Here is a 47,359-nt window from a genome sequence, read left to right as displayed (position 1 = left end):
TCGGCCGCATCTTTTTTTCTTGCAGGCGGCAGAAAAATATTGTCGTTTAAGATCCCAATGATAGCGTCCGTCATATGCATACTTTTATTTTTCGCAGACCTGTCCTTCCCGGTCTTAAACGAAGTCCCCATAGCCGAGGATCCCAATAAGGACTTGTACGGGATGTTAAGCGATCCGGATTCTAATATGGAGCTTGTGGAAAGCAAATGGAGCGCGTTCGGCCGCACTGATTTAGTGGCGTACAAAGATGACAATGCCGCGATGCATCTTTTTATAGACGGAGCGGCAGGCACGGCGATGTATAGGTTTGACGGTGATTTAAAGAAAGCCGGCAGATTGGCATCGGCGTTAACCCTGGGTTTTTCGGGCGGGCTGCCTTTTCTCCCTTTGAAAAATTACGAAAAAGACAGCTTGCTTGTTATCGGCCCTGGCGGCGGCCGGGAGATTTTGCTTGGACTGCTTGCCGGCGTAAAAGATATTACAGGCGTGGAAATCAATCCCGATTTCGTTGACATTGTTAAGGAATACAGAGACTATAACGGAGGAATATACACGGATTTTGAAAATGTAGATATAGTCGTTAACGAAGGGAGGAGTTTCGTAAGGGGTTCCGACAAAAAATATGACATCATAATGATTACGATTCCGCTCACAAAGACATCAAGGAGTTTCGAAGGATTTGCTCTGACGGAGAATTATCTATTCACTGTCGAGTCGGTCGGGGAGTATCTTGATCACTTGACGGACGAAGGCAGGATGATAGGCGTCTTTCATCATGCGCCCGAAACGCTGCGTTTTATCACGACTTTATTGACAGCGCTTAGAGAAAGAGGTATAAAGCATCAAGATGCGATGAACTGCTTTTATGTAATCGGGAAAGGCATGAATCCGGTAGTGGTGTTGAAGAAAAAACCTTTTACCTATGAGGAGATGGAAGATAACTATAAAATAAAGCAGATATTGAAAGGCGACGATGTTTACTACTCTTACATGCCGTATGAACGGCAATTGAAAGAATATGCCGATAAACAAACCGCTGCCGTGATGCCTTCAGTAGAAACCTCTCAGTCGCCGCCAATGGATCATATGGATCATGCTAAGATGGGGCATGCGCAGGCGCCTGCTACGCCGCCGATGGATCATACTAAGATGGATCACACTAAGATGGATCACACTAAGATGGGGCATGGTATGGATATGAGTTCCGACACAGCATTTTTTAATATGACCATGGCGGATTTGTTAAAAGAAAAGCCTAACTTGAATAAAATAATAGAGCGCGTGCGCACGGACATAAGTCCGGCTAAAGATGATAAACCGTTCTTCTTTAAACATCAAAAAGGGCTCACTGCCGAAGTCCTATTTCTTCTGCAGGTAGTATTGTCGGTCTGTGTATTGATAATAGTGCTGCCGGCCATATTTATGAGGATCAATATAAAGATCGTCAATTCAATTGTCTTATTTGTGCTGCTCGGCGCAGGATTTATGCTGATAGAGATCGCATTTTTTCAAAAACTTACGCTATTTCTCGGCTCACCGACAATATCGCTTGCCGTACTTTTAGGATCGCTTTTATCCGGCATGGGCGCAGGGAGCTTTTACGGCAAAAGGCTTTTTAAAGATAACATGAAGAGGATAAAAATGGCGGCTCTACTTATATTTATATCGGTAATAGCCATATCTTTTGTACACAAGTTTATACTAAACGCTTTTTTAGCGAATACCGTTATAGTCAAAAGCCTCATAGCTTCGTCTTTTTTGATTCCTTTAGGATTTCTGCTCGGAATCCCATTTCCAGCAGCCATGAATTTAATGTATGAAAATGGTTTAGGGCACTTTATCCCATGGATGTACGGCATTAACGGTGTCGCGTCGGTGCTTGGATCGGTCGGCGCGATTGCGATTTCTCTTACACACGGCTTCTCTGCCGGATTGATTATCGGGGCGCTGTGCTATTTAGCGGTCGATCTTATTTTATGAAACGAGGAGAGCAAAAACCATGAAGAAGATACTAATTTTAATTCTGATAGCATGCTCTTTTATTTCGTATTCTTTGGCTGCAGAGGAAGACATTGATGAAAAAACTCCAAAGGATGCGGTATTTTATCACAATAGAGGACTTGATTATTTAAAAAAGGGCCTCTATGACCAGGCTATAACCGATCTTAATAAAGCGATCGAACTAGACCCGGCTTTAGCTAAATCATATGCTACTCGGGGGCTAATTTATCAGCAAAAGGGTAAATATGACGAATCCATTACTGACTTTACAAAGGCAATAGAACTAAATCCGAGATACATTAATGCATACATGGGGCGAGCCAATGCCTACAGCGTAAAGCGCCTCTATGATCAGGCCATTTCCGATTACAATAAGGCAATAGAAATAGATCCACGATACGCCCGTGCTTACGATGGCAGGGGGGCAGCGTATGAAAATAAGGGTTTAGGCGATAAAGCTATAAGCGATTATACAAAGGCGCTGGAAATAGATCCGGACCATATCAGAGCATTACTGGACAGGGGGGATCTATATGCCAAGAAAAAATTATACGATCAGGCCATCGCTGATTTTAGAAAGGCCATAGAAATTAATCCAAAAAATGCAGAAGCATATGGCCGCTTGGGAATTATGCTTTGCAATACGGGTCAATACGATAGCGCCGTATCCGAATGCAGCAAAGCAATTGAGCTGGACCCGAATAGTAGTTATTATTTCTTTGAGCGGGCAGTCGCGTATTACGAAAAGAAAGAATATGGTAAAAGTTGGGATGACTACAGAAAAGCGGAAGAATTACGGCAATTGAATAATGACCCGCTTTTCAAAGAATATCAAGATTTTTTTAAAAAACTCATAAGGCATCCGCAAGAAAAGAAGACCCAAACGCCCCAACGCAAAGGGGCGGTGTGGGTTCCTCGAAAGCGCAATTGATCGAGCTCGGCAGGTTATCCACAAAAAGCTATTTAAGAACTTGAAAAAATAATCCAAACGAAATATTTTTATTGACAAAAGGTTATTTTTTGTGATATTATTGAAAGTGGTTTTCAATAATTGCGCAAAAGAGGATGGATAACAGCGTGAGAAAAGAGTTTGAGATATTAGAAAAGTTTATCAGGGAAAAGAGGCTTAGGTATACACCGCAGAGAGAGGAAGTGCTAAGGGCGTTCCTCTCGACAGAAAAACATCTCTCCGCAGATGAACTGCATAAGATACTGAGGAAGAAAAACCCTGCCATAGGTTATACTACCGTATACCGAACGATGAAGCTTCTGGAAGAGGCAGGTCTTTGTAACGAAATCGATTTCGGTGATGGTATAGCAAGGTTTGAGCATAAATATGAACATGGGCACCACGACCACCTTATCTGTACGAAATGCGGGAGTTATGTAGAAGTGATGAAACCGGAGATAGAGAAACTTCAAGACAAACTGGCCAAAGAAAATCGCTTCATACCATTGAAACACAGATTACAAATATTCGGCATATGCAGGAAGTGCAAAGGGTAATATTTTTTTAAAAAGTTATTGAAAATGATTTTCAATAACAAAGAGAGAAAAGGAGAGTAGTAATATGTGGAAGAGTAAGATTGCAGTTTCGGCGGCAGCGTTGTTATTAGTGTTAGGTATGGCGAAGGAAGCAGGTGCGGATAGAAGGGGCTATGTCTGGACGTACGAATACCAAACCATGCCTAATGGCCATGCGGAGATTGAATACTATTTGACGGAGGAGCAGAAGAATATAGAGAGGGCAAAGCCCAACACCTGGAAGCACTGGGTTGAATTGGAATACGGAATAACGGACCACTGGGATATAAGCATGTACCAGCAATTTAAGCAGTCCAATACCGCTTCATCTAATACATTTGAATATGATGGGTTTAAGATCAGGACCCGATATAGGCTCTTTGAGAAGAATAAGCTGCCGCTTGATACGCTGCTCTACCTTGAATATATAAGGAACGATAATCTGGAAAAGCATAATGTACTGGAAGGTAAAGTCATACTTGCTAAAGATATGGGGGATTTTAACTTTGCCTATAACTTTATACTAAAGCAGGAGCTAGCGTCCGGCGGCAAGACAGAGCATGAATACGCCGCAGGTATTAGTTACAGCATAATCCCGCAGTTTAAGGTCGGAGTTGAATCAAAGGGCAATTATGCCGGCAGAAAATATTACGCAGGCCCTACAGTATCATGGTCAACGAATAAATTCTGGGTATCGCTTGGAGCGGTAGCGGGGCTCAATAAAAGAAGCGATGACCTGCAGGCTAGATTAATTATAGGAATACCATTATTATAAGGGGGAGACAGAATGTAGCGGGGCATATTCGGGAAAATAAGTGCAGTTATAATCAATTTGTGGTAAAATAACTAAAATAGGCAAATCGGAGACGCAGAAGTGAATATCGTATTAGTCGGAAATCCCAATGTCGGTAAAAGTGTAATCTTCAATACGCTGACCAAAAGCTACGTCACAGTGTCGAATTATCCCGGCACGACCGTAGATATATCGAAAGGTATAGGTAAGTTCGGAGGCCAAAAATTCTCGATCGTAGATACGCCGGGCGTGAATAGCCTGACGCCGTACTCCGAGGACGAGAGAGTGACCCGCGATATACTGTCTAAAGGCGATATCGCCTGCATAATTCAAGTGGCCGACAGTAAGAATTTGCGAAGATCACTACTTCTTACTCTGGAGCTTATAAAACTCAATCTGCCCCTTGTCTTAAATCTGAATATGACTGATGAAGCGAGAGAGCGGGGCATGAAGATAGACACGAAGAAACTGTCCGAAAGATTGGGAATAGATGTGGTCGAGACCGTAGCGGTAACCGGCGAAGGCCTTCCGAAACTCAGAGCGGCTATACCGAAAGCCAGAATTCCGCACCCCCGCATAGAGGATATTTTAGAGAAAAGGCACGCCAGGAATAGAATAGCCGCCTATCTGGCGGAAGAGGTTTTGCAGGTATCAAAACCTTTGAAGAAGGATGTGGCGGAAATCATAAGCCGCCTGACTATGAGGCCCGTAACAGGCGTACCCATACTTATCCTCGTATTGGTTTTTATGTATTACTTCGTCGGAAAATTTGCCGCAGGCGCAGGCGTGGATTTTTTTGAAAATACGGTCTTCGGAAAAATAATAAACCCGTTTTTCACAAATATCATAGACAAATATGTAACTATGGGCATTGTAAAGGAGCTTCTCGTGGGCGATTACGGGATTCTTACGATGGCCCTTACTTATGCTTTCGCTATTATATTTCCCATAGTTACGGCTTTCTTCATTTTTTTCGGCGTGCTGGAGGATTCAGGATATCTGCCGCGATTATCGATACTATCCGATAGGATCTTCCGGACGATGGGTTTAAACGGCAGGGCCGTTTTGCCTATAATACTCGGACTTGGCTGCGGGACTATGGCGACATTGACAACAAGGATCCTGGATACCAAGAAAGAGCGCATATTGGTGACTTTACTGCTCGCGCTCGCTATACCCTGTTCCGCGCAGCTGGGCGTAATCATGGGCATTCTCAGCAGTTTGTCCGGCAGGGCGCTTATGATTTGGATGTCGGCGATACTTTTCGTCATAATCGCGGTCGGTTTTGTAGCTTCCAAAATAATACCCGGCGCGCGCTCGCCTTTTATCCAGGAGATCCCCCCTATCAGGCTGCCGCAGATAAGCAATATTTTATCAAAGACGCTCGCGCGGCTTAAATGGTATCTTAAGGAAGCCGTGCCTTTATTTGTGGCGGGGACACTGGTTCTTTTTGTAACGAATAAAATAGGCATCCTTAAATGGTTAGAGCACTTACTTAGCCCGCTGGTGGTAAATATGCTGAGCTTGCCCGAAAAAGCCGCAGATGCCTTCATCATCGGTTTTTTAAGGAGAGATTACGGCGCGGCAGGTTTATACATGCTTTCTAAGTCCGGCGCGCTTGATAAGATACAGGTTTTGGTCAGCCTGGTAGTTATTACTTTATTCGTACCGTGCATAGCGCAGTTTTTTGTTATGATAAAAGAGAGAGGGCTGAAGGCAGCCCTTATTATCGCGGCGTTTGTATTTGTATTTGCGTTTGCGTTCGGAGGCGTATTAAATTTTGTATTGCGCTACATGATTTTTAAATTGGGTATTTCTGTTATCTAAAATATAAAGGCGAAAGGCAGGGGCCATATGGAAAGAGAACAAAAGATAGAGGAAGCCTTAAGCATAGTGTGGGAAGAGCGGGAAAAGAAGGTAGGCGGTGATGCCGCTGTAAGGGCCCGTATTTATGAAAAGCTTAAAGAGGACATTCTTGATGACCTTGTAAAGGAAGGGTATGTTACGGTAAGCGGCACACTGGTTAAATTGACGGGCCCAGGAGAAGAGAAAGCAAAAGATATAATCAGGCGCCAACGCCTGGCCGAACGCCTGCTCACCGACGTTTTGGAGCTTGATAGACGCGAGATGGATTATTCGGCGTGCGAATTTGAGCATATACTGTCGAAAGAGGTAGAGGAAAGCATATGTACATTGCTGGGTCACCCCGTGGAATGCCCGCACGGCCTCGCCATACCGGCCGGCGATTGCTGTCAAAAGGCAAAAGATTTCCTTGAAAGCATAGCCGTTCCCCTATCGAAACTCAAGCCGGGCGAATCCGGCAAGGTCCTTTATATCCTGACCCGTAAACACCCCCAGCTTCATAAGCTGATGTCTCTGGGGATCCTTCCGGGCGTCAGGGTATTTGTGCATCAGGTCTTTCCCTCGGTTGTTATACGCGCCGAAGAGACTCAGTTGGCCCTGGAAGAGGACGTTGCTAAAGAGATCTATGTGAAGAAAAGCTAAGACTAATATAGGAGTTTTTCATTGCAAACAGCGTCTCCGCCTTATATAATGCAAAATAGGGCAGTTAAATAAAGATAGGAGAACAATATGGCGCTGGATATCAAGGTGGTTAAGAAGAAGAACTATGTGTATAACATTGAACTTGCGGGGTCACTTGACTCGGAGACGTACCAAGAGCTGGAAGACGAGATAACCGAAATAAATGATGATAATATAAGGGCCCTCGCTTTAGACATGGGAGGCGTCGACTACCTAAGCTCGGCCGGCATAAGGGTCATTATCTCTACCGAAAAAGCGCTAAAGAGAAAGCAGGCGGCCTTCGCGATAATAAACCTGCAGCCTCAGATCAAGAGAGTGCTTGACGTGATGAAAATACTGCCTATCTTCAACATATTTGACGATATGGGCGAGGCTGACAAATACATAGACGAAATAATAAAAGAAGAGATAAAAAAGACTAATACATGAAACCTGTAATGTCATTTGTAGATATTGAAGATTCGTGGGAGGGGGAGTATCTTGGCAACTCATTGCGCGAGACGGGCTCTGTCAAGACCTTCGATGAGACGGCAGATGTAGTGTTGGACAAAATCAAAGACGCCTCTATCCTTTCCCCGTTTATACATTCAATGGTAAATAAAGAGATGATAGACGCCATGCCTAATCTCAAGTTTATAACCACGCGCTCAACGGGTTTTGACCACGTAGATACTGCCTACGCGAAATCAAAGGGTATCGTGGTCTCCAATGTTCCCACATACGGGGAGAATACCGTCGCAGAACACACATTTGCTCTTATCTTATCGGTTGCGCGGAACCTCAAAAAATCCCAATTTAAAATCAGCGAGGGAGATTTTTCCATAAAGGAACTTATGGGCTTTGACCTTAAGGGTAAGACCATCGGGGTCGTCGGCACAGGCCACATCGGACTGCGAGTTATAAAAATGGCTGTAGGCTTCAGCATGAAGGTTCTCGCTTTCGACCCGACAGAGAACCAGTTTTTATCGGAAATACTCGGGTTTCGATATGTGGATTTTGAGACTCTTCTCAGGGAATCGGATATAATAACGCTCCACGCACCTTACGGCAAAAAGACGCACCATATGATAAATGAGGGGAATATGGGGTTGATAAAAAAAGGAGCCGTCCTTATTAATACAGCCCGCGGGGGGTTGGTGGACACCATTGCCCTCACTAAAGCGCTTGATGAAGGCATATTATCCGGAGCCGGCCTTGACGTCCTGGAGGGCGAGGATCTCATCCTGGAAGAGAAGCAGCTATTGAGAAAGAAAAAGGAACTATATAATCCCGAGAAGCTTCAATTGACTTTAAGAAACGCTTTTATACTACAAAGGGAAAACGTTGTCTTCACTCCTCACATCGCTTTTTATTCCAAAGAAGCGCTAAAGAGGATTTTAGATACTACCGTAGAGAATATTAAGAGTTTCTTAAAAGGATCGCCGATAAATGTCGTAAACCCGGCAAATTGAATACTTCTCGCAGGAGATACTATGTGGGATTATTCTGACAAAGTAAAAGAGTTTTTCAAAAACCCGCACAACACAGGCGTGATTGAAAATCCTGACGCCGTAGGCGAAGTAGGCAGCATAATATGCGGCGACGCGCTGCGGCTTACCCTACGCATAGAGAAATCCACCGGTATTATAAAAGACGCCAAATTCCAGACTTTCGGCTGCGCCAGCGCCATTGCTTCATCCTCGGCGCTTACAGAAATCATCAAGGGTATGACCATAGAACAGGCCTCCCGCGTTACAAATAAAGATATCGCTGACTATCTTGGGGGCCTGCCCGAAGAGAAGATGCATTGCTCTGTAATGGGTATGGAGGCGCTTGAGGCGGCGATATCCAATTACAGAGGTACGCCGGCTAAAAAAGAAATGGTGGGCGAAGAAAAAATCATCTGCAAATGTTTCAGCGTTACCGACAAGAAGATAATCCGCGCCATAAAGGAGAATAATCTCCATACGGTAGAAGAAGTAACCAATTATACTAAAGCCGGCGGCGGCTGCGGCAAATGCAAGCCGGAGATAGAAAAATTACTTAACGAATTCTGGAAGAAAGAAGGAAGTAAGGCCGTATATAAAAAAGAGCTGCCGAAGTTTAAACTTACCAATCTCCAGCGAATTGCCGCCATACAGGAAACGATAGACAGAGAGATCCGCCCCAGCCTTAAGGCCGACGGCGGAAACATAGAAGTCGTCGATATAGACCGCAACAAAGTTTATGTGAAATTATTGGGCACATGCCTGGGCTGCCCCGCGACGGGCGTTACGCTGAAAGTCCTTGTAGAATCGAAATTAAGAGAATTCGTCGATGAAAGTATAGTAGTGGAAGAGGTAAAGGAATGAAAGTAGTATACGTCGATAATAATGCGACTACCATGGTTGCGCCCGAAGTCTTCGAGGCGATGAAGCCGTTTCTTACCGAAAGATACGGAAATCCTTCAAGCATGCACACCTTCGGCGGGGCAGTACATCGCAATGTAGAAAGCGCGCGGCAGAGCGTAGCGGACCTTTTGGGGGCGAGCAGCCTTTCCGAAATAATATTTACAAGCTGCGGCACCGAAAGCGATAATGCCGCGATAATAGGCACGCTTCGGTCTTATCCGGAGAAGCGGCATATCGTCACTACAAAAGTAGAACACGCGGCCGTGTTGAATCTGTGCCAGTACCTTGAAACGGCCGGTTATCGAGTGACGTATCTCAATGTTAACACCGAAGGCATGATAGACCTGAACGAGCTCAAAGCCTCTATAGACCACGATACGGCGCTTATTTCCGTGATGTACGCCAATAATGAGACGGGCGTGATCTTTCCCATTGAAGAGATCGCCGAAATCGCGAGGCAAAGAGGAGCCGTATTTCATACAGACGCGGTTCAGGCGGCAGGAAAGATTCCTTTTCAATTGACAAAGCTTCCGGTCGATCTTTTATCCATCTCAGGGCATAAGATACATGCGCCGAAAGGCGTGGGCGCGCTTTGTGTGCGCAAAGGCACAAAATTTACTCCGTTTTTGGTAGGGGGCCATCAGGAACACGGCCGGCGCGGCGGGACAGAGAACGTAGCGTCTATTGTCGGGCTGGGTGTTGCTTGCGAATTGGCCAAAAAGAATATCGGGGAAGAGAATGCGCGCGTTAAAAAACTCCGCGATAAGTTAGAAGGCGCTATACTTAAAACAGTATCCAATTCAAAAATAAACGGCCATAGGGAGTATAGGCTTCCCAATACTTGCAATATCTCATTTGAGTTTATTGAGGGAGAAGCGATACTCCTCAAGCTTGACGAAAAAGGAATTGCGGCTTCAAGCGGTTCTGCGTGCACTTCTGGTTCATTAACGCCATCGCATGTCCTGCGGGCTATGGGTATCCCTTTTACTTTTATCCAGGGTTCCATACGTTTCAGTTTAAGCAGATATAACACCGAGAAGGAAATAGATTATATAATAGACGAGCTCCCGTCTGTGATAAAAGGCCTGAGGGAAATATCCCCTTATGGTAAGTGAAATTATGCTTGACATGGGGTAGGGGGGTATGGTATACTTGGGTCAAGAGGTGGCGAAGTGAAACAGGTTACTACCCATGAGGAGCAATTAGAATTTTTAAAAAAGATTGAAGGCCAAGTCCGTGGCCTTCAAAAGATGATCGAAGAAAAGAGGTACTGCATCGATATTGTTACCCAGATTCATTCGGTTATCGGCGCATTATACCGCATAGAAGATAGTATATTCAAGAAGCACTTGGATAGCTGCGTTGTAAACGCCTTAAAGGGGAAATCCGCGGGAGAGAAGCAGAAAAAAATAAATGAGATTATGGAGTTAATATCAAGGTTCAGAAAAACAAGAGGTTAAAATAGAAATATAGGAAAACTATATGGAGGGTGTATAATGTTATGTAATAGTAGAGGAGGACGAGATGAAGAAAAAGCTGTTGATAGCATTGTTGGTTGGGGTAGCAATATTCGGATTTAAAAATGCATCTTATGCTGCGATGTGCGGCACGGAAGAGAGCGGCAATGTTCATGCCGGCCATATGGATCCCGGCCATAGCAAGACTCAGGAAACAAAACTGGTCGATGTCGGCAATACAATATGTCCGGTTACAGGCGAGAAGATAGACGAAAAAACAAAAGCCACCTATGCCTATGAGGGTAAAATATATAATTTCTGCTGCCCTATGTGCATAGATGACTTCAAAAAAGACCCGCAGAAATATATAGATATAATAAACAAAGAGAAAGAATAAACATATCGCGATGAAGAAAAAACACGGCGTGCAATTATCCTTATGTGTTCTTCTTTTTTCAATGCTTGCTTGCGTCAATGTCTTAATTTCCTATGCCGAAGAACCACCCCTCTCATTAAGAGCGGCCATAGATGAAGCGCTTAGAGCCAATCCCGAGATTTTAGCCGCTAAGAAAAACTACGAAGCAGCGAAAACAAAAGTATCCCAGGAACTTATGCCCGATGATCCTACCGCAGAATTTATCTATGACAAAATGCGCGCAGGTGTTCCGGGAGTAGCCGGAAAAGGGATGAAGAGCTGGGCGATTTCCCAAAAAATGCCGTTTCCTACAAAGCTTTTACTCCGTTCGCAGATCGCATCCAAAGACGCTAAGATCTCGTATGAAAATTACCGCGAGAAAGAGCGCGGCATAATAGCGCGGGTAAAATCGGCATATTTTGAAATCTGGTATCTGGAAAAAGCCGAGGGTGTGACCGATGAGAACAAAGCCATCCTGGAACAGTTTGCGCGAAGCGCGGCGGCGCGCTATTCGGTTAATAAGGGAAGCCAGCAGGATGTTTTAAAAGCGGATGTGGAAATAGCTAAGGTAGACAATTCACTGATTTTGTTGGATCAGAAACTTCAGATTGCCAAAGCAAAATTGAACATACTTTTAAATAAAGATCCGGATGAGGGATTACGCATTGAGGACGTTTTGGAAAGAAAAGATGTAGCGGAATCCATTAGCGAACTATTTGCGGCGGCCAAGGAATACCGGCCGAAACTTCGCGCGTTTCAATATGCCGTGGAAAGGGGCAAAACTGCCTATATGCTTGCGTGGAATGAATTTTTACCCGATCTCTCCGGCAAATTTGAGCAAATGATAGCCAGTGACGCAAGCGGCAGATGGAAAGGCATGCTGGGCGTCAGCATCCCCATATGGTTCATGGAGAAACAGGTGCCGGGAGTCAGAGAAAAACAATCAGAACTCGATATGATACGCGCGGATTACAATACGATGGAAAATATGGCGCTTTTTGAAGTAAAATACGCTTATGCCGAGGCGGAATCATACAAAAAGCTGGTAGAAACATTTGAGACGTCCTTTATCCCGCAGGCAGAGCAGGCGCTTAAAGCCTCTCTTACGGGCTATGAAGCGGGGCAGGTGGACTTTTTGAATCTTCTGGACAGCCAGAGAATGTTTTTGGATATAAAACTGGATTACTATAAGACAATTTTTGAACTGGAAACAGCAAAGGCGGACCTGGAAGAGGCAGTAGGTACGGATTTGTGGAGCCCTGCAGATATTTTTTAGGGCGACATCCGCCGAAGCCAAACACAATACTTGTCCGACGAAGCCACGCGCGAAAGCAATGTGGCGTAGGCGGAAGTATTCGGCGAAGGCGGATAGGGGAGGGTATTTTATGCGGAAAATCATCGTTTTAATTATGGTGCTTCTATTTGCTGCGTCAGGTTGCGCGAAAAAAACTGGGCAGGAACAGGTTGCCAAAGAAGTACCGCTAAGGACCGAAACACCGCAAACGACAGAAGCGTATTATGGCTGTGGAGTAAGGGAAGAAGGCCATTGCCCGCATTGCGACGAGGGGAAACCGGATACGCAATGTATTTGCGGCGGCCACTCTTTTATTATGAAGACGGATAAGCCAATGAATTGCCCGGTCTGCAAAAAGCCACTTAAGAAGATAGAACCGCAAGACACGGCAAAGACAACGCCCCTGGCCAAAAAGACACAAAAAACAGTCCAGCGGAAAATCTTATATTACCGCAACCCGATGAATCCCGCTATTACATCGGAAGTTCCCATGAAAGATTCTATGGGCATGGATTTTATCCCTGTATATGAAGAGGCGGATGATCAGCCGGTGGGCGGAGAAGTCCTTTCAAGAGTTAAGCTTAGCCCCGAACAGATAGAATTAGCCGGCGTTAAGACTGAGGAAATAATAAAACGCCACCTTTCCAAGCTTATACGCACTGTGGGCAAAGTGGCATTTGATCCGGAGTTAGCCGTATCACAAGAAGAATTCCTTACCGCCCTTGAGACGCGCGAGAAGGTGAAAAATAGTTCTGACCAGGGCGTCATAAAAAGGGCCGACGACCTTGTTGAAAAATCGAAATTCAGATTGAGGCTTCTCGGAATGGGCGATGACGAGATAAGAGCGTTGGAGGAAGAGGGAATAGCCCAGATGAATTTAGTATTGCCGGAGGAAAAGGCGTGGGTATACGCGGATATCTATGAATATGAACTGGGATGGATAAAAGTAGGGCAGGGCGTTTTAATAACTACTACGGCTTATCCGGGCGAAAGATTTGACGGCGTGATAAAGTCAATAAGTCCCGTAATCAATCCGATGACCCGCTCCGCGAAGATAAGGATAGAAGCCGATAATAAAGATAGGAAGCTGCAGCCGGAGATGTATGCCGATGTAATTATAGAAAGCATGTATGTGAATACTGATGGTTCGCACATGACTTTAGCCATTCCTAAAGACGCGGTTTTGGATACGGGCGCGCGGAAGATAGTTTACGTGGATATCGGGGGAGGCGCTTTTATAGGCAAAAAAGTAAAACTCGGCCCTGAGGCAAGCGCTGAAGTCGACGACCAGGAACAGAAGTTTTATCCCGTCTTAAGCGGTCTAAAAGAAGGCGACAAAGTCGTAACCAAATCAAATTTCTTGATAGATTCGCAAAGCCAGTTAAGCGGAGGAATAAGCGGCGCTTACGGTGGCGCGCTGACTACAGAAGAAGAAAAAACACCCCCCGCACCGACATTGAGAAAGTAATATGATAGACAAAATAATAGAGACATGTCTAAAGAACCGTTTTTTAGTAATTTCGGCATTCGCTCTCATAATCATATGGGGCATCTTTTCGATACAAAATACGCCAATTGACGCGATCCCTGACATCGGTGAACTGCAGGTCATCGTTTTCGCCGATTGGCCGGGGAGAAGCCCTAAAGATGTCGAAGACCAGGTGGTCTACCCTCTTACCACCCGCCTTTTGGGCACACCGGGCGTAAAAGTTATACGCTCCTCATCGGGTTTCGGCATCGGCATGGTCTATCTCATTTTCAAAGAGGATGTCGATTACTATTGGGCGAGAACCCGCGTTCTGGAAAGGCTTAATTTTGCTACCGCCGGTTTGCCCGAAGGGGCAATGGTCTCTTTAGGCCCAGATGCCACGGCCATAGGGCAGATCTTTTGGTATACCGTAGAAAACGGTTACTATTGTCCCGACCATCCCCAGGAATCTTACGATAAGCCGGGTTTATGTCCTATAGATAAAAATCCGCTTATTGCCTCCCAATACGATTTATCCCAGCTGCGTTCCCTGCAGGACTGGTATGTGCGGTATCAATTAAATGCTGTTCCGGGTGTTTCGGAAGTAGGCTCCGTTGGCGGTTATGTCAAGCAGTACCAGGTAGACGTCGATCCCAATAAATTGCTTTCGTATAACATAAGATTAATGGATGTGCTGACAGCGGTCAAGCGCTCCAATATAGACGTAGGGGCCAAGGTCTTTGAGGAGGGGCAGGTAGAATATATAGTTCGCGGCGTCGGTTTCATTAAAAACGTTACGGACATTGAAAATATAGTCATATCAAGCCACGCGGGTACGCCCGTTTATATAAAAAATATCGGCGCTGTTACTTTGGGGCCGGAATTCAGAAGAGGGGCATTGGATAAAGAAGGCGTAGAGGTTACCGGCGGCGTTGTCCTGATGCGCTACGGAGAGAATCCGTTAAAAGTGATTAATGATATAAAAAAGAAGATCGTAGAATTAAAAGTGGGATTGCCGCCCGGAGTCAGAATCGTGCCTTTCTATGACCGCACCGGCCTTATTAAAAGGTGCATCAGCACATTAACCAGCGCGTTAATTCAGGAAATAATTATTACCATATTTGTCATTGCGGTATTCCTGCTCCATTTCTGGGGCAGTATCATCATATCCATTGTGCTTCCGATAGGGGTCTTAATAGCTTTTATATTAATGCGGCAGATAGGGGTCGATGCCAATATCATGTCTTTGGGCGGCATAGCAATCGCCATCGGCGTTATGGTTGATTCCGGCTGCGTCTTGGTAGAGAATATGTACCGCAAAATCGCCGAACGCCGCAACGAAAGAGGCCTGCCTCAACTGCCCGCTGAGGAACGCCTTGAAGTGTGCATTAAATCTGCCCAGGAAGTAGGCAGGCCCGTCTTGTTTGCCCTACTTACGACAATAGTCGGCTTTATCCCGGTTTTTGTATTGACAGGCCAGGCGGGAAAATTATTCAGGCCGCTTGCGTTCACAAAGACGTTTGCCATGTTCGGCGCCGCGCTTATCGCATTAACTTTGCTGCCGACGTTGTCATATTATTTATTAAGGGGAAAACTGAGATTAGCCGAAGATAACGCTACTTCCAGATTTCTTTTTAAGATATACAAACCTGCTATAAAGTGGGCATTAGACCGCAAAAAGACCGTTGTGTTAATTGCTCTTGCGGTATTACTTATAGGCGGCATATTGGCCGTCTCGATGAAACAGGAATTTATGCCTCCGCTCAATGAAGGGGACCTGCTCTTCATGCCCATTCTATTACCCGGAGCATCTTTGACGCAGGTACAGGAAGTCTTAAAAACGCAGGATATGATAATAAAGGAGAAATTTCCCAATGAGGTTGAATGGGTTGTAGGAAAATTAGGCCGCGCAGAAACTGCAACCGATCCGGCGCCCATAATAATGCTCGAGACGATTATTCATTTGAAACCGCAAAAGATGTGGCGGAGGGGAATGACAAGAGAGAAGTTGATACGGGAAATTCAGGAAAAGACAGAGATACCCGGCGTAAGCCCCATAATGACACAGCCCATCAGAAACCGCATCGATATGCTGGCGACGGGAATTCAGACGCCGGTAGGCATCAAAGTTTTTGGATCGGATTTGAAAAAGATAGAAGAGATAGCCATAGAATTGGAAAAAATAGTAAGCAAAGTTAAAGGCGCGGTTTCGCCTTTTGCCGAACGTTTCGGCAGTCTGCCTTATTTTGAAATTGAGATAGACAGAGCAAAGGCCGCCCGCTACGGATTAAGGATAGATGACATTCAGGATATTATTATGACCGCTATCGGCGGAGAAAACCTTACTACGACGGTAGAAGGAAGAGAGCGCTATCCCGTCAGAGTAAGATATATGCGTGAGTTAAGGGATCGGCCCGAGGCTCTGGAAAGAATATTTGTTTCGAGTATGATGGGCGAGCAGGTGCCTTTGAGCCAGGTAGCAAAATTGGTGAAGGTTACGGGGCCGTCTATGATTCAATCGGAAAATACTCTGCCGTATGCGCGCATATTCATAAATGTTAACCAGGACGTCGTAGGGCTGGTGGATTTTGTAAAATCCGCGCAGAAAGTCGTGAACGAGGCGATAAAAAGCGGGAAGATCGATCTTCCGCCGGGATATTATATCGGCTGGTCAGGCCAGTTTGAGTCGGAAATGGAATCGCGTAAAAAACTGATCCCATCCTTAGCTATATGTTTAGCCATTATATTGTTGCTTCTCTATGTAGCGTTCAACAATTCCTTTACTTCCCTAGCTGTAGTCAGCACCGGCATTCCAGTATCGCTCATGGGTGGTATTATACTTTTATTCATTTTAGGCTTCAAATTCTCAACCGCCGTATGGGTGGGCTTTATTGCTTTATTTGGCGTAGCGACGGATAATGCGGTGGTATTGGTTTCATGCTTGGATGATTTATTCAAGAACAAGATGCCAAAAACAGTGGCTGAAATACGAGCTACCGTGATAGAGGGCGGGTTATTGAGAGTGCGGCCTGCAATGATGACTACCACGACGACTATCATTGCTCTTCTCCCGGTCATGCTGTCTACCGGCACCGGCTCCGAAATCATGAAACCGATGGCCGCTCCTACCGTGGGAGGCCTTGTTACGGCGACATTATCCAATCTTATTTTGGTCCCTGTTTTATATTGCTGGATTAAGGAAAGAAAGTTTGCTAATGGCTGAAGACAACTACAAAATGCCAAATAGAGACGTCCCCGTTTGCCCTTGTATTTTACCCGCCCAAGTGATATAGTATTATATTACCAAAATTATAGAAAAGGGGAGACCATGGACCAAATCTCAGGATTTTCATTACAAGAGCACCTTAATATGCTTATGCCGTTAGGCATATTTTTACTCACCTTATTCTTAGGGCTTATCGTAAGGAAGATCATTTTTGTGCGGCTTGCCCACTGGGCTAAAAAGACCATAACGCCTATTGATGATATCATTGTTGAGGCGCTAAGGGGGCCGTCTATAATATGGTCCCTCATGCTTGGTTTGTATTTTGCGCTGCAAACTACAGCTATTCCCGCAGGCGTGGTACGCATTATAGATAGATCATTACTGATTCTTGCTATATTTTCCGTCACCTTTGTTTTGGCCAGCATGGCCAGCAATTTAATAAACGCGTATTCCCGTAAACTCGAATCAACCCTGCCGGTTACCTCGCTTACGCAGCATATAAGCAGCATAATCATATTTGCCATCGGTATTTTAATAATTTTAAACGCGCTTGGCATATCCATAACCCCGATTCTCGCCACCCTTGGCATAGGCGGCCTGGCGGTTGCGCTGGCTTTACAGGACACGCTTTCCAATCTTTTCGCCGGCTTCCATATAATATTGACACGCCAGATCAGGGTCGGCGATTACCTGAAGCTTGACTCCGGAGAAGAGGGATACGTTACAGATATCAACTGGCGCACAACCAAGATCAGGATGCTGCCTAACAATATAGTCCTTGTGCCGAACGAGAAACTGAGCAAATCCATAGTTACCAATTTTTGTCTGCCCGAAAAAGATATGGCGGTGCTGGTCAATCTGGGTGTCCATTACGACAGCGACCTCAAAAAAGTGGAGAAGGTCACCTGTAAAGTGGCCAAAGAGGTTATGAAAGAAGTTAAGGGCGGCGTTCCGGAATTTGACCCGTTTATCCGCTATCACACCTTTGACGATTTCAGTATAAATTTCACCGTTATCTTAAGGGCCAAGGAATTCGTGGACCAGTATCTGGTCAAGCACGAATTTGTAAAAAGGCTTCATGAGGAGTATGCTAAAGAATCCATAAATATCCCTTACCCGATCAGAGCCATAAACTACGGACAGGAGAAAGAGGGAAGTAAGCCATGAAAAGAATACTTCTATTTCTTCTGCCTATTCTAATCATTGTGACCGTAGGATTTACGATATTCGGTATTATGCAGGTCAAATTTGAGGACGAAAAGCAGATGGACGACCTGAGGAGGAAGGCCAAGGCCGTCGGCGAGAGTATAGAAGTATCCGCAAAATACACTCTTATGAATAACGATTTAAGGTCCGCTAACCGGCTGGTAGAGAGTTTTCAAAAAAGGGAACGGCTCCAGGGCTGTGCTATTTACGATCAAGACGGCCAGACCCTCGCAATTACCGAGCGCATTGCCGACTGGCGGGAAAAAGATAAGGCGTACATAAAAGAGGCGTTGGCCGATAAAAAGAGCCGCGGCACATTGATGAGGTATAAGGAGTATTCCGTTTACAGTTACATAATTCCTGTTACAGGCGACGACGGCAATCCGCTGGGTTTGGTAGAGGTGATTTATGATACCTCTTATTTGTTCACTGTACTGACCCAGTTGTGGAGGAGTATAAGCATCACGCTGATAGTTTTATTATCTCTTGTGACCGCGATCGTTTTGTTAATACAATGGCAGATGTTCGTACTGCCCATGCGCCGCCTTACGCAGTGGTTTAAGCATTTTCAAAAGGGCGAGATAGATAAATTGAAACCCTTCGAAGAGAAGGGCGAGTTCGGCAAATTAATAAGCGAGGTGGAACAGGTCGCATTGAGCCTGCGGGTGGCAAGAAAAGTAGTGACCGATGAGGCGCATGAACGCGTGCAGAAAGATGAAAGCTGGACGGAAAACAAACTGCGCGACCTTATCCACGCAAAACTGGGCGATAACGCGCTTTTTGTGGTGTCAAACCGCGAGCCGTATATGAATGTTATAGACAGTATAACAGGCGCTGCCAAGTGCATACGCCCCGCAAGCGGCGTAGTCACCGCGATAGACCCCATATTGTGCGCCTGCGGCGGTACGTGGATAGCCCACGGCAGCGGCACAGAAGACAAAAAATTTGTTAATTCAAAAAATAAACTGGGCGTTCCCCCTAAAGACAACCGCTATATATTGAAGAGAGTATTTCTTACAAAGAAAGAGGAAGAAGGTTATTACTACGGTTTTTCCAATGAAGGTTTGTGGCCGCTCTGCCATGTTACGCACACAAGGCCTATTTTCCGCGAAACCGATTGGCAGATGTATAAGAAAGTAAATCTTAAGTTTGCCGAAAGCGTGCTTGAGGAGCTGCCGGCCAATAATCCCTTTGTGTTTATACAGGATTACCACTTTACTCTGCTTCCCGCGATGATAAAGGAGAAGCGCCCCGACGCTACTGTAGCGCTTTTCTGGCATATTCCCTGGCCGAATCCCGAGGTCTTCGCCATCTGTCCTTATCAGCAGGAAATATTGGACGGTATGCTGGCCTGCGACTTAATAGGCTTTCACGTTCAGTTTCAATGCAACAATTTTATAGATACCGCAAACAGGCTTATCGAGTGCCGCGTAGATACGGAAAAATTCAGTATCGTAAGGGGCAATAAAGAGACATTTGTAAGGGCTTTTCCCATAAGCGTGGACGGGTATATGTCGGGCAACATTCCAAAGGTAAGCGAGGAAGAAGTAAAAAAAATAAAGCAAGAACTCGAGCTCAAAGATAAATTTATAGCCGTGGCTGTAGACAGGATAGATTATACCAAGGGCATAATAGAGCGCATACTCGCTATTGACAGATTCCTGGAAAAGTACCCCGAATATATAAATAAATTTGTATTCATCCAGTTGGCCGCGCCGAGCCGCACGCATATAAAGCGCTATCATGAATTGATGGGAGAGATAGATGATCTGATAGAAAAAAAGAATTGGAAATATTCCGACGGAAATTGGAAGCCGATAATATATCTGAAAAGGCATTTTTCGCCCGAAGAGATCAGGCCCTACTACGTACTTGGCGACATGTGCATAGTAAGCTCTCTGCACGACGGGATGAATCTGGTATCTAAGGAGTATGTTACGTCCAGGTCCGATTCGAGCGGGGTCTTGCTTTTAAGCCGGTTTACGGGAGCCGCCAGGGAATTGACCGACGCAGTCCCGATCAACCCCTATTCTATAGAGGAATTCGCAGACGCCATAAAATTCGGGATTGAGCTGCCCGACGAAGAGAAGAAAAAGCGCATGGAGAATATGCGCAGTTTAATAGCCGAAAACAATGTCTACCGCTGGGCGGGCAGTATCATCACAGAACTCACTTCGCTGAAGAAGAGCTAAAGTACGAATAAATTTATGCATTATCTTTTTGATAGATGGAACGAGCTAAAGAAAGATTTAAAAACAAAATCGCTCTTTATTTTTTTGGACTATGACGGTACACTTACGCCGATTAAAAAGACACCCCGGGAAGCAAAAATATCGGCCGAAGCGAAGAAGGTATTGAAGCGGCTTGCCAAAAAAGGCCGCAGCAAAATCGCGATAATAAGCGGCCGCTCGCTTGGGGACATAAAAAAGATCATTGGCATCCGCGATATTTTATATGTGGGGAACCATGGCCTGGAGATAGAAGGCCCGAAAATAAGATTCAGATGCCCGGTTCCAGACGCGTATATGGGCACTCTCAGGAAGATAAAGAGGGAATTGGCAGCCGGTCTTTCAAAAATAGAAGGCGTTATAATAGAAGACAAAGGCCTTACTTTATCCGTACATTTTAGGCAGGTTAAGAAGAAAGACGAACTTCCGGTAAATACGATATTTCACAATAGCGTTCGGCCATATATTGAAAAAAGAGCTGTACGCGTGACTTCCGGCAAGAAAGTCTTTGAGGTAAGGCCGCCGCTTCGGTGGGATAAAGGCAAGGCGGTTATGTGGCTTTTGGCCCGGAGCCATTACAATGTAGAAGGCGCCGTAATGCCTGTCTATGTAGGTGACGATGTTACCGACGAAGACGCCTTTAAGGCGCTTAGAAAACGGGGCATCACTGTCTTTGTAGGTAATAACTTGCTCTCAAAGGCAAAATATTATCTTGATGATAGCCGAGAAGTCATAAAATTCCTTAAAATGATAGCCTCGCTAGAGGATAAGAAAATATGAAAAAGCCCGTAAAGGCGAAGGAACCTTTTAAATTCTATACGCGGCTTCATCTGTCGGAGTTGACAGGCTTGAAGGCCGAGACACTGGAGGAGCTTCTGGACTTGATCAAGACTGTTCCCGGTTCTTCAATTTATCACCATACCCATAGGTTCTTACAACAGCACCAGTACCTTTCGCCCGAGCCGCCGAATGACTTTGCGTATTGGGTGACCAGCGTTCTCGTGGAAGATGAATTGGGCGAGAAGCTAGCAAGCATAGATACTATTCAATACTCGACCATACACGCCCTCAGGGAGAAGATAGCCAGAACAATAGAGAGTTATCTGAAAGATAACCCCCGGGCTAAGGCAAGATTTGCCGACAGTGACAACGAATTTCATTTTATTAAATCCATAAGTTTTATAATTTCGACCAAGTATGTTGCAACTAACCTAAGAGAATTTGTGGCGATATTGAAAAAAGTCACTATTGATTCCATATATTTCCATATCTTTGAGGCGCGCTTGCGGCTTGAAAAGAAGACAAACGACTTTTCATACTGGATCGATACCTCTCTCGGCGACAAAGAGCTTGCCGACAAGATAGCCAAAATGGACCCCTATACGTATACTTTGGAAGACCTGAGAAAAAATGTAATAAAAATGGTAAAAAAGAGAATAGCGGATTAATATGGCAAAGATAGAAGAGTATATTCCTATAGTAGGTCAATCAGTCATAGATGATCTAGAGCTTTTAAGCGAAAGGCTGAAAGGAAAGGTCATCCAGCACGTAAACTCCACCTCCGTGGGAGGGGGAGTGGCGGAGATACTTAACCGCATGGTGCCGCTTTTAAGGGATCTGGGTGTGGATGCAAGGTGGGACCTTATAAAGGGCGGCGAACAATTTTTCGAAGTGACTAAAAAATTCCACAATGCCCTGCACGGGAGAAATGAAGGGCTCACTCAGCACGATTTCGACATCTTTATGGAGACGAGCCGAATGAATATAGAAGAAGTCAATATATACGGCGATATTGTCTTTATTCACGACCCTCAGCCGATAGCGCTTGTCGAAAAGAAAGCCGATAATAAATGGATATGGCGCTGTCATATCGACGTATCCGACCCCGATCAAAAGGTGTGGGGATTTCTTTTGGATTTCATACTCAAATACGACTCCGCTGTCTTTTCCGCGCCGAGCTTTTCGCGTGAGCTGGCTATCCGCCAGTTTCTGATAGCGCCTTCTATAGATCCTTTGAGCGACAAAAATAAAGAATTGCCTCAGGATGTAATAGACGGCGTATTGGCGAAATATAATATCACGACCGATAAACCAATTGTGACGCAGATATCCCGTTTTGACAGGTTGAAAGACCCTGTAGGTGTTATTGAGGCCTACCAGAACGTAAAGCGGCACATAGATTGCCAGCTAATTTTGGCGGGCGGAACCGCGGCAGATGATCCGGAGGCCATACAAGTCCTTGAGGAAGTAAGAGAAAAGGCCGGAGGGGACAAAGATATACACATCCTGCTTTTGCCGCAAAATGATGTAGAGATAAATGCTCTCCAGAGAGCGTCAACTGTCATTGTCCAGAAGTCGCTAAAAGAGGGCTTTGGCTTGACTGTTTCCGAGGCACTATGGAAGGGGAAGCCGGTAGTTGCCTCGAACGTAGGAGGTATTCCCCTGCAGATAAAACACAAATATTCGGGACTCTTGTGTCATTCCGTAGAGGGCGCGGCTTTTGGAATAAAACAGCTTTTACACAGCCCGGGATATGCCAAAAAATTAGGCGAGAACGGCCGCGAACATATAAGGAACAATTTTCTTCTTACGCGCCATCTCAGGGACTATATGCTGGTATTTTTGTCTTTGTATCATCCGGAAGACGTCGTATATTTATAAACGAGAAAGGCTCCTATGAGGCCGAGCGGCTGGATTTTTATTATATTTTCCTGGGCAGCGATAATCTCATTGGCTATATTCTGCTTCACAAGGATACTCAAAAAAGGCCTTGGCGGAAAGGCGAGGAAAAAGCGTGATATTTAAAAAGATAATTGATTCCGGACTTATATTCGGGATCATAATAGTTACTTTCGTAATTTCATTGGCAATAGTTACAGTGGTGAGAGACGGCAAGGATTTAAGGGTCGGCTTGTTCGGGATAGAGCAGATAAAGAACCAAAGGACTCCCTACGAAAACCCCACCGACGTCGACAGGTCGCTTTTCCGTTATGCGCCCGGTTTTGCCATACTGCAGTGGCCTTTTATGCTCGAAAGTAAAATGTACCAGCCTTTTAAATTCGTCAATATTACCCCTTCCATACTTGCGTGGTATTGGACTCAAGTTTTATTGCTCGCGTTAAGCGCAAAGATGCTTCTCAGGCTTATTCCGGCGCCTTCTAAAGAGATCGGTAATCACAACCTGAAATTAAGTTTCCTTCTTACTTTGCCGCTCATAGGTTATGAGCTGGCAAATTGCCAGAATAAGATAATGGCGCTTTTCTTTATACTGGCAGCGCTTCTACTTTTCAAGGAGAACAGGCTCTTTATATCGGCGCTTTTGTTCAGCCTGGCAATAACAGTATATATTCCGCTTGTATTTTTCCTGCTGTATTTTATTATAAGGAAGAAAGAATATATTATCAGTTTTATTCCGGCGTTCCTTATTGTATTTGTCGCAGTTCCGTCTCTCTTTTTCGGGTTCGAATTCAATAATTTCCTTCTCAGGGAGTGGTTTGTCCGGACGCTGAAACCATTTTCCCTGACCACTTCATACGCGAGTTATATTGACCTCAGGGCAAGCAGTCAGTCGCTGCCGAGCGCAGTAGGAAAGCTCTTCGCGTTCGGTAAAACATGGCAGTTTACGTATCTTTTGCCTCCCGTGGTGCTCCATTTTATAATCAGGATTTCCGCAGGGCTTATTGTATTTTTCTCACTTCTAGCCGCGTGGAAGGGGAGAAAAGACGTTTTTCAGGGGCTGCAGTATGCGATCTTCCTTATTTTGGCGTTATTATTGCCGCAGTACTGCATTTATTACACATGGGCTTGGCTTTTTGTAATATATTTCGCCGTATTCAACTATATCGGCCGGCCGGAAACACCCGCCGACCAAAAAGCAGTTTTGCGGATATTGGCTATTATCTTAATAATAGGGAGTTATTCTATCGCGGTGCGCTTCTTAAATAATATCTCCGTACTTTTTTGGACTACTCTTCTTTTCTGGCTGGGCGCCGTGGCTACTCTGATGTTGCCTGCGACAAGAAAGGCATAGTGAAAGAGAACCTCTCCATAGTCTTAATCGCACATAACGAAGAAGCGGTGATAGGTGAGATGATAGATGCCCTTCTTGCCAATTATGATAAAGAGCTTCTGGAGATCGTTGCCGTTGACGACTCAAGCACCGACAACACTTCCGCTGTCGTAGGATCGCGGGCGAAAAATAGCGGCAAAGTCAAACTCGTAAGAAAAGGGGCTCCTTCGGGTGTTGGGTACGCAATTAGGACGGGTTTTCGTAATGTAAGTCCCAGGGCCGAATACGTCCTTTCCATGGACAGCGATTTTCTGGAAAATGTCAAAGATGTACGCGCGATGATAAATGAGCTGGAGAAGAAATCACTCGACGGAGTCATAGGGTCGCGCTTTACAGAAGGCGGCCGGCTCGTGGGCTACCCCGGGGATAAGAAACTTATGAACCGCGGATGGCACGCTATTGTGCGGATCATTTTCGGTATAAAGCAGAAAGACCTCACCAACAATTTTAAACTTTATAAGGCGGACATCGTGCGGAAGATGCCGTGGAAAAGCGGCGGTTTTTCGATGAACGCCGAGACGGGAATCTTGCCTATAATATTCGGCTACGAGGTAGGCGAGGTGCCGGTCGCCTGGATCAACCGCAGCCCCCAGATGGGAAAATCTAAATTTAAGCTCTTTCAGGTCGGATGGGGCTACGTGCAGGTGATGTTTTATGCATTGTGGCTTGCGTTGTTTAAAAAAAATGATTATTGTAAAAAATAAGCCTGCTCTAACCTGACAGATCTAACCAGGTTAGAAATCGGAAGGATAAATATGAGTGTCGCGATAATAACAGGTTCGGCCGGATTGATAGGCTCGGAGGCATCGGCGTTTTTTGTCCGCTTAGGTTTTGATGTGGTCGGGATAGATAACGACATGCGTCGCACATTTTTCGGCGACAACGCCTCCACCAAATGGCAGCGCGAACATCTGGAAAAGGAGCTCGGCAAGAAATACTGCCATGTAGACGCCGACATAAGAGATTACGCCGCAATAGAAAAGATATTCAAAAAGTACGCCTCCGACATAAAACTTATAATACATACTGCCGCGCAGCCGTCGCACGACTGGGCCGCGCGCGAGCCGATAACGGATTTTACGGTAAATGCCAATGGCACGCTCAATATACTGGAAGCGGCACGCCTCCATGCCCCGAAGGCGGTATTTATTTTTACCTCTACCAATAAAGTTTACGGCGATACCCCGAACCGCCTGCCATTGATTGAGAAGGAATATCGTTTTGAAATAGACCCGAGCCACACCTATCATGAAGGCATACGAGAAGATATGTCCATAGACCAGAATCTGCACAGTCTCTTCGGTGCGTCAAAAGTTGCCGCTGATATATTGGTGCAGGAATACGGCCGCTATTTCGGGATGTATACGGCCTCTTTTCGCGGCGGCTGTCTTACGGGGCCGCGCCATTCGCCCACCCAGCTGCACGGCTTTCTCGCCTATCTTATGAAGTGCGCCGCAAAAGACGAACCCTACACCGTCTTCGGCTACAAAGGCAAACAGGTGCGGGACAATATTCATAGCAACGACCTGATACGCGCCTTTCATGAATTCTTTAAGGCGCCGCGCGCGGGAGAAGTCTACAATATGGGAGGGGCAAGATACTCAAACTGCTCCATGTTGGAAGCTGTCAAGATATGCGAAGAAATTACCGCGAAGAAAATGAAGTGGACTTATTCCGATACGAACCGCGTCGGCGACCATATGTGGTGGATATCGAGCGTCGCGAAGTTTATGAGCCACTATCCCGCCTGGCACATAGAATATGATGTGCCGAAAATCCTTGGCGAGATTTATGATTTGAATGTGGAGCGCTGGCAGGGGGAGAAGTAAGTACTTACTTATTGGTTAGCAAATAGAGTTTATGCCGCAGCACATCACGAAGCAGATCCTTTTTTCCGTTCAATATATCCCGAAGAGTATCTTTCTTAAATCCGTTTTTAAGCCTTGACTTCCAAGTATCCCGCTCGTCGAGTACCAAAAGTTTTGGTTTAAGCTCATCGGGTACGGCTTTTTTGTAATCATCCTCCGAAATCACAAGGTAAACCTTTGCGCCGGAATTAATAAATTGCTCCAATTTTTGCCTGTGCGCGGGCAGGGCCTTCTCCGTATCTTTCCATTTTACATTCACTTCTTCAATTCGCATGTTCAGATATAAGCCGAGCCGCTGCTGGCTGATGTCCATAGACCCTACGCCTACCCTGTCGCCCTCTTTCAGTGTCACTTTTATTTCATCGGCGAACACGGAAAGGCTATTGTCGTTTAATAGAGGCAGCGCCTTCCCGGCAAAAAATATCATGACTATGGCCGTTGCAAGCGGTATCGCGAAGAGCGCCACGGAACCTTTTTTCTTCCAATACGGTACGGCCAAAAGCAAAGGCACAAAAATAAGTCCGTAATTGTAGAGCGGCACTTGGGCAGGATAAAGATGCCTCATCGTGTAGAGAAGGACCGTTATGCCTAACGAATAAGTTATTATCACAAGCGTGTACATTACCCTGAAATTCGGCGATTTGAATAAAGACCCGCTCTCTTCTAACCTGGTTAGATATGCGGCGACAAGAATGGCAAAAAACGGTGATATCGGCAGCATATAGTGGTATATCTTTGATGAGATAAGAGTGAAAAGTACAAATATGGTGAGAAAAAAGCTTAAGACCAACTTGTAAGAATCTTTTTCGGCCGCGGGCCTTTTCTTATTTTTAAAAGCATCAATAAGCGATGCCGGCAAAAAGAGCGAATGCGGAATAAAAAACGCCAAAAGGGCCGGTACGTAATCGAAGAAGTGTTTAGCGTAGTTCAAAAGGGCCGCAGATCCCGTTTTGTCTCCGGGAGAATAGAACATCCGCTCCAGTGCCTCTTTAGCGATTATATGGTTGAGATATACGTCTCCGTGCAGTTTGTACATCAATATATACCACGGAAGGCCTATTGCCGCGATGATTGCAATACCGAGCGGCATATTCATTGACTTAAGGGTCGCCCGGTCTTTTGTGCTGATCATATAGGCCGAGACAGCGACGAGAGGGATGATAAATCCCAACGGCCCTTTTGTCGCCATGGCGAGCCCCAGTACGACGAAAAAGGGGATAAAAGATTTTCTTATAAAAAGATACATGGCAAAGGTTATTAAAAATGTCATCGCTATGTCGGGCGAAGAATACCGCGCGTACATGAAAAATATAGGGAACGTAGCGGCCATGAGCGCGGCCAATAACCCTGTCTTTTGATTGAAGAGCCTCCTGCCTATACTATAAGTAAGGATTATCGTAAAGATGGCGAAGACTGCCGAAGGAAAACGCGCGGCAAAATTATTAATACCGAACACAATATAGGAGAGACTGACGCACCAGTAGAAGAGGATGGGCTTGGCGAACCTGAATTGACCGTGGTAATATGGGGTTATCCAGTCGTGCCCTGAGAACATCTCCTTTACGCTCTGGAAATAGAATTTCTCCATCTCTATTATGGGAAGAGCACTGCCGAGGTGGTACAAAAACATAATCGCGCAAACGGCAAATAACAGGATCTTTATCGAGTTATCAGTTAGCTTCATAGCAGTATTATTATACAATATTTTTATACTATAGCAAGCGATTTATAATCGGGTCAGATTTTTATTGACTTGTAGCGGGAATATGGTATCTTGTATCTATAAAGTAATTAATGATAATTCCTCAAGGGGGTATTATGGATAATAAAAAAAGGACTCGTCTGGGCGAGAAGGAAATCGAGGTTATTTCCCGCCTTTCCTACGAGAAAAAGCGCATTGTTACTAAAGAAGATTTGAACACCCTCTTTAAGTTCGACGATATCGAGCGCAATAAAACTGTATATCGCCTGAAAAAGAAAGGTATCTTTTCCACCATTAAAAGAGGGGTATATGTTTTCTCGCCCCTTGAGTATGGCGAAAAGGGAGCGGCCGTCAACGAAATGCTTATCCCGCCGCAATTCTTCCCGAAAGGCAATTATTATATCGGTTATTCCACGATGTACAACTACTACAGCTTGACGGAGCAGCTCTTTCAGGTGGTGTATGTTTTGAATACCTCATTGCAGCGAAAAAAGAAAATATGCCAGGTAGCGTTTAACTTTCTAAGGATCCCGGAAAGCCGGATGTATGGTTTAGAAAAGATCGATATTGAAGGCAGAGAAGTCATTATTAGCTCACTGGAGCGCACGCTGGTGGATTTAGTGTATTTTAATAAGCCGGTCGGCGGAATAATGAGCGCTCTTGAAATCCTTAAACGCGAGCTCAAGAAAGAGCGCTGCAATCTCAAGAAGTTCATCCGTTTTGCGGCAAAATTCCCCAACATAAAAACCCGCAAGAGGATCGGTGTCCTATTAGAAGAAATGGGGTATTCTAGTGACGCCATGGCGCCTCTAGTGAAGAGCATTGAAGATACGGCAATAGGTTCATTCACCGGTTTGTTCAAAGGCAAGCTCAATAAAAAATGGAGAGTCATTATTAATGATCCACGAGGATAAAGATCAATTTATCGATGTTATAAATATTACGGTTCAGCGCACCGGATTCAGAGCGCCGCTTCTTGAAAAGGATTATTATATGACGCTGATCCTTTCCAGGGTGCACGAGCTTTCGGACGGCCTTATTTTAAAGGGCGGTACGTGCCTCAATAAGATCTATTATTCGTATTATCGTTTGAGCGAGGATTTGGATTTTAGCATGCTTCTGCCGGAGTATACGACGACTCGGGGCAATCGGCGTAAATCCATACAGCCGGTAAAGGATAAGATCGCAGGATTTGCCAAGCAACTTGATATGCGCATAGATGACGCGGAAAAAGCCGGACGCAATGAGTCCAAGCAGTATATTTATTACTTTGCGTATAAATCAGCCATTCAGCCGGCAGAGCATATAATCAAGTTTGAAATCGGGCTTAGGTTTAACCCGATTTGCCCTGTCGAGAAGAAAACGGTGCAGCATAAGTTTTTACACCCCTTTACCAAGGAACCGCTGTTTGACGCAGGCAGAGTGACTTGTCTTTCTTTAAAAGAGGTCGTAAGCGAGAAATTGCGCGCCGCGGCCTTAAGAAAGATCATCGCTCCACGCGATTTTTATGACCTTGATTTTATTTTGCGGCACAACTTCAACCTGGCAGATAAAGAAGTCATGAAGCTTTTTAGGAAAAAAATCGAGGAAGACAGGGGTAATACAGACCTATCGAAATATCGTGTCAATCTCGGACGTACGGAGGATGAAATCAAAGACATGCGTTTGCGCATCGAAAAAGAATTATTTGACGTCTTAACGCCTGATGAGCAGGAAAATTTTAATCTTGACACCGCACTGAAACGGATTAACAAAGCGATGGAAAACGTGAAATAATGATCAAGTTTGGAATCAGGCAATCATTTGATAGGATTGAACAAATTGAAGAAAGATATGCGAACATAAGAGTACCCGTTGAGGTAGCTCTGCCTTATTACTGGGATATACATGAACCGGTGAGACGGCACCTGTCGGAGATTGCCGAGAAGATAAAATCTTATAACACAACGGTAATTGGCATACATGCTGTTCAGGCTCCCATTACTGATGAAAGATTTAAGATATGGGGAAAGGAAATAGCTGATTTTGCAAAGGCGCTTGGGGCTAGGTCTATTACACTCCATCCCAACAATGTCAATAAAGATAAGAGGATTCAGGAAGAAGCGCTTAAAAATTTAGAATATTTTACTGGTTTGTATAACGGCGAAGTTGTTTTTTGTATTGAAACCTTTGAAGGCAAAAGACGAGTGTTTACTCCCGATGAAACGGTCAGTTTCAATTTGCCGATGACCCTTGATACCTCACATATATTGGATGAAAAAACAATATGGCGCTTGTTTAAGGACTACCAACAAAATATTAAGAATGTCCATCTTTCGGCCAAAGAAGGGAATAAACAACATCTGCCAATTGATACGTTTTGTAAAGATGTGGTAAGCTATCTTATCGAAAGCAAATGGGACGGGAACGTGGTCTTGGAGTATCTATTCGAATTTCACGATCGAATGTTAAACGATTTGAAATTGTTAAAGACAATGCGATGAAGGCAAGTGCATGAAGAAAAGTAATACCATTCCCATTATCCACATCATCGGCTTGCCGGGTGCCGGGAAGACGGCGTTAGCTCGAAGATTGAGTAAGGTATTAAAAGTGCCGGTGATTCGTATCGGTTACCACAGGGCGCGATTTTCGCAAACGTCCATCGGTGAAGCCGATGCATGGGTTGCGTTATTTCGGGAGCTATCACGGTACAGGTGGAAGAATTGCATACTTGAAACTACTGGATTAAATTGCAGGGAAGCATTCTTGAGGGCGGCATTACCTTTCGAGCAGATGTTTACGATTAAACTGGAAGCATCGCGGAAAACCCTTGCTTTGCGGATCCGGAAAAAGAAAAAGGAAGATCGTAGAAATAGATGGCTTTACAGCGCTAAATATAAAAGTAAGTATGAATTTGTCCGAAAACTTTTTAAGCGCTTTCAAAAAATTCCGGCAAATTATTATATTGATACAAGCCAATTGACCGAAACGGCGGTATATCAACGAGCGCTCAAAGAAATTATTTGTAGATGAGGAAACAATATGACCAGAAAACATAATAGCGGCCGCGGCCGGCTGCGTATAGGCAGCAACTGGAATGCTATAACAATTATAGCGCTTTCGCAGACTAATCCCTTGAAGGCAATTGCCGAATTCGTTGAGAATAGTATTGATGCCCAGGCACGCCATATTACGATTATCCGCGGCAAAGAACGCGGCGAGCATTATCTTAAGGTTATCGATGATGGACAGGGCATTCCATGTGCTGAGGAGGGGATGCCCGATTTTAAATACGTAGCGACCCATATATGCGACTCGCTGAAAACGCGCTTAAAACATGAAGGAATACAGAACATTCAAGGAGAATTCGGCATAGGGCTTCTTAGCTTCTGGACAGTCGGCCATAGATTATTAATGGTCTCTTCCGGCAAGGATGGCAAAATCTATCAGATGAGCATGGAGAAGGGCAAGCCGGGTTACAGCATTGCTCCCCGGTTCCATCTATTGCCGATAAAGGGAACACAGTTAACAATCTCTCCTTTACTTGCGGGAATACGCATCTTGAACGGTGAGAAGATTCAGCGATATTTGGCTTCCGAGTTAAGAGATCGTATCCGGCATACAGGCGTGAAGATTAAGATTATCGATCGAACCAGTCGTTCTGAACTTGAAGTCGAGCCGCGTAAGTATGAAGGACAGCTTATTCATAATCTACCTGCTATGACAACGCCTTTTGGAGATGTGTATATGGAGATATATCTTTCAGAAAAAAACGCCGAAAATTGTATCAGCCTTTTTCGAGGAGGAACGCGGTTATTGCCGAATATCTCTACGCTCGATTTCTTTCAATGTGAACCATGGACATCAGGTTATTTTCAGGGCATTATCGACGCGCCGTTTTTACATATTACTCCAGGCACAAGAGACGGAGTTATTAGAGACGAACATTTCGCGAAATTTTGTGATTGCATAGAACCCCTTAAAGAACATTTAACAAAAATTGGCCTGGAGCAAAGTAAAGCCGAAGACGAGCGTATGAGTAAGAATATACTCCGTTCCGTTCAAAAGGCGCTGCGGGAAGCAATGCTGATTTTACCGCAGGAAGAATACGATTGGTTTGATATTGGACAGAGAAAGACAGCTTTTTCGGGCAGCAATAACAATATTACGGATGAAAGCGGCGCAACTATAATCAATAACGTACGGCGACGAGAAGGAAATGGGCAAAGAGAGTTTTTTGAAATCGCAGGACCGCTATTTTCTGCCAGGATTCACCCGGGTTCTGCTCTTGTTCAGGCAGGTAAGGCGAAATCTTTTCGTGCTGTTGGGTTAGACCGCAGTAAGCGCCAGGTAGAGCAGAGGTTAACATACCAATGGGCCATTTCAGAAGGCGTAGGCACTATTGACAAGCATGACGGCGAAGTCGCGATTTTTAACGCTCCAAATGAGCCCGGATTATGCAAGCTAAGACTTGTCGCGAGGCAGGCAGACACCACCTGCGAAGCGGAGGCTGTTATCACCGTTATCGACTCTTTATTGAAAGCGCCTGTTGAGAATAGTGAGTTTTCAAACAAAGGATTGCCGGCATATACATTAGAGAGCGCTGCCGGCCGTATGTGGCGTTCGCGTTATGATAAAGAACGCAATATTATCATAATAAACAGCGGGCATCGAGACTTCATTTTTGCCGGCAGGGAACGGACCAGGAAGCTTCGCTACGTTTTGCGTCTTTTTGCAAAAGAACTTGTACTTCATAATTTTGTAGGAGAAACTGCCGAGCAATTTTTAGAGCATCTGGTAGAGTTATCTTTGTATGCGGAGGAGAATCTGAGATAAGAATAGTGCATATCGTCAGACCTTTTTGGACGCCGCACTTAAACGGATTAATGAAGCGATGGAAAGCGCGAAATAATAGTCAAATTTGAGATTAGGCAGTCATTCGATAGGTAATTTTTATGAAAGAGACCTCGGAGCTTTTAAAGAATTTGGTTTACGGCGCGGGATATCTCAAGACGACCATCAAAGAGGGAGTTATTACTCTTAAGCCTTATGCGAAGGATCTGGAGGCTATTCATATACGAATCGATTATCCCGATCCGTCCACATGGCGCAAAAAGAAGTATTATCATATTTCGAGAGAAGAAGTATACTCGCGGCTGGATGAATACATATTTAAGCATCTTATAGATCAGAATGAATATGCTGCCTATCTTAAACGATACCGCCCTGCGAAGGCACAAGGAAAGATCGGAGATATCGATGAGCATATTATGGATATTCATTATCGACCGCGAGCGATAAAAATGCTGCGCCGCAAGAAATTTTTTAATCTGGCGCGCTGGACGAAGAAACGTATTTGCTTGGAATATCATCGACGCTCCAATCTATACTGGAAGAGCGGAGAAGAATTTAGATTTGACTATCGCAATCCTGTTGAGAGTTTATTTATTAGAAAGAATCATGCTAACAGGGAGGTGATCGGCATAGGCGGTGCCGGAGGCTCCAGTCAACGCGAGACGAACACCTTCTTTACCGCGGTTTTCTATGTATTAGGCAAAAAGACGCGCATCCCGCACTATTTGTTGAAGTATAGCGGATTGAATGAGTTTGAGTATATCGGCCGGCGATATCGTCCGGTATTAACAGCTGGATTTGGAAATAATTTTAGTTTAGATGAACGTCTTGCGAAGGAAATTTGGAAGAAGGGTTTCGCTAACTTCTTGACAATAAAGCACTTATAGTGTAATCTAACTTTGTGCAATTTGATCATGACTAAAATGCAGTCTGCTTAATAATAGTCATAGCATGGAGAAAAGTTAAAAAAGATGAAGAAGCTGCCTCCTAGTCTAAAAAAATATTTTTGGGACGTGAATTTTACGGAACTAAAACCGCAAAATAGGCAGATTTACATCATAAAGCGGATTTTGGAATACGGAGACAAAAGGGCAGTCGAGTGGATGTTTAAAAATTTCAAAAAATCAGAGATAAAAAATGCCTTATGTAATTATCGCGGGTATTCGCAAAAAAGTGCTAATTTTTGGGCCTTTATTTTAGATGTCAAAAAGGAGAGTGTAAAATGTTTGAACAGGTCCTTCCTGGAAATACAAAAGCAATTCTGGCCCTATTAGAAAAAACCAAAATCATTCGGAATACCTATTTGGCCGGCGGAACTGCCTTGGCGCTTCAACTTGGACACCGCCTGTCATACGATCTGGATTTCTTTACTCCAATAGAATTTGATGAGCAGATGCTTTTACCGGAGATTGAAAAAATATCGGACTTTAAGCTTGAAAAAATTTCTTGGCGGACGATATTAGGTAAATTTAGCGATGTGCGGTTTAGCATATTTTATTATAATTACCCTACCCTCTATGCTCCCAAAAAGTTTGGAAAGATAAATGTTTCGGATGTACGGGATATTGCAGGGATGAAGATCGCTGCCATTGCTTCCCGCGGAACCAAGAGAGATTTTGTGGACCTTTATTTTATCTGTAAAGAAACCGCGCCTCTAGATAAAGTTATCCGGCTTTATGAGAGAAAATATAAAAATTTGACTACCACTGCCATGCACATTATGAAGAGTTTAGTATATTTTGATGACGCCGAACCCGAAGAGATGCCGCAGATGTTGAAAGAAGTAGAGTGGGCAGAAATAAAAAAATATTTCGAAAAAGAAGTCAAGAAGCTGGCGAGATGAATGAAGAGATAGAAGTATTAAAAATTGTTACAGAACGGCTAAACAAAGCAGGTATCAATTATATGATTTCCGGCTCAATCGCAGCCAATTACTATACCATACCGCGCATGACAAGAGACATCGATATCGTTATAGAATTAAAAGGTATCGATATTAACCGTTTTACAGATCTTTTTAAAGACGATTTTTATATAGACGCAGAAATGGTCAGGAGCGAAGTCCTGCGTCAAGGGATGTTTAATTTAATTCACAATAAGTATGTGGTTAAGATCGATTTTATTATCCGAAAGGACTCAGAGTTTCAGGAAGCTGCCTTCTCCAGAAGAAAAAAAATTCTGATTGCAAATAATCCGCTGTGGATTATCTCAGCGGAAGATTTGATTTTAGCAAAGCTGCTTTGGGCTAAAGATAGCCATTCTGAACTACAATTGAAAGACGTGCGCAATATTATGGACACGGTAGATGATTTAGATCCGAAGCATATCGAAACTTGGGTTGCAAAATTGGGATTGCATGAGATTTTTAAGGAGTTAAAACGATGAACGATACACATCCGGCGATTGAGGCTAAATTCAGGAAGCTGATGATGGCGAAATCCTGCCAAGAGCGTTTACTTATGGGCTGCTCCATGTTTGATAGCGCTAAACAGATAGTAAGAAGCTCTATAGTCCAAAAACAACCTAAAATATCATTACAAGAAATTAAAATAGAGGTCTTTTTAAGATTTTACGGAACAGAGTTTAATGAAAGCGAGAAGCGCAAGATACTGGCGGCCTTAAGGAAAGACACGGACATACACGGATAATCCGCGGGGCCGGCGGATAAGAGGGCGAAGAAAGAGAACGGGTAACACAGGGCAGAGGTTAAAAAAGATGAAAAAAGACAATTTATTACTGAAGAGGTTTAAGAAGAACTGGGCGAGGGTGGCAGCTCTTGAAGATGAGCAGCTTCACAGGATGTCCATAAAAGAACGGTTGTATAAACTTGCTTCGATTATGGCCATAGGGGCCGGTTTGGGATTAAAGATTGGAGAAGATCAGCAAAAATTAAGAGTGCGCTCACGGTGGATACTCTTAAAGAAAGGCGGCCGAAGGTGAAGAGATCGCAGCGGCTCGAAATTTTGCTAAGATCCCTGATTTCCATACAAAAGTTAATGAAGAAATCAGGGTGCCCATGGGCGATTATTGGAGGTGTGGCGGCGAGTATCCTGGGAAAACCCAGATTCACAGCAGACGTAGATGTGCTGGCGTTGGTGGAAGATGATGATATTGCGAGAATGCTGCGGGTATCCCGGCAATACGGTTTTAAGGAGCGCATAAAAAACGCTGTCGGATTCGCCAAAAAGAACAGGGTTTTGCTCCTGGCGCATAAAGGAAGCGGTATCAATGTGGACATATCTTTAGGGTTTTTGCCGTTCGAGAAAGAGGCGATAAAGAACAGTAAAAGATATAGGATCGGAGGATTAACTTTTTATCTGCCAACGCCGGAAGATTTGATCGTATTTAAGGCAGTGGCCCATCGGCCCGTGGATCTCATAGATATCCAGGAGATCGTTAATAGTAATCCTAAAATCGACAGGCTTTACATTAAGAAAAAAGTTAAAGAGTTCGCTTCGTTTTTAGAGATGCCTGAGGTTTGGAAGGATATAGAAGATATTGTCGCTGGCCACAGGAGAAGGCGTGGTGCTTGAGATAGAAATAGATGATAGTCCGCATTGACCCTATTTAAATAGCAGGAAAATCGGGAGGTATGAAATGGAAAAGATAAGGCCGGTTTTTAAAAAGTTGCTTATAGCCGCTATTGTGGTATATGTTATAGGCACATGTGTTATAATGGCAGAGCTATATTACAAAGTGGGAAATATAGAACACGCGCTGGCGCACATGCCCGGGGCAAAGTGCAGCCATAAATAGATTCCTCGACGCGCTCCCCTGAGCTTGTCGAAAGGTCGCTTGCTCGGGACGATTTACGGACGAGTAAGTGAGGGTAAATCGGAGGATAAATATGAAAATAGCGGAGATTACGGTAAATGAGCTGGATACAAAAAAATTTATAGATAAAAAGGTAAAAGATATATCTGAAACAGTAGGCGACGGGCTTGTCATAAATGCCCTTTCCGGCGGCGTGGACTCATCTGTCGTGACGATGCTCGGCCATAAGGCGATCGGCGCGCGGCTTAAGACCTATTTTATAGATAACGGCATCATGCGTGAAAATGAACCGGAATCCGTCGTAGCAGTATTTAAAAAACTGGGCGTAAAAGTCGAGATTACAGATGCCCGGGACAAGTTTTTTAAAGCGCTTAAAGGTATAACCGACCCGGAAGAAAAAAGGGAGGCGATTACCCAGACATTCTATAAAGATGTCTTTGGAAAACTGGTAAAGGATAGCGGCGCAAAATACCTTTTGCAGGGTACCATTTTGACGGATGTCGACGAGACTGTTGCCGGGATAAAGCGCCAGCATAATGTATTTGAACAGCTGGGCATAGACCCGCAAAAGGCATTCGGATACAAGATCATAGAGCCGCTTGTCGAGCTGCGTAAGGACGGCGTAAGAAAAGTAGGGGAGGCGCTGGGCCTGCCGAGTTCGGTATTTAACAGGATGCCATTTCCTGGGCCGGCTTTATCGGCAAGAGTGATAGGCGATGTAACCCCGGAAAAAATAAAGATAGTCAGGCAGGCGACTGTCATAACAGAAGAGATGCTCGCAAGGTGCGGCGCATTCCAGTATATGGCGATACTCCACAATGACAGAGTTACAGGCATGCGCGCGGGAAAGAGGGATTTCGGGTTGCAGATCGAAATAAGGTGCTGGGACAGCATTGACGCAAGGCGCGCCGAGTGGACAAAATTGCCGCACGATACACTGAGGAAACTGGCGGATAGAATCGTTTCGGAAGTGCCCGGCGTAGTAAGCGTTACCTACAACATAACATCAAAACCGCCCTCAACGATGGAGGCGGTGTAAAAGGAGAAAAAGGTATCATGGAGTTCAATAACAAAATTTTAATGATCGGTTACGGCTCTGTCGCCAGATGCACACTGCCGATACTTTTGAAGCATATCAAAGCTCCCTACAAAAATATTACGGTAATGGATTTTGTCGATAAAGCCAAGGAGCTTAAATCTTGGACCAATAAAGGGATCAAATATTCCCAGGAGCGAATAACGCCGGCAAGCATAAGGCGTATCCTTTCAAAATATGTATCGCCGGGGGGCCTCATCATAGACCTTGCCTGGAATATAGACTGCGGCGATATTATGAGCTGGTGCCATGATAATAAAGTCCTCTATGTCAACACATCCGTCGAGGAATGGGATCCTTATGCCGATGCGGACAAAAAGAGCCCCTTTGAAAAATCGATCTATTACAGGCAGATGATACTCAGGAAGATGACGGCGAACTGGAAGGACGGGACGACTGCAGTTGTGGACCACGGAGCGAACCCAGGGCTTATATCGCACTTTACAAAAAAGGGCATAGTGGATATTGCTACAAAAGTGATACGCGACAAGGCCGTACCAAAAAGAGAGGCAAAGAACCTTGAAACCATGATACGCCAGAGAAGATTCGCGCATCTTGCCATGAAACTCGGCGTTAAAGTAATACACGTAAGCGAAAGAGATACACAGATAACCAATAAGCCCAAAGAGATAAATGAATTTGTCGGCACATGGAGCATAGAGGGTTTAAGGGAAGAGGGCGTAGCCCCTTCTGAAATGGGATGGGGTACACATGAAAAAGAACTGCCGGCTTTCGCCAATATTCCGCCGACCGGCCCTAAAAACCAGATCTTTCTCTCTCAGATGGGCATGAACACGTGGGTGCGCTCATGGGTGCCTTACTACGAGATCATCGGAATGGTAATACGCCACGGAGAGGCGTTCAGCATTTCAGACAAGCTGACTATCTGGAAGAACAAAAAGGTTATCTACAGGCCTACCGTCCATTACGCTTATATGCCGTGCGACGAGACCATCGCATCTTTACATGAACTCCGTATCAGAAGTTATGACCTGCAGCCGAAACTGCGCATCATGAGCGACGAAATAATAAAAGGCGACGATATCCTGGGCGCCCTCATCATGGGCCACAGGTATAATTCGTGGTGGACCGGCAGCATATTAAGTATAGAAGAATCGCGCCGCCTGGTTCCTCATCAGAATGCAACGACAATGCAGGTGGCTATAGGCGTTGTCTCCGCCGCTATGTGGATGATAGAAAATCCGACGAAAGGCTTCTGCGTGCCGGACGACATTCCTTATGAGTATGTGTTGAAAATAGCGAAGCCATATCTTGGGAAATTGGTCTCCGAGCCTTCGGACTGGACGCCGTTTAAAAATAACAAAATATTCTTCAAGGAAAATCCTAACCAATACTTAGACAAAAAGAGCCCGTGGGCGTTTAAAAATTTCCTTTTCAGGGATTAAGGCTGGGTGAAATGGCTGTTACCGAACAAAAAAATACAGATATAGACACGGGTAAAGAAAAACATCTCGAGGAGCTCGAGGAGATAGCGAAAAAACACGGCACGCCCGTTTTTATCATTGACCACGAGAAGATAAGGGAGAATTACAGAGAGTTTAAGGAAAACCTTCCGAGAGTGCAGGCGTATTATGCGGTGAAGGCAAATACCACGCCCGAGATAATAAGGACTCTCTATAAACTAGGGGCAAGTTTTGATGTTGCGTCTTTACCCGAATTTAATATCGTCCACGAAAACATAAAAAACCTGCCTCCGAAAGAGCGGCAGGATTTTATCTGGGATAAGATAATCTACGCCAATACGATAAAAAAGGTCGAGGCCTTGAAGGAGTTGGACCAGTATAAGCCGCTAGTGACCTATGATAATCTGGCCGAGCTTAAAAAGATAAAGGAACATTGCCCTCATGCGGGCCTGGCTTTAAGAATAAAGGTGCCGAATACAGGATCCATGGTAGAGCTCTCGTCCAAATTCGGCGCCGATCCCGGCGAGGCGGTAGATCTAATAGTCGAAGCGTTTAATATGGGGCTAGTCGTGGAAGGCGTCAGTTTTCACGTCGGAAGTCAATGCAACAATTTCGAAAACTATATGCAGGCGCTTCAGCTTGCCGCTTCCATCCTAAAAGAATCCGAGTCACGTGGATACAAAATAAATATATTGGATATCGGAGGTGGATTTCCCGTAAAGTACCACAGCAAAGTAAAATCATTCAAAACATTGGCGCGGAAGTTAAACGGCGAATTCAAAAGATTATTCCCCGATACTATGGAGATACTCGCTGAACCCGGACGCTTTATGGTAGCCAATGCCTGCGCGCTTGTTACGAAAATAATAGGAAAAGCCGTGCGTGACGGCAAGTTGTGTTATTATCTGGACGACGGCGTCTATCACACCTTCTCGGGCATCGTATTTGACCATTGCCAGTATCCTCTTAAGGCGTTTAAGGATGGGGAGCTGAAAGTTTGCGCCGTATTCGGGCCTACCTGCGATGCCTTTGATACGATCTCGGTTGCGGAAGAGCTGCCCGAACTTGAGATAGACGATCTCTTATACGCCGAAAATATCGGCGCCTATAGCATCGCCTCATCCACCTACTTTAACGGTTTTCCGCCCGCGAAAATAGTGAATATTAACATCTAGGGTACTTATGACAGATTTTCACATCAAGCGCAGAATATATTACCATAATACCGACTCGGGAGGCGTGGTCTATTACGGCAGGTACCTCGATTTTTTCGAAGAAGGCCGTACGGAGCTTTTGCGCGAAAAAGGCATTGAAGTCGCCGAATACTTAAAGCGCGGAGTAGGTTTCGCAGTCGTCCGCGCGGAGATAGATTATAAAAGGCCCGCGCGCTATGGCGAGGAGATCTCCGTAATCACGCGCATAGAAGATGTAGGAAGGGCATCCATCCGGTTTTTCCAGGAGATCAAAAAAGATGATACCACTTTAACTATAGCCACAATAATCCTCGCATGCATAGGCAGCGATTTTAAGCCAAAGCTCGTCCCCGACGACATGAAAAAGGCCTTATCATGAATAATGGCAAGAGGCGTTTTGAGATCACGGACCATACGGCGGATATAGCTATAAAGGTATACGGTAATACACTGAAGGAACTTTTTGAAAACGCGGCTCTCGGAATGTTTACTATCATTGCCGACCTTGAGGGGATAAAGAGTTCTGCGGAGATAGAGGTCAAACTAGAGGCGCCGGATGAGGAAGAACTGCTTATAGAGTGGCTTGAAGAGCTTCTATATAATTTCTATACAAAAAATATAATATTCAGCGAATTTAATATCGGGGAGCTTACCGGCAAAAATCTGACCGCAAAAGTAAAAGGCCGGTTTATAGGCGAGAATAGAAACCGGCTTAAAGCAGAGATAAAAGCGGCTACCCGCCATGAACTTAAGATAATTAAGAACGGCGAAAGATACGAGGCGCAAGTAATTTTTGACGTTTAAGGATGGGGACAATTCATGGCCAACGACTGGCAGGGGCCGCTTGAAAAGATAAGCGATTATAAGTGGCAGATACCCCGGTCCTTTATGAGCGGCATGAGGGTGCCGGGGCTTATTTATGCTGACGAGAAACTCCTGAAAGATATACGCCACGACAAGGCGCTCCAGCAGGTGGCGAATGCGGCGTGCCTCCCGGGCATAGTTAATTATTCGCTGGCGATGCCCGATATACACTGGGGCTACGGCCTTCCGATAGGCGGAGTGGTTGCGACGGATATTGAAGCAGGCGGCGTTATCACCCCCGGCGGTGTCGGCTATGACATAAATTGCCTTTCAGGCAGCACGAAAATTTTATTAGAGAACGGAGCATATATTTTTATCGGCGATTCCAAGAAGATATTTCAGAAAAAAAATCTTGCCTGCATCAATTTCGAGAAAAAGGATAGAGAAGAAGCGCCGGTAGCCGCATTCCTAAAAATACGGCCGAAAAACCGTGTCTTAGAAATGAAAACCCTAAACGGAAACAGAATTGTCGCAACGGAAGATCATCCTTTCTGGACGCCCGATGGCATGATCCCCATACGCAGCCTTAATCCGGATGACGTTGTCGCCATATATCCGTTTGAAGGGGTGCAATACGAGGAACCATCGGATGAGATAATTGTCGATGAAAACGATATCAAGAAATACCTTTTAAGCATAGAAAAAGATTCCCGAGGGCATGGCCTGGAGCAGGTTATAATACAGCTTCGCAAGCGAAATCTTTTTCCTTTGCGCTATAATTCTCCGCAGTTGCCTTATATTTTAAAGATGATGGGATACAATTTTGGAGATGGAAACATCTATTTTTTGCGGAAAAGAGGAAAGGGCTTTACTTGGTTTTACGGACAGAAAAATGATTTGGAAGATATACGAAAGGATGCAGAAAAAATAGGCTTCACGTGCTCACGTGCTTATTCAAGGAAACGAATGCATGAAATAGAAACGATGTATTCAAAATATAGTTTTACTGCCGAAAACTTTTCGTGCAAGGTAGGCGCAAGCGCCTTTGCGGCTCTTTTAGCGTGCCTCGGTACGCCGGTTGGCAGTAAAACTGCCCAGTCATACCGCGTTCCGCAATGGATTATGAAAGCTCCATTATGGCAGAAGAGATTATTTCTTGCGGCTTTTTTTGGAGCAGAGATGTCGACTCCCAAAACGCTGACAGGTTACGGGTATAATTTTTATTGTCCCACAGTATCCATGAATAAAACCGAAAGCATAGTTGATAATGGAAAGGATTTCTTAAAGGACATAGAAGCGATGTTGAAAGAATTTAGCATTGTTTCTAACGCGATGAGCTGCAGGACAGAGTATAAATGCAAAGATAATACCACATCCATGCGCTTAAGGTTACAGCTATCAAATACGACGGAAAATCTGCTCAATCTGTACTCAAAAATCGGGTTTGAATATAACCGAAAAAGACGGCGGCTTTCAAATATAGCTGTGCAATATCTTAAGATGAAAAAAGGTGTTATAGAAAAAAAAGAATTTTTGGCGGAGAAGGCGCTGACACTATCATCCACTGGCCTTAACGCAAAAGCGGTTTATAAAGAACTTGGTCCAGATTTTGGCAACCTGCGCTTTATTGAGAGAAGCATTTATGGAAAAAGGCAGGGCAAGCCGAGGATGAGCCCCGACGCTATTACTTTTGATGAGTTTGTGAAATACGTATCCTGCGGCATGGAAGAATCCGGCATGGTTTGGGATACAATAGAAAGCATAACAAAAATAGAATTTAACGATTATGTTTATGATTTTACTGTAGGGCACAAGGATCATAATTTTATAGCCGATAATTTTGTCGTCTCTAACTGTGGCCTGCGGCTTGTGCGTACGAACCTTGCGGAGAAAGATGTCGTATCGCGCCTTGATAAAATTGTTAATACCCTTTTTTCGCACGTGCCGGCCGGCATCGGCTCGACTAGCGATATAAGAGTAAACGATGCCGAAGAAAAGAAGATAATGATGAAGGGCGCGGCGTGGGCTGTGGCGCACGGCTACGGCGCTAAAGACGACCTTGAGCACACCGAAGAGAAAGGCTGCATGGAAGGCGCGGACCCGGATAAGGTATCGGAGCGCGCCTATGAGCGAGGGAAGAAGCAGTCTGGGACGCTCGGCTCAGGTAACCATTTCCTTGAAGTGCAGGTAGTGGACGAAGTTTACGACGATGAAGCTGCGATAGCGCTTGGCGTTCGTAAAGGGCAGGCCACCGTGATGATACACAGCGGAAGCCGCGGTTTCGGATACCAGATATGTGACGACTATGCAAAGAGCATGGTGCGGCTCCTCTCAAAATACGACATAAGTGTTCCGGACAGGCAGCTTGCGTGTGTGCCGGTAAAATCCGATGACGGCCAGGACTACATAAAGGCGATGAAATGCGCCGCCAACTATGCCTGGAACAACCGCCAATGCCTTATGCATAAGGTGCGCGAGAGCTTTGAACAGGTATTTGAGAAAGGCTGGGAGGCGCTTGGCATGTCGCTTGTATGGGACGTGGCGCACAATATAGCTAAGTTTGAAAGATATAATATAGGCGGCAAGGAGAAGCTTTTGTGCGTGCACCGAAAGGGCGCCACAAGGGCGTTCGGCCCCGGGAATCCGGAGCTGCCTGCTGTCTATAAGGATATAGGCCAGCCCGTTATAATACCGGGCGATATGGGCCGTAACTCGTATCTACTTTTAGGTACAAAGAAGGCGGAAGAAGAGACGTTTGCGTCGACCTGCCACGGAGCGGGACGGCTTATGTCGCGGACCGAGGCCATGAGGTCGGAAGGCAGAAAGACGCTTCTTCAGGACCTTGCGGCAAAGGGTATAAAGGTAATGGCGGTAGGCAAGGGCACTTTGGCGGAAGAAGCGCCCTATGCCTATAAAAACGTAAACGAAGTGGTGGACGTGGTCCATAATGCGGGTATAGCCAGAAAGGTCTGCCGGATGCGACCGCTAGGAGTCATAAAAGGCTGATAGGAGAATATATGCTGGACCTAAAATTCATACGGGAAAATGCGGAGCTTGTGAGGAAATCCATCAAAGATAGAAGTATGCAACTCGATATAGATGAACTACTTACGCTTGATGTCCAGCGAAGGTCTATTATTAAGGATTTGGAGGGTTTTAAATATAATAAGAACACCCTTTCCCAGGAAATAGGCCAAAAAATCGCAAAAAAGGAGGATGTTAGCAGCTTAAAAGGTGAGATAAAGGCGATTTCCCAAAAAATAGACGATTTAGAGCCAAAAGTGGAGGACATAGACAAAAAATTGGAAAATATACTCCTTTTGGTGCCTAATATACCCAATTCCAGCGTACCGGTAGGGCCTGAAAAGGAGGCAAACAAGATAGTTAAGGAGTTTGGCAAAGTCCGAAAGTTTCTATTTGAGCCGCGGCCCCACACTGAGATTTGCGAGCTTTTGGACATTATCGATTTCAAAAGGGCATCCAAAATAACCGGCTCATCTTTCATTTTGTATAAGGGCGCAGGCGCACGGCTGGAGCGGGCGCTTATAAACTTTATGCTCGACCTTCATACAAAGAAACATGGCTATACAGAGATTTTCCCGCCTTTTCTTGTGAACCGAAAAAGCATGACCGGCACCGGCCAACTGCCCAAATTGGAAGAAGATATGTACCGGCTGAAAGACGAAGACCTCTTTTTGATCCCTACAGCCGAGGTTCCTCTTACCAACATATATCGCGATGAAGTGATTCTGGAGAAGGACCTGCCCATTTATTATACAGCCTACACGGCATGCTTCAGGCGCGAGGCGGGTTCTTACGGCAAAGATACCAAGGGACTGATCCGGGTGCACCAGTTCGATAAGGTAGAGCTGGTAAAATTTGTCAAACCGGGGGATTCTTATGACGAGCTGGAGTCATTATTGAAGAACGCGGAGAAGGTCCTGCAGCTTTTGGAACTGCCGTATCGCGTAACACTTCTTTCTACGGCCGGCATAAGCTTTGCCGCTTCAAAATGTTACGACATAGAGCTGTGGGCGCCGGGAAGCAAAATGCACCTTGAAGTCTCAAGCTGCAGTAATTTTGAGGACTTTCAGGCGCGCCGGGCAAATATCAAATATAAGGAAAAAAATACGCAGAAGCTTGCCTACGTACACACATTAAACGGCTCAGGAGTAGCGACGGCGCGACTTCTTATAGCGATTCTGGAAAATTATCAGACAAAAACAGGCACGGTCCTTATACCAAAGGCGCTCTGGCCCTATATGGATAGAATGAAAGAAATTAAAATTGGCTAAAATCGGCAAAAATAACAATAAAATCCCGAAACGCGGCTCGTCAAAAGCGGGCGAGGCGCTCAAGACCATCATAGGGCTTTTGCTTCTTCCGGTAGTGGTAAGTATATCGCTTACCTTTTACAGGCAGTTCGGAAACTTTGAAAGCCCCTGGACCGTAGGCCAGCAGTATTTTACGCTGGGAGTGGCGGTGTATTGCATTATGCATCTATTGGTTTTTAAGCCGTCATATTTTTATGTGCTGGGGCATGAGTCGGTACACGCTTTGGCGACGTGGATGTGCCTGGGGAGGGTAAAATCTTTCAAGGTCAATTCGGCTACGGGAAGTGTGGCGACGACTAAAAATAATATATTTATTTCACTGGCACCCTATTTTGTGCCGTTTTATGCCATACTTCTCGCGATAGCGGCATATGTAGCGAACAATGTCTTTTTAAAGACGCCGCTCCCTTATAAATATTTTCTCTTTTTACTTGGATTTACACTGGCGTTTCATATTATAATGACAATAGACGTGCTGAAGACAAAACAGCCGGACCTTGTGAAGGCGGGGTATCTTACCTCCGGCATAATAATATACGCGATCAATGTCATCGTCATCGCCGGCATACTCGGACTTATGACGAGCGGTTTTTCGTTCACGGAATTCATGCGTGATGCCTGGACTTTGACGGCGGATATATATAAAAAGATTTACGCGCAATTGTTTATAAATTCGTAGCATAGTAAAAATATGGCGAGGAGAGGTCGCATAGCCCGGCTTAGTGCACCTGCTTGGAGAGCAGGAGTGCCCGTAAGGGTACCCAGGGTTCAAATCCCTGCCTCTCCGCCACTATAATTTTATAAACAGCTATTATCCTTGAACTTATACATAACTAGAGTAAGATAAAGGAGATAGCTGTTTTTTATTTGTTTATATGTTTTTTGTATATTTAGTTGTTTTTCGAAATCCGTGACACGAAAATGACACGCTGGAAATATAGGGTGGCCACGTAGGACGGCACCAAATGTATTATCAGCTGATTTCGAATGGTATAGGGGAAATAATAGAAGATGGGTGTATTAGAATTTAACTTACATGTTCAAGATTTAGAAACCAAATGTAATTTACCTTCTGGCTTTATCCATTCGCTCAAAGAAGAAAATGATTGGAGTTTTATTATTAAGACTTATGCTATTTTTGAGGCACTGTTGTCTGAGTTAATTGCCAAAATCTCTGCCAAGCCTGAATTGTTATCTTTTTTCTTAAAGTTAGATATGTGCTCAAAACCCATAGGCAAATTACATTTATTAAAAAAATTATTGCTGCTAGATGAATCAGAACGTAAATTTATACGAGCCTTGGCAGATTTACGAAATACTTATGCACACAATATAAAAATGATTTCTACTTCAATAGAGGATATTATAGCGTCATTTTCACGAGGTGAACAAAAAAGAATAGTTCAAAGTTTGAGTTTTAGTCTACGTAGAAAAGAAGAATTTTATAAAAATAGAAAACAATGTATCTGGGCTGCATCTGTTATATTGTTGTGTAAAATTAATGAGAAAACTTATAAAAAAAACCTATAACAACTCAATCCAGCGGACGGACCCCCCCCCGTTGGCGGAGTTAGTGGGGTCAGTCTGCCGTGAAAGTGGTGCCGTCCTAAAAAGTGCTACCCTGCGAAAAAATAAGAGAGCATTATCATATACTCACATTAAAGGAGAATTGTAATGGAAAAATTACTTAAAGAAAAACTTGAAAGAATAGTAAGACTAAGAGAAAACGAAGTAGGT

The 47,359-nt window shown here is 44.7% G+C and carries 45 protein-coding genes and 1 tRNA gene; 45 read left to right on the top strand and 1 reads right to left on the bottom strand.

Going from position 1 to position 47,359, the window contains the following annotated elements:
* The 23 genes from KKI13_02015 to KKI13_01905 all read left to right on the top strand — a co-directional run.
* Positions 1–1,980, top strand: a 1,980-nt coding sequence (locus KKI13_02015) for a hypothetical protein (protein ID MBU4487826.1), incomplete at its 5' end; no start/stop codon positions are given.
* Positions 1,981–1,999: 19 nt separating this feature from the next.
* The gene (locus tag KKI13_02010; protein ID MBU4487825.1) at positions 2,000–2,932 is read left to right on the top strand and encodes a tetratricopeptide repeat protein; all 933 of its coding nucleotides are present in this window, start codon (positions 2,000–2,002) and stop codon (positions 2,930–2,932) included.
* A 134-nt stretch (positions 2,933–3,066) separates the two neighbouring features.
* Positions 3,067–3,507: a transcriptional repressor gene (locus KKI13_02005; protein ID MBU4487824.1), complete on the top strand. Its 441-nt coding sequence runs from the start codon at positions 3,067–3,069 to the stop codon at positions 3,505–3,507.
* Between the two features lie 64 nt (positions 3,508–3,571).
* Positions 3,572–4,300, top strand: a complete 729-nt coding sequence (locus KKI13_02000) for a hypothetical protein (GenBank protein ID MBU4487823.1) — start codon at positions 3,572–3,574, stop codon at positions 4,298–4,300.
* An 84-nt stretch (positions 4,301–4,384) separates the two neighbouring features.
* Complete coding sequence (locus KKI13_01995; GenBank protein ID MBU4487822.1) at positions 4,385–6,145, top strand: ferrous iron transporter B; 1,761 nt, start codon at positions 4,385–4,387, stop codon at positions 6,143–6,145.
* Positions 6,146–6,172: 27 nt separating this feature from the next.
* The gene (locus KKI13_01990; protein MBU4487821.1) at positions 6,173–6,823 is read left to right on the top strand and encodes a metal-dependent transcriptional regulator; all 651 of its coding nucleotides are present in this window, start codon (positions 6,173–6,175) and stop codon (positions 6,821–6,823) included.
* An 87-nt stretch (positions 6,824–6,910) separates the two neighbouring features.
* Positions 6,911–7,291 (top strand): STAS domain-containing protein, encoded by a 381-nt coding sequence (locus tag KKI13_01985; GenBank protein ID MBU4487820.1) that lies wholly within the window; start codon positions 6,911–6,913, stop codon positions 7,289–7,291.
* Complete coding sequence (locus tag KKI13_01980) at positions 7,288–8,313, top strand: hydroxyacid dehydrogenase (protein MBU4487819.1); 1,026 nt, start codon at positions 7,288–7,290, stop codon at positions 8,311–8,313. Before KKI13_01985 ends, KKI13_01980 begins: the two co-directional genes overlap by 4 nt.
* Positions 8,314–8,334: 21 nt before the next feature.
* Positions 8,335–9,192, top strand: a complete 858-nt coding sequence (gene nifU, locus KKI13_01975; GenBank protein ID MBU4487818.1) for a Fe-S cluster assembly protein NifU — start codon at positions 8,335–8,337, stop codon at positions 9,190–9,192.
* Positions 9,189–10,346 carry a cysteine desulfurase NifS gene (gene nifS / locus KKI13_01970; protein MBU4487817.1) on the top strand — a complete coding sequence of 386 codons (1,158 nt, stop codon included), beginning with the start codon at positions 9,189–9,191 and terminating at the stop codon, positions 10,344–10,346. Before nifU ends, nifS begins: the two co-directional genes overlap by 4 nt.
* Positions 10,347–10,403: 57 nt before the next feature.
* Complete coding sequence (locus tag KKI13_01965; GenBank protein ID MBU4487816.1) at positions 10,404–10,691, top strand: metal-sensitive transcriptional regulator; 288 nt, start codon at positions 10,404–10,406, stop codon at positions 10,689–10,691.
* A gap of 181 nt (positions 10,692–10,872) precedes the next feature.
* Positions 10,873–11,085 (top strand): YHS domain-containing protein, encoded by a 213-nt coding sequence (locus KKI13_01960; GenBank protein ID MBU4487815.1) that lies wholly within the window; start codon positions 10,873–10,875, stop codon positions 11,083–11,085.
* A gap of 10 nt (positions 11,086–11,095) precedes the next feature.
* A complete protein-coding gene (locus tag KKI13_01955) occupies positions 11,096–12,379 on the top strand; it encodes a TolC family protein (protein ID MBU4487814.1) in 1,284 nt (427 codons plus the stop codon).
* 109 nt (positions 12,380–12,488) lie between these two features.
* A complete protein-coding gene (locus KKI13_01950) occupies positions 12,489–13,865 on the top strand; it encodes an efflux RND transporter periplasmic adaptor subunit (GenBank protein MBU4487813.1) in 1,377 nt (458 codons plus the stop codon).
* Position 13,866: 1 nt separating this feature from the next.
* Positions 13,867–17,088: a CusA/CzcA family heavy metal efflux RND transporter gene (locus KKI13_01945; protein ID MBU4487812.1), complete on the top strand. Its 3,222-nt coding sequence runs from the start codon at positions 13,867–13,869 to the stop codon at positions 17,086–17,088.
* Between the two features lie 147 nt (positions 17,089–17,235).
* Entirely contained in the window at positions 17,236–18,258 is a 1,023-nt protein-coding gene (locus KKI13_01940) for a mechanosensitive ion channel family protein (protein MBU4487811.1), read from the top strand.
* A gap of 821 nt (positions 18,259–19,079) precedes the next feature.
* Positions 19,080–20,489, top strand: coding sequence for a trehalose-6-phosphate synthase (locus KKI13_01935; protein MBU4487810.1), 1,410 nt, complete (start codon positions 19,080–19,082; stop codon positions 20,487–20,489).
* 15 nt (positions 20,490–20,504) lie between these two features.
* Positions 20,505–21,305, top strand: a complete 801-nt coding sequence (gene otsB, locus KKI13_01930) for a trehalose-phosphatase (protein MBU4487809.1) — start codon at positions 20,505–20,507, stop codon at positions 21,303–21,305.
* Positions 21,302–21,973 (top strand): hypothetical protein, encoded by a 672-nt coding sequence (locus KKI13_01925; GenBank protein MBU4487808.1) that lies wholly within the window; start codon positions 21,302–21,304, stop codon positions 21,971–21,973. The genes otsB and KKI13_01925 overlap by 4 nt, the downstream gene beginning before the upstream one ends.
* Before the next feature lies 1 nt (position 21,974).
* Positions 21,975–23,186 carry a glycosyltransferase gene (locus KKI13_01920; protein MBU4487807.1) on the top strand — a complete coding sequence of 404 codons (1,212 nt, stop codon included), beginning with the start codon at positions 21,975–21,977 and terminating at the stop codon, positions 23,184–23,186.
* Positions 23,187–23,319: 133 nt separating this feature from the next.
* Positions 23,320–24,555, top strand: a complete 1,236-nt coding sequence (locus KKI13_01915; protein MBU4487806.1) for a DUF2029 domain-containing protein — start codon at positions 23,320–23,322, stop codon at positions 24,553–24,555.
* A complete protein-coding gene (locus KKI13_01910; GenBank protein ID MBU4487805.1) occupies positions 24,555–25,298 on the top strand; it encodes a glycosyltransferase in 744 nt (247 codons plus the stop codon). Before KKI13_01915 ends, KKI13_01910 begins: the two co-directional genes overlap by 1 nt.
* Positions 25,299–25,349: 51 nt before the next feature.
* Complete coding sequence (locus tag KKI13_01905) at positions 25,350–26,423, top strand: NAD-dependent epimerase/dehydratase family protein (protein ID MBU4487804.1); 1,074 nt, start codon at positions 25,350–25,352, stop codon at positions 26,421–26,423.
* 4 nt (positions 26,424–26,427) lie between these two features.
* On the opposite strand, the gene KKI13_01900 is transcribed toward KKI13_01905, so the two are convergent.
* A complete protein-coding gene (locus KKI13_01900; protein MBU4487803.1) occupies positions 26,428–28,146 on the bottom strand; it encodes a glycosyltransferase family 39 protein in 1,719 nt (572 codons plus the stop codon).
* 134 nt (positions 28,147–28,280) lie between these two features.
* Here KKI13_01900 and KKI13_01895 point away from each other — a divergent pair, with 134 nt between their 5' ends.
* The 22 genes from KKI13_01895 (at position 28,281) to KKI13_01790 (ending at position 47,152) form a co-directional block, all read left to right on the top strand.
* A complete protein-coding gene (locus KKI13_01895) occupies positions 28,281–29,078 on the top strand; it encodes a hypothetical protein (GenBank protein MBU4487802.1) in 798 nt (265 codons plus the stop codon).
* Complete coding sequence (locus tag KKI13_01890; protein ID MBU4487801.1) at positions 29,062–29,940, top strand: nucleotidyl transferase AbiEii/AbiGii toxin family protein; 879 nt, start codon at positions 29,062–29,064, stop codon at positions 29,938–29,940. The genes KKI13_01895 and KKI13_01890 overlap by 17 nt, the downstream gene beginning before the upstream one ends.
* On the top strand, positions 29,940–30,647 hold the full coding sequence (locus tag KKI13_01885) for a hypothetical protein (protein MBU4487800.1): 708 nt from the start codon (positions 29,940–29,942) through the stop codon (positions 30,645–30,647). Before KKI13_01890 ends, KKI13_01885 begins: the two co-directional genes overlap by 1 nt.
* Before the next feature lie 10 nt (positions 30,648–30,657).
* On the top strand, positions 30,658–31,176 hold the full coding sequence (locus KKI13_01880; protein MBU4487799.1) for a hypothetical protein: 519 nt from the start codon (positions 30,658–30,660) through the stop codon (positions 31,174–31,176).
* A 9-nt stretch (positions 31,177–31,185) separates the two neighbouring features.
* Entirely contained in the window at positions 31,186–32,979 is a 1,794-nt protein-coding gene (locus tag KKI13_01875; protein ID MBU4487798.1) for an ATP-binding protein, read from the top strand.
* A 119-nt stretch (positions 32,980–33,098) separates the two neighbouring features.
* Positions 33,099–33,884: a hypothetical protein gene (locus KKI13_01870; protein ID MBU4487797.1), complete on the top strand. Its 786-nt coding sequence runs from the start codon at positions 33,099–33,101 to the stop codon at positions 33,882–33,884.
* Between the two features lie 335 nt (positions 33,885–34,219).
* Complete coding sequence (locus KKI13_01865) at positions 34,220–34,840, top strand: nucleotidyl transferase AbiEii/AbiGii toxin family protein (protein MBU4487796.1); 621 nt, start codon at positions 34,220–34,222, stop codon at positions 34,838–34,840.
* The gene (locus KKI13_01860) at positions 34,837–35,382 is read left to right on the top strand and encodes a hypothetical protein (GenBank protein MBU4487795.1); all 546 of its coding nucleotides are present in this window, start codon (positions 34,837–34,839) and stop codon (positions 35,380–35,382) included. The genes KKI13_01865 and KKI13_01860 overlap by 4 nt, the downstream gene beginning before the upstream one ends.
* The gene (locus KKI13_01855) at positions 35,379–35,645 is read left to right on the top strand and encodes a hypothetical protein (GenBank protein MBU4487794.1); all 267 of its coding nucleotides are present in this window, start codon (positions 35,379–35,381) and stop codon (positions 35,643–35,645) included. The genes KKI13_01860 and KKI13_01855 overlap by 4 nt, the downstream gene beginning before the upstream one ends.
* 67 nt (positions 35,646–35,712) lie before the next feature.
* Positions 35,713–35,937 (top strand): hypothetical protein, encoded by a 225-nt coding sequence (locus KKI13_01850; GenBank protein ID MBU4487793.1) that lies wholly within the window; start codon positions 35,713–35,715, stop codon positions 35,935–35,937.
* Entirely contained in the window at positions 35,934–36,530 is a 597-nt protein-coding gene (locus tag KKI13_01845) for a nucleotidyltransferase (protein MBU4487792.1), read from the top strand. The genes KKI13_01850 and KKI13_01845 overlap by 4 nt, the downstream gene beginning before the upstream one ends.
* A 64-nt stretch (positions 36,531–36,594) precedes the next feature.
* Positions 36,595–36,753: a hypothetical protein gene (locus tag KKI13_01840; GenBank protein ID MBU4487791.1), complete on the top strand. Its 159-nt coding sequence runs from the start codon at positions 36,595–36,597 to the stop codon at positions 36,751–36,753.
* A gap of 91 nt (positions 36,754–36,844) precedes the next feature.
* Positions 36,845–37,810 carry an ExsB family transcriptional regulator gene (locus KKI13_01835; GenBank protein ID MBU4487790.1) on the top strand — a complete coding sequence of 322 codons (966 nt, stop codon included), beginning with the start codon at positions 36,845–36,847 and terminating at the stop codon, positions 37,808–37,810.
* Positions 37,811–37,827: 17 nt separating this feature from the next.
* Positions 37,828–39,273: a saccharopine dehydrogenase NADP-binding domain-containing protein gene (locus KKI13_01830; protein ID MBU4487789.1), complete on the top strand. Its 1,446-nt coding sequence runs from the start codon at positions 37,828–37,830 to the stop codon at positions 39,271–39,273.
* Between the two features lie 11 nt (positions 39,274–39,284).
* Positions 39,285–40,466 (top strand): type III PLP-dependent enzyme, encoded by a 1,182-nt coding sequence (locus tag KKI13_01825; protein MBU4487788.1) that lies wholly within the window; start codon positions 39,285–39,287, stop codon positions 40,464–40,466.
* A 7-nt stretch (positions 40,467–40,473) separates the two neighbouring features.
* Positions 40,474–40,863: an acyl-CoA thioesterase gene (locus tag KKI13_01820; GenBank protein MBU4487787.1), complete on the top strand. Its 390-nt coding sequence runs from the start codon at positions 40,474–40,476 to the stop codon at positions 40,861–40,863.
* Positions 40,860–41,288 (top strand): archease, encoded by a 429-nt coding sequence (locus tag KKI13_01815; GenBank protein ID MBU4487786.1) that lies wholly within the window; start codon positions 40,860–40,862, stop codon positions 41,286–41,288. The genes KKI13_01820 and KKI13_01815 overlap by 4 nt, the downstream gene beginning before the upstream one ends.
* 15 nt (positions 41,289–41,303) lie before the next feature.
* Positions 41,304–44,294 (top strand): intein-containing RctB family protein, encoded by a 2,991-nt coding sequence (locus KKI13_01810; GenBank protein ID MBU4487785.1) that lies wholly within the window; start codon positions 41,304–41,306, stop codon positions 44,292–44,294.
* An 11-nt stretch (positions 44,295–44,305) separates the two neighbouring features.
* A complete protein-coding gene (gene serS, locus KKI13_01805) occupies positions 44,306–45,583 on the top strand; it encodes a serine--tRNA ligase (GenBank protein ID MBU4487784.1) in 1,278 nt (425 codons plus the stop codon).
* The gene (locus KKI13_01800; GenBank protein ID MBU4487783.1) at positions 45,576–46,301 is read left to right on the top strand and encodes a M50 family metallopeptidase; all 726 of its coding nucleotides are present in this window, start codon (positions 45,576–45,578) and stop codon (positions 46,299–46,301) included. Before serS ends, KKI13_01800 begins: the two co-directional genes overlap by 8 nt.
* 19 nt (positions 46,302–46,320) lie before the next feature.
* Positions 46,321–46,412: transfer RNA gene (locus KKI13_01795), tRNA-Ser, on the top strand.
* Between the two features lie 221 nt (positions 46,413–46,633).
* A complete protein-coding gene (locus tag KKI13_01790) occupies positions 46,634–47,152 on the top strand; it encodes a hypothetical protein (protein MBU4487782.1) in 519 nt (172 codons plus the stop codon).
* Positions 47,153–47,359: the final 207 nt, after the last annotated feature.

This window comes from Candidatus Omnitrophota bacterium (assembly GCA_018894435.1).
GTDB lineage: Bacteria > Omnitrophota > Gorgyraeia > JAHIPI01 > JAHIPI01 > JAHIPI01.
Note: the sequence above shows the minus strand (reverse complement) of the source record. Positions and strands in the feature narration are given on the sequence as shown.

Bases quoted from the DNA above. Each gene is read 5' to 3' on its own strand.
- serS (MBU4487784.1), top strand. From the start codon at position 44,306: ATGCTGGACCTAAAATTCATACGGGAAAATGCGGAGCTTGTGAGGAAA.
- KKI13_01900 (MBU4487803.1), bottom strand. From the start codon at position 28,146: ATGAAGCTAACTGATAACTCGATAAAGATCCTGTTATTTGCCGTTTGC.
- KKI13_01990 (MBU4487821.1), top strand. From the start codon at position 6,173: ATGGAAAGAGAACAAAAGATAGAGGAAGCCTTAAGCATAGTGTGGGAA.
- KKI13_01945 (MBU4487812.1), top strand. From the start codon at position 13,867: ATGATAGACAAAATAATAGAGACATGTCTAAAGAACCGTTTTTTAGTA.
- KKI13_02000 (MBU4487823.1), top strand. From the start codon at position 3,572: ATGTGGAAGAGTAAGATTGCAGTTTCGGCGGCAGCGTTGTTATTAGTG.
- KKI13_01870 (MBU4487797.1), top strand. From the start codon at position 33,099: ATGAAAGAGACCTCGGAGCTTTTAAAGAATTTGGTTTACGGCGCGGGA.
- KKI13_01820 (MBU4487787.1), top strand. From the start codon at position 40,474: ATGACAGATTTTCACATCAAGCGCAGAATATATTACCATAATACCGAC.
- nifS (MBU4487817.1), top strand. From the start codon at position 9,189: ATGAAAGTAGTATACGTCGATAATAATGCGACTACCATGGTTGCGCCC.
- KKI13_01815 (MBU4487786.1), top strand. From the start codon at position 40,860: ATGAATAATGGCAAGAGGCGTTTTGAGATCACGGACCATACGGCGGAT.
- KKI13_01835 (MBU4487790.1), top strand. From the start codon at position 36,845: ATGAAAATAGCGGAGATTACGGTAAATGAGCTGGATACAAAAAAATTT.
- KKI13_01905 (MBU4487804.1), top strand. From the start codon at position 25,350: ATGAGTGTCGCGATAATAACAGGTTCGGCCGGATTGATAGGCTCGGAG.
- KKI13_01980 (MBU4487819.1), top strand. From the start codon at position 7,288: ATGAAACCTGTAATGTCATTTGTAGATATTGAAGATTCGTGGGAGGGG.
- KKI13_01865 (MBU4487796.1), top strand. From the start codon at position 34,220: ATGTTTGAACAGGTCCTTCCTGGAAATACAAAAGCAATTCTGGCCCTA.
- KKI13_01895 (MBU4487802.1), top strand. From the start codon at position 28,281: ATGGATAATAAAAAAAGGACTCGTCTGGGCGAGAAGGAAATCGAGGTT.
- KKI13_01855 (MBU4487794.1), top strand. From the start codon at position 35,379: ATGAACGATACACATCCGGCGATTGAGGCTAAATTCAGGAAGCTGATG.
- nifU (MBU4487818.1), top strand. From the start codon at position 8,335: ATGTGGGATTATTCTGACAAAGTAAAAGAGTTTTTCAAAAACCCGCAC.
- KKI13_01860 (MBU4487795.1), top strand. From the start codon at position 34,837: ATGAATGAAGAGATAGAAGTATTAAAAATTGTTACAGAACGGCTAAAC.
- KKI13_01850 (MBU4487793.1), top strand. From the start codon at position 35,713: ATGAAAAAAGACAATTTATTACTGAAGAGGTTTAAGAAGAACTGGGCG.
- KKI13_01955 (MBU4487814.1), top strand. From the start codon at position 11,096: ATGAAGAAAAAACACGGCGTGCAATTATCCTTATGTGTTCTTCTTTTT.
- KKI13_01960 (MBU4487815.1), top strand. From the start codon at position 10,873: ATGGATCCCGGCCATAGCAAGACTCAGGAAACAAAACTGGTCGATGTC.
- KKI13_01880 (MBU4487799.1), top strand. From the start codon at position 30,658: ATGAAGAAAAGTAATACCATTCCCATTATCCACATCATCGGCTTGCCG.
- KKI13_01825 (MBU4487788.1), top strand. From the start codon at position 39,285: ATGGCTGTTACCGAACAAAAAAATACAGATATAGACACGGGTAAAGAA.
- KKI13_01920 (MBU4487807.1), top strand. From the start codon at position 21,975: ATGGCAAAGATAGAAGAGTATATTCCTATAGTAGGTCAATCAGTCATA.
- KKI13_02005 (MBU4487824.1), top strand. From the start codon at position 3,067: ATGGATAACAGCGTGAGAAAAGAGTTTGAGATATTAGAAAAGTTTATC.
- KKI13_01810 (MBU4487785.1), top strand. From the start codon at position 41,304: ATGGCCAACGACTGGCAGGGGCCGCTTGAAAAGATAAGCGATTATAAG.
- KKI13_01940 (MBU4487811.1), top strand. From the start codon at position 17,236: ATGCTTATGCCGTTAGGCATATTTTTACTCACCTTATTCTTAGGGCTT.
- KKI13_01790 (MBU4487782.1), top strand. From the start codon at position 46,634: ATGGGTGTATTAGAATTTAACTTACATGTTCAAGATTTAGAAACCAAA.
- otsB (MBU4487809.1), top strand. From the start codon at position 20,505: ATGCATTATCTTTTTGATAGATGGAACGAGCTAAAGAAAGATTTAAAA.
- KKI13_01885 (MBU4487800.1), top strand. From the start codon at position 29,940: ATGATCAAGTTTGGAATCAGGCAATCATTTGATAGGATTGAACAAATT.
- KKI13_01830 (MBU4487789.1), top strand. From the start codon at position 37,828: ATGGAGTTCAATAACAAAATTTTAATGATCGGTTACGGCTCTGTCGCC.
- KKI13_01875 (MBU4487798.1), top strand. From the start codon at position 31,186: ATGACCAGAAAACATAATAGCGGCCGCGGCCGGCTGCGTATAGGCAGC.
- KKI13_01985 (MBU4487820.1), top strand. From the start codon at position 6,911: ATGGCGCTGGATATCAAGGTGGTTAAGAAGAAGAACTATGTGTATAAC.
- KKI13_01925 (MBU4487808.1), top strand. From the start codon at position 21,302: ATGAAAAAGCCCGTAAAGGCGAAGGAACCTTTTAAATTCTATACGCGG.
- KKI13_02010 (MBU4487825.1), top strand. From the start codon at position 2,000: ATGAAGAAGATACTAATTTTAATTCTGATAGCATGCTCTTTTATTTCG.
- KKI13_01890 (MBU4487801.1), top strand. From the start codon at position 29,062: ATGATCCACGAGGATAAAGATCAATTTATCGATGTTATAAATATTACG.
- KKI13_01840 (MBU4487791.1), top strand. From the start codon at position 36,595: ATGGAAAAGATAAGGCCGGTTTTTAAAAAGTTGCTTATAGCCGCTATT.
- KKI13_01950 (MBU4487813.1), top strand. From the start codon at position 12,489: ATGCGGAAAATCATCGTTTTAATTATGGTGCTTCTATTTGCTGCGTCA.